The organism is Lactococcus sp. bn62 (assembly GCF_029492705.2).
Lineage (GTDB): Bacteria > Bacillota > Bacilli > Lactobacillales > Streptococcaceae > Lactococcus > Lactococcus petauri.
In genome coordinates this window covers 1,839,609-1,897,279 of the sequence record NZ_CP120417.1, presented here as the reverse complement: position 1 = coordinate 1,897,279, position 57,671 = coordinate 1,839,609, and the positions used below count along the sequence as shown (strand labels likewise).

Annotated in this window: 59 protein-coding genes and 1 riboswitch (2 of these 60 cut by a window edge); of the genes, 45 read left to right on the top strand and 14 right to left on the bottom strand. The window is 38.0% G+C overall.

What is annotated here, in order from left to right:
• Both P3G65_RS09865 and P3G65_RS09860 read left to right on the top strand, forming a co-directional pair.
• Nucleotides 1-1,709, top strand: partial view of an ABC transporter ATP-binding protein gene (locus P3G65_RS09865; RefSeq protein WP_019292261.1) — the 3' portion only. Its footprint begins 25 nt before the window's first position; the window shows 1,709 of its 1,734 coding nt (coding positions 26-1,734); the start codon falls outside the window, past its left edge; the stop codon is at nucleotides 1,707-1,709.
• A gap of 53 nt (nucleotides 1,710-1,762) precedes the next feature.
• Nucleotides 1,763-3,856, top strand: a complete 2,094-nt coding sequence (locus P3G65_RS09860; RefSeq protein ID WP_019292260.1) for an ABC transporter ATP-binding protein — start codon at nucleotides 1,763-1,765, stop codon at nucleotides 3,854-3,856.
• A gap of 104 nt (nucleotides 3,857-3,960) precedes the next feature.
• Here P3G65_RS09860 and P3G65_RS09855 read toward each other — a convergent pair whose 3' ends face one another.
• Nucleotides 3,961-4,680: a hypothetical protein gene (locus P3G65_RS09855; protein WP_019292259.1), complete on the bottom strand. Its 720-nt coding sequence runs from the start codon at nucleotides 4,678-4,680 to the stop codon at nucleotides 3,961-3,963.
• Nucleotides 4,681-4,912: 232 nt separating this feature from the next.
• Here P3G65_RS09855 and P3G65_RS09850 point away from each other — a divergent pair, with 232 nt between their 5' ends.
• Entirely contained in the window at nucleotides 4,913-6,178 is a 1,266-nt protein-coding gene (locus P3G65_RS09850) for a UDP-N-acetylglucosamine 1-carboxyvinyltransferase (protein WP_019292258.1), read from the top strand.
• A 48-nt stretch (nucleotides 6,179-6,226) separates the two neighbouring features.
• Nucleotides 6,227-6,442: a YdbC family protein gene (locus P3G65_RS09845; RefSeq protein ID WP_003133281.1), complete on the top strand. Its 216-nt coding sequence runs from the start codon at nucleotides 6,227-6,229 to the stop codon at nucleotides 6,440-6,442.
• Nucleotides 6,443-6,512: 70 nt separating this feature from the next.
• Here the strand turns inward: P3G65_RS09845 and P3G65_RS09840 are convergent, their stop codons facing one another.
• From P3G65_RS09840 to P3G65_RS09825, 4 genes are all read right to left on the bottom strand, one after another.
• Complete coding sequence (locus tag P3G65_RS09840; RefSeq protein ID WP_019292257.1) at nucleotides 6,513-6,869, bottom strand: DUF3397 domain-containing protein; 357 nt, start codon at nucleotides 6,867-6,869, stop codon at nucleotides 6,513-6,515.
• Between the two features lie 108 nt (nucleotides 6,870-6,977).
• Complete coding sequence (locus P3G65_RS09835; protein WP_284071169.1) at nucleotides 6,978-7,457, bottom strand: aminoacyl-tRNA deacylase; 480 nt, start codon at nucleotides 7,455-7,457, stop codon at nucleotides 6,978-6,980.
• Nucleotides 7,458-7,469: 12 nt separating this feature from the next.
• Nucleotides 7,470-8,006: an energy-coupled thiamine transporter ThiT gene (gene thiT / locus P3G65_RS09830; protein WP_019335383.1), complete on the bottom strand. Its 537-nt coding sequence runs from the start codon at nucleotides 8,004-8,006 to the stop codon at nucleotides 7,470-7,472.
• Between the two features lie 55 nt (nucleotides 8,007-8,061).
• Nucleotides 8,062-8,160, bottom strand: a riboswitch (TPP riboswitch).
• Between the two features lie 34 nt (nucleotides 8,161-8,194).
• A complete protein-coding gene (locus P3G65_RS09825) occupies nucleotides 8,195-8,983 on the bottom strand; it encodes a CPBP family intramembrane glutamic endopeptidase (protein WP_019292254.1) in 789 nt (262 codons plus the stop codon).
• Between the two features lie 77 nt (nucleotides 8,984-9,060).
• Between P3G65_RS09825 and P3G65_RS09820 the strand changes: the two genes are divergently transcribed.
• Entirely contained in the window at nucleotides 9,061-9,837 is a 777-nt protein-coding gene (locus P3G65_RS09820; RefSeq protein ID WP_019292253.1) for a CppA C-terminal domain-containing protein, read from the top strand.
• A complete protein-coding gene (locus tag P3G65_RS09815) occupies nucleotides 9,834-10,778 on the top strand; it encodes a serine hydrolase domain-containing protein (RefSeq protein ID WP_019292252.1) in 945 nt (314 codons plus the stop codon). The genes P3G65_RS09820 and P3G65_RS09815 overlap by 4 nt, the downstream gene beginning before the upstream one ends.
• A 73-nt stretch (nucleotides 10,779-10,851) precedes the next feature.
• Here the strand turns inward: P3G65_RS09815 and P3G65_RS09810 are convergent, their stop codons facing one another.
• Nucleotides 10,852-12,192 (bottom strand): amino acid permease, encoded by a 1,341-nt coding sequence (locus P3G65_RS09810; protein WP_019292251.1) that lies wholly within the window; start codon nucleotides 12,190-12,192, stop codon nucleotides 10,852-10,854.
• A 561-nt stretch (nucleotides 12,193-12,753) separates the two neighbouring features.
• Here P3G65_RS09810 and P3G65_RS09805 point away from each other — a divergent pair.
• The 4 genes from P3G65_RS09805 to dinB all read left to right on the top strand — a co-directional run bounded on the left by P3G65_RS09805 (nucleotide 12,754) and on the right by dinB (nucleotide 19,270).
• The gene (locus P3G65_RS09805) at nucleotides 12,754-15,864 is read left to right on the top strand and encodes a DEAD/DEAH box helicase (protein ID WP_019292250.1); all 3,111 of its coding nucleotides are present in this window, start codon (nucleotides 12,754-12,756) and stop codon (nucleotides 15,862-15,864) included.
• 134 nt (nucleotides 15,865-15,998) lie between these two features.
• The gene (locus P3G65_RS09800; protein WP_019292249.1) at nucleotides 15,999-16,628 is read left to right on the top strand and encodes a hypothetical protein; all 630 of its coding nucleotides are present in this window, start codon (nucleotides 15,999-16,001) and stop codon (nucleotides 16,626-16,628) included.
• Between the two features lie 50 nt (nucleotides 16,629-16,678).
• Nucleotides 16,679-18,010: a UDP-N-acetylmuramate--L-alanine ligase gene (murC, locus tag P3G65_RS09795; protein ID WP_019292248.1), complete on the top strand. Its 1,332-nt coding sequence runs from the start codon at nucleotides 16,679-16,681 to the stop codon at nucleotides 18,008-18,010.
• A 162-nt stretch (nucleotides 18,011-18,172) separates the two neighbouring features.
• On the top strand, nucleotides 18,173-19,270 hold the full coding sequence (gene dinB, locus P3G65_RS09790; protein ID WP_019292247.1) for a DNA polymerase IV: 1,098 nt from the start codon (nucleotides 18,173-18,175) through the stop codon (nucleotides 19,268-19,270).
• On the opposite strand, the gene P3G65_RS09785 is transcribed toward dinB, so the two are convergent.
• Nucleotides 19,224-19,874 (bottom strand): A24 family peptidase, encoded by a 651-nt coding sequence (locus P3G65_RS09785; protein ID WP_019292246.1) that lies wholly within the window; start codon nucleotides 19,872-19,874, stop codon nucleotides 19,224-19,226. The genes dinB and P3G65_RS09785 overlap by 47 nt on opposite strands.
• Before the next feature lie 110 nt (nucleotides 19,875-19,984).
• Between P3G65_RS09785 and P3G65_RS09780 the strand changes: the two genes are divergently transcribed.
• On the top strand, nucleotides 19,985-20,431 hold the full coding sequence (locus P3G65_RS09780) for a DNA starvation/stationary phase protection protein (protein ID WP_003133306.1): 447 nt from the start codon (nucleotides 19,985-19,987) through the stop codon (nucleotides 20,429-20,431).
• A 39-nt stretch (nucleotides 20,432-20,470) separates the two neighbouring features.
• Here P3G65_RS09780 and P3G65_RS09775 read toward each other — a convergent pair whose 3' ends face one another.
• From P3G65_RS09775 to P3G65_RS09765, 3 genes are read right to left on the bottom strand one after another with little or no spacing between them, the layout of a single operon-like run.
• Nucleotides 20,471-20,851 carry a rhodanese-like domain-containing protein gene (locus P3G65_RS09775; protein WP_019292245.1) on the bottom strand — a complete coding sequence of 127 codons (381 nt, stop codon included), beginning with the start codon at nucleotides 20,849-20,851 and terminating at the stop codon, nucleotides 20,471-20,473.
• A 19-nt stretch (nucleotides 20,852-20,870) separates the two neighbouring features.
• Nucleotides 20,871-21,836, bottom strand: coding sequence for an ROK family glucokinase (locus tag P3G65_RS09770; RefSeq protein WP_019292244.1), 966 nt, complete (start codon nucleotides 21,834-21,836; stop codon nucleotides 20,871-20,873).
• Entirely contained in the window at nucleotides 21,829-22,041 is a 213-nt protein-coding gene (locus tag P3G65_RS09765) for a YqgQ family protein (protein ID WP_003133311.1), read from the bottom strand. The genes P3G65_RS09770 and P3G65_RS09765 overlap by 8 nt, the downstream gene beginning before the upstream one ends.
• Before the next feature lie 320 nt (nucleotides 22,042-22,361).
• On the opposite strand from P3G65_RS09765, the gene typA reads away from it, so the two are divergent.
• From typA to P3G65_RS09680, 17 genes are all read left to right on the top strand, one after another.
• A complete protein-coding gene (typA, locus tag P3G65_RS09760) occupies nucleotides 22,362-24,203 on the top strand; it encodes a translational GTPase TypA (RefSeq protein ID WP_019335381.1) in 1,842 nt (613 codons plus the stop codon).
• Between the two features lie 78 nt (nucleotides 24,204-24,281).
• Nucleotides 24,282-24,512, top strand: a complete 231-nt coding sequence (locus P3G65_RS09755; protein ID WP_019292242.1) for a DUF3165 family protein — start codon at nucleotides 24,282-24,284, stop codon at nucleotides 24,510-24,512.
• Nucleotides 24,513-24,557: 45 nt separating this feature from the next.
• Nucleotides 24,558-25,493, top strand: coding sequence for a class I SAM-dependent methyltransferase (locus tag P3G65_RS09750; RefSeq protein ID WP_019292241.1), 936 nt, complete (start codon nucleotides 24,558-24,560; stop codon nucleotides 25,491-25,493).
• Between the two features lie 84 nt (nucleotides 25,494-25,577).
• Entirely contained in the window at nucleotides 25,578-26,771 is a 1,194-nt protein-coding gene (locus P3G65_RS09745; protein WP_019292240.1) for an acetate kinase, read from the top strand.
• A gap of 118 nt (nucleotides 26,772-26,889) precedes the next feature.
• Nucleotides 26,890-28,083: an acetate kinase gene (locus P3G65_RS09740; RefSeq protein ID WP_019292239.1), complete on the top strand. Its 1,194-nt coding sequence runs from the start codon at nucleotides 26,890-26,892 to the stop codon at nucleotides 28,081-28,083.
• Between the two features lie 90 nt (nucleotides 28,084-28,173).
• Nucleotides 28,174-28,890, top strand: a complete 717-nt coding sequence (gene pyrH / locus P3G65_RS09735; RefSeq protein ID WP_019292238.1) for a UMP kinase — start codon at nucleotides 28,174-28,176, stop codon at nucleotides 28,888-28,890.
• Nucleotides 28,891-28,918: 28 nt separating this feature from the next.
• Nucleotides 28,919-29,476 (top strand): ribosome recycling factor, encoded by a 558-nt coding sequence (gene frr, locus P3G65_RS09730; RefSeq protein WP_017368646.1) that lies wholly within the window; start codon nucleotides 28,919-28,921, stop codon nucleotides 29,474-29,476.
• A 111-nt stretch (nucleotides 29,477-29,587) separates the two neighbouring features.
• Entirely contained in the window at nucleotides 29,588-30,448 is an 861-nt protein-coding gene (locus P3G65_RS09725) for a S1 RNA-binding domain-containing protein (RefSeq protein WP_019292237.1), read from the top strand.
• A gap of 138 nt (nucleotides 30,449-30,586) precedes the next feature.
• Nucleotides 30,587-31,102, top strand: a complete 516-nt coding sequence (gene msrA / locus P3G65_RS09720; protein WP_019292236.1) for a peptide-methionine (S)-S-oxide reductase MsrA — start codon at nucleotides 30,587-30,589, stop codon at nucleotides 31,100-31,102.
• Nucleotides 31,099-31,314 carry a YozE family protein gene (locus P3G65_RS09715; protein ID WP_003133330.1) on the top strand — a complete coding sequence of 72 codons (216 nt, stop codon included), beginning with the start codon at nucleotides 31,099-31,101 and terminating at the stop codon, nucleotides 31,312-31,314. The genes msrA and P3G65_RS09715 overlap by 4 nt, the downstream gene beginning before the upstream one ends.
• A 17-nt stretch (nucleotides 31,315-31,331) precedes the next feature.
• Complete coding sequence (locus P3G65_RS09710) at nucleotides 31,332-31,703, top strand: VOC family protein (RefSeq protein ID WP_019292235.1); 372 nt, start codon at nucleotides 31,332-31,334, stop codon at nucleotides 31,701-31,703.
• A 233-nt stretch (nucleotides 31,704-31,936) separates the two neighbouring features.
• Complete coding sequence (locus P3G65_RS09705) at nucleotides 31,937-32,335, top strand: hypothetical protein (protein WP_019292234.1); 399 nt, start codon at nucleotides 31,937-31,939, stop codon at nucleotides 32,333-32,335.
• A gap of 72 nt (nucleotides 32,336-32,407) precedes the next feature.
• Entirely contained in the window at nucleotides 32,408-34,414 is a 2,007-nt protein-coding gene (locus P3G65_RS09700) for a DUF1430 domain-containing protein (protein WP_238582249.1), read from the top strand.
• A 6-nt stretch (nucleotides 34,415-34,420) separates the two neighbouring features.
• Nucleotides 34,421-35,050, top strand: coding sequence for an ABC transporter ATP-binding protein (locus P3G65_RS09695; protein WP_019292232.1), 630 nt, complete (start codon nucleotides 34,421-34,423; stop codon nucleotides 35,048-35,050).
• A 126-nt stretch (nucleotides 35,051-35,176) separates the two neighbouring features.
• A complete protein-coding gene (gene rplK, locus P3G65_RS09690) occupies nucleotides 35,177-35,602 on the top strand; it encodes a 50S ribosomal protein L11 (RefSeq protein WP_003133340.1) in 426 nt (141 codons plus the stop codon).
• 89 nt (nucleotides 35,603-35,691) lie between these two features.
• The gene (gene rplA, locus P3G65_RS09685; RefSeq protein ID WP_003133341.1) at nucleotides 35,692-36,381 is read left to right on the top strand and encodes a 50S ribosomal protein L1; all 690 of its coding nucleotides are present in this window, start codon (nucleotides 35,692-35,694) and stop codon (nucleotides 36,379-36,381) included.
• A 113-nt stretch (nucleotides 36,382-36,494) separates the two neighbouring features.
• On the top strand, nucleotides 36,495-36,851 hold the full coding sequence (locus P3G65_RS09680; protein ID WP_019292231.1) for a hypothetical protein: 357 nt from the start codon (nucleotides 36,495-36,497) through the stop codon (nucleotides 36,849-36,851).
• Nucleotides 36,852-36,855: 4 nt separating this feature from the next.
• Here the strand turns inward: P3G65_RS09680 and P3G65_RS09675 are convergent, their stop codons facing one another.
• On the bottom strand, nucleotides 36,856-37,083 hold the full coding sequence (locus P3G65_RS09675) for a hypothetical protein (protein WP_019292230.1): 228 nt from the start codon (nucleotides 37,081-37,083) through the stop codon (nucleotides 36,856-36,858).
• Nucleotides 37,080-37,475, bottom strand: a complete 396-nt coding sequence (locus P3G65_RS09670; protein WP_019292229.1) for an HIT family protein — start codon at nucleotides 37,473-37,475, stop codon at nucleotides 37,080-37,082. The genes P3G65_RS09675 and P3G65_RS09670 overlap by 4 nt, the downstream gene beginning before the upstream one ends.
• 199 nt (nucleotides 37,476-37,674) lie before the next feature.
• Between P3G65_RS09670 and P3G65_RS09665 the strand changes: the two genes are divergently transcribed.
• The 5 genes from P3G65_RS09665 to P3G65_RS09645 all read left to right on the top strand — a co-directional run bounded on the left by P3G65_RS09665 (nucleotide 37,675) and on the right by P3G65_RS09645 (nucleotide 42,733).
• A complete protein-coding gene (locus P3G65_RS09665; protein ID WP_019292228.1) occupies nucleotides 37,675-39,210 on the top strand; it encodes a MucBP domain-containing protein in 1,536 nt (511 codons plus the stop codon).
• Between the two features lie 110 nt (nucleotides 39,211-39,320).
• Nucleotides 39,321-39,938 (top strand): HAD family hydrolase, encoded by a 618-nt coding sequence (locus tag P3G65_RS09660; RefSeq protein WP_107106282.1) that lies wholly within the window; start codon nucleotides 39,321-39,323, stop codon nucleotides 39,936-39,938.
• Nucleotides 39,939-39,991: 53 nt separating this feature from the next.
• Nucleotides 39,992-40,837, top strand: coding sequence for an Rgg/GadR/MutR family transcriptional regulator (locus P3G65_RS09655; RefSeq protein WP_019292226.1), 846 nt, complete (start codon nucleotides 39,992-39,994; stop codon nucleotides 40,835-40,837).
• A gap of 143 nt (nucleotides 40,838-40,980) precedes the next feature.
• Complete coding sequence (locus P3G65_RS09650; RefSeq protein WP_029343375.1) at nucleotides 40,981-41,721, top strand: ABC transporter ATP-binding protein; 741 nt, start codon at nucleotides 40,981-40,983, stop codon at nucleotides 41,719-41,721.
• Entirely contained in the window at nucleotides 41,714-42,733 is a 1,020-nt protein-coding gene (locus P3G65_RS09645) for an ABC transporter permease (RefSeq protein WP_019292224.1), read from the top strand. The genes P3G65_RS09650 and P3G65_RS09645 overlap by 8 nt, the downstream gene beginning before the upstream one ends.
• A 24-nt stretch (nucleotides 42,734-42,757) precedes the next feature.
• Here P3G65_RS09645 and P3G65_RS09640 read toward each other — a convergent pair whose 3' ends face one another.
• Nucleotides 42,758-43,384, bottom strand: coding sequence for a copper homeostasis protein CutC (locus tag P3G65_RS09640; protein ID WP_019292223.1), 627 nt, complete (start codon nucleotides 43,382-43,384; stop codon nucleotides 42,758-42,760).
• Between the two features lie 229 nt (nucleotides 43,385-43,613).
• Between P3G65_RS09640 and P3G65_RS09635 the strand changes: the two genes are divergently transcribed.
• The gene (locus P3G65_RS09635) at nucleotides 43,614-44,435 is read left to right on the top strand and encodes a putative RNA methyltransferase (protein WP_019292222.1); all 822 of its coding nucleotides are present in this window, start codon (nucleotides 43,614-43,616) and stop codon (nucleotides 44,433-44,435) included.
• A gap of 43 nt (nucleotides 44,436-44,478) precedes the next feature.
• Here the strand turns inward: P3G65_RS09635 and P3G65_RS09630 are convergent, their stop codons facing one another.
• On the bottom strand, nucleotides 44,479-44,757 hold the full coding sequence (locus P3G65_RS09630) for a DUF3270 domain-containing protein (RefSeq protein ID WP_019294186.1): 279 nt from the start codon (nucleotides 44,755-44,757) through the stop codon (nucleotides 44,479-44,481).
• 172 nt (nucleotides 44,758-44,929) lie between these two features.
• Between P3G65_RS09630 and P3G65_RS09625 the strand changes: the two genes are divergently transcribed.
• The 11 genes from P3G65_RS09625 to P3G65_RS09575 form a co-directional block, all read left to right on the top strand.
• Nucleotides 44,930-45,853 (top strand): peptidase U32 family protein, encoded by a 924-nt coding sequence (locus P3G65_RS09625; RefSeq protein WP_019292220.1) that lies wholly within the window; start codon nucleotides 44,930-44,932, stop codon nucleotides 45,851-45,853.
• Nucleotides 45,850-46,788 (top strand): zinc-binding dehydrogenase, encoded by a 939-nt coding sequence (locus tag P3G65_RS09620; RefSeq protein ID WP_019292219.1) that lies wholly within the window; start codon nucleotides 45,850-45,852, stop codon nucleotides 46,786-46,788. The genes P3G65_RS09625 and P3G65_RS09620 overlap by 4 nt, the downstream gene beginning before the upstream one ends.
• Before the next feature lie 69 nt (nucleotides 46,789-46,857).
• Entirely contained in the window at nucleotides 46,858-48,147 is a 1,290-nt protein-coding gene (locus tag P3G65_RS09615; protein ID WP_003133356.1) for a U32 family peptidase, read from the top strand.
• 22 nt (nucleotides 48,148-48,169) lie between these two features.
• Nucleotides 48,170-49,042 (top strand): adenylyltransferase/cytidyltransferase family protein, encoded by an 873-nt coding sequence (locus P3G65_RS09610; RefSeq protein ID WP_019292218.1) that lies wholly within the window; start codon nucleotides 48,170-48,172, stop codon nucleotides 49,040-49,042.
• A gap of 10 nt (nucleotides 49,043-49,052) precedes the next feature.
• Entirely contained in the window at nucleotides 49,053-49,790 is a 738-nt protein-coding gene (locus P3G65_RS09605; RefSeq protein ID WP_019292217.1) for a MurR/RpiR family transcriptional regulator, read from the top strand.
• A gap of 389 nt (nucleotides 49,791-50,179) precedes the next feature.
• On the top strand, nucleotides 50,180-51,577 hold the full coding sequence (locus P3G65_RS09600) for a glycoside-pentoside-hexuronide (GPH):cation symporter (RefSeq protein ID WP_019292216.1): 1,398 nt from the start codon (nucleotides 50,180-50,182) through the stop codon (nucleotides 51,575-51,577).
• Between the two features lie 52 nt (nucleotides 51,578-51,629).
• Complete coding sequence (locus P3G65_RS09595) at nucleotides 51,630-52,658, top strand: galactose mutarotase (protein WP_019292215.1); 1,029 nt, start codon at nucleotides 51,630-51,632, stop codon at nucleotides 52,656-52,658.
• Between the two features lie 10 nt (nucleotides 52,659-52,668).
• Complete coding sequence (locus P3G65_RS09590) at nucleotides 52,669-53,868, top strand: galactokinase (protein WP_019292214.1); 1,200 nt, start codon at nucleotides 52,669-52,671, stop codon at nucleotides 53,866-53,868.
• 11 nt (nucleotides 53,869-53,879) lie between these two features.
• Nucleotides 53,880-55,358 (top strand): UDP-glucose--hexose-1-phosphate uridylyltransferase, encoded by a 1,479-nt coding sequence (gene galT, locus P3G65_RS09585; RefSeq protein WP_019292213.1) that lies wholly within the window; start codon nucleotides 53,880-53,882, stop codon nucleotides 55,356-55,358.
• A 71-nt stretch (nucleotides 55,359-55,429) separates the two neighbouring features.
• Nucleotides 55,430-56,413: a UDP-glucose 4-epimerase GalE gene (galE, locus tag P3G65_RS09580; RefSeq protein WP_019292212.1), complete on the top strand. Its 984-nt coding sequence runs from the start codon at nucleotides 55,430-55,432 to the stop codon at nucleotides 56,411-56,413.
• 186 nt (nucleotides 56,414-56,599) lie between these two features.
• Nucleotides 56,600-57,671: the 5' portion of a basic amino acid/polyamine antiporter gene (locus P3G65_RS09575; RefSeq protein WP_019292211.1), read on the top strand. 389 nt of this gene lie beyond the right edge of the window; only the first 1,072 of its 1,461 coding nucleotides appear in the window; its start codon is at nucleotides 56,600-56,602; its stop codon lies off the right edge, out of view.

Below are 57,671 nucleotides of genomic sequence, written 5' to 3'. Positions count from 1 at the left end.
ACAAATTGCTTGTCTTCGCTGCCCTTGCTACCATGCTTCTTCAAGTTGGTGCCGCTCTTTGGCAGCCCCAATATATGAAGAACATTTTGAGTGTTATGGCAGAATCTATTTCGATATCGGACAAGGTCGATAAAATTAATCATTATGGGGTATATCTTCTACTTATAGCCGCTGTGGGATTAATTGGTTCTATCCTTAATACAGTAACTGCTGCAAAGATTGCTCAGTCTGTATCGGCGGATATCCGTGAAGAAACCTTCCGAAAAATTCAAACTTTTTCTTATGAAAATATTGAGAAGTTTAATGCAGGTAATCTTGTTGTTCGGATGACTAACGATATCAACCAAGTGCAAACACTTCTAATGATGACTTTCCAAGTCTTGATTCGAGTACCGTTGCTCTTTATTGGTGCTTTTATCTTGTCTATTATCACGATGCCAGAACTTTGGTGGATTATTATTGTGATGGTTGTTCTTATTGTTTTAGTGACGATGTTATCCATGAAATCTATGGGTCCTCACTTTATGGTTTTCCAAAAATTGATGGACCGTATCAATGGAATTGCCAAAGAAAACCTACGTGGTGCTCGTGTCGTTAAATCATTTGTTCAAGAAAAAGATCAAATCCAAAAATTTGATGCCACATCTGATGAGTTATTGGGTCATAATATGGCTGTAGGTTACACTTTTGCTGCGATGATTCCCGCATTTACAATCATTTCACAATTGGCTGTTTTTGGCGCAATTTTACTGGTTTCTACTTATGTAACACGTGATTTGAATACCGCGGCTAATACGCTTGGTGGGATTATGTCCTTTATCCAATACATGATGCAAATCATGATGGCGATTATCATGGGCGGTATGATGTCAATGTTTGCCTCTCGTGGTTTCGTTTCTATTGGACGTATTAACGAAATTTTAAAAACTGAACCTGCGATGGTGTTTGAAGATGTTGCGGACGAAGAACTTAGCGGTTCTGTTAAGTTTGATCATGTCTCTTTTGCTTATCCTAACGATGAACATCCAACCTTACAAGACATCAGCTTTGAAATTCAACCTGGACAAATGGTTGGTATTGTCGGAGCAACGGGTTCTGGTAAGTCAACCCTGGCTCAATTGATTCCGCGTCTTTTTGACCCAACTGAAGGTACAGTAAGTGTAGGTGGAAAAGATTTACGCCATGTTTCTAAAGCTACTCTGAAAAACACAATTTCAATTGTCTTACAAAAAGCAATTCTTTTCTCTGGGACAATTTCTGGCAACCTGAAACAAGGGAAAGCAGATGCGACCTTGGAGCAAATGAGCCGTGCAGCCAGCATTGCGCAGGCAGCAGAGTTTATTGAAAAACTGCCCGATCATTATGAATCACAGGTTGAAGAACGTGGGAATAACTTCTCAGGCGGACAAAAGCAACGTATGTCGATCACGCGTGGTATTATCAAAGATCCTAAAGTCCTTATCTTAGATGACTCAACATCAGCGCTTGATGCCAAGTCAGAAAAACTGGTACAAGAAGCTTTGAGCAATGACTTAAAAGATACGACAACAATTATTATCGCTCAAAAGATTTCATCTGTCGTTCATGCGGACAATATTCTGGTCCTTGATGAAGGTAAACTTGTGGCGCAAGGCACACACGCAGAGCTCGTTGAGAATTCTGCAGTTTACCGTGAAATCTATGATACACAGAAAGCAAAGGAGGACTAAATTTTCAATGTTCTTCAATATATTAATGAAAAACAAGAAAATGAAAAAAGATTATGAATGATACATCTCGTGCATTGAAGTTCTTCTATCTCTACTTCAAAAAATATAAATTACAATTCCTCGTGATTGCGATATTTATCATTGCGGCTACTTATCTGCAAGTTAAAGCGCCCGTACTTCTCGGGGATTCTATCACACATCTTTCGACTTACGTTGGTGATTATTTTAGTCATCAACACGCTGATGAAGCGATGAAAGGTTTACAACAAATAGCGGCAGGAGCAAACCAAGCTCAGGACGCCTTGCAGCAGATTGCTGCGCAAATGGGGAAAGCTACTGGACAAGTGGTTGATTGGCATAGTCTGACATCTGCTAATGTACCAACTGCGGTAACTTCTAACCTTCCTTCAGGAACAACAATTGATAGTCTTCAAGCTATGGCTAAGATTCCGACAGATTGGCACCAGCTTACAGATGCCAATGTTCCAGAAGCTATCCGTGCTAATCTTAATGGTCAGTCAATTTCTGACTTGATGAAGGTAGCTACATCACATGCACCAAGCAAGGCTGACTTTATGCGTTCAATGTGGATGCTACTTGCTTTTTACGTGATGACAGGTATTGCGCAACTTATCTATAGCTTGCTCTTTACACGTATCGTTGCACACTCAACAAACCGTATGCGTAAAGGTCTCTTTGGTAAGTTGGAACGCCTAACAATTTCGTATTTTGACCGTCATGCGGATGGAGATATTCTCGCCCGCTTTACCTCAGACTTGGATAATATTCAAAACACATTGAATCAAGCAGCAGTGAACGTTACCACTAACTTTGCCCTGTTCATCGGGATTTTGTATATGATTTTCGACCAAAATGTCAAGATGGCATTAGTGACAATTTCTACAACTCCTGTGGCCGTTCTCTGCGCTGTGATTATCATTATTCAAGCTAAGAAATACACGGATAGACAACAAAAAGAAGTCGGCGAACTTAATGCTTATATGGATGAAAAAATCTCTGGGCAAAAAGCGATTATCGTTGAAGGACTTCAAGCAGATGCAATCGAAGGTTTTGAAGTACGTAATGATAAAGTACGTAAAACAACCTTCGCAGCTCAAGCTTGGTCAGGTATGATTTTCCCATTGATGAATGGCTTCTCCCTCTTGACTTTGGCTTTGGTTATTTTTGCAGGTGCTAATATCCTCCTTAATGATGCTTCATTATCAACTGCTGCAGCCTTTGGTTTGCTTGCTACATTTATCCAATATGCGCAACAATATTACAACCCAATCATGCAGATTTCTTCATCTTTCGGTCAATTGCAACTTGCGGTAACTGGTGCAACACGTCTGAATGTGATGTTTGATGAAAAAGAAGAAGTACGTCCTGAAAATGGTAAAACTTTTGAAGGTATTTCTGAAGGTGTACACATTGAAGATATTGACTTTAGTTATCTTCCTGGCAAGCCGGTCCTCAAAGATGTCAACATTAATGTAAACAAAGGCCAAATGGTTGCCTTGGTTGGTCCAACAGGATCAGGTAAAACAACTGTTATGAACCTCATGAATCGCTTCTATGATGTGGACAAAGGGGGAATAAAGTTTGACGGTACCGATATTCGTGAATTTGACTTAGATTCATTACGTTCAAAAGTTGGGATCGTCTTGCAAGAATCTGTCCTTTTCTCTGGAACCATTGCGGACAATATCAAGTTTGGTAAAAAAGATGCGACTATGGATGAAGTTATCACAGTAGCCAAGACGACACATATCCACGAATTCATTGAGAGCTTACCAGATGGCTATGAAACGCTTGTGGATGACGACGATAATGTTTTCTCTGTAGGTCAAAAACAACAAATTTCGATTGCCCGTACTATCTTGACTAACCCTGATTTGCTTATTCTTGACGAAGCAACATCAAACGTTGATACGGTGACAGAAGAACAAATTCAAATGGCTATGGAAGCAGCAATTGCTGGTCGTACTTCATTTGTTATTGCCCACCGTTTGAAAACAATACTTAATGCAGATAAAATTGTTGTTCTTAAGGACGGTGAAGTTATTGAAGAAGGAAACCACAATGAGCTTGTAAATCTTGGTGGCTTCTACTCTGAGCTTTATCACAACCAATTTGTCTTTGAATAAAATTAAGAAGTATCTTAATATAAAAAACGCTCGTGCTTTAACGAGCGTTTTTTTTAATGTGGTCAAGATTTCCTAAAATAAGGGAAAGTGCTGATCATACTGAATCAGGATATTTGCTCGAAAATAGCGATAATATCGACAGGACCAATACCAGCAGGAATAATTAGCTGCTCTTTGCTTAAGGGAGCATCCTCTACTTGCCAGCCGACAAAGTGATAGTGAGGTAATTTGACTTTGGCTGGTGAGATGTAGCCTTGTTCAATGCTTCGCATACCTTCAGGATGGTCCCACTCAAGTGGTTCATTCCAAATTGTTTTAGCGCTGTAGCGTACAGGATATTTGATTGGTGTCCATTGTGCATGAAAGTCATAGATTTGCCCAATAGGCTCGAAGTGATGTTTTTCTTGAGGTTTCCAGAGGAAGCTGGGATTATAGACTCTGGTGCGATGAATAACTGAAGTTGGTCCAGCATACAGTTGGGCTTGTTCCTGAGATTGGGGGTGAGCAAGTACATTGTGACGGTTACGGACTTTAGCCCATCCTTCAAAGGTATAGCCGGGGAGCTTTAAGGTTTTGTTCTTGAGAGAATAGCTTTGACTTTTAGGAAGGAGTTCCGAGCTCATGCCAATCCATTTCCCTTCAGCACTTATTATTTTATTATAAGCTTGATAATCTGCTTCATTAAGAGAAGGCACTGGACTTATTTGAGCACGTTCCAAATGGTTGAGCATGTCATTATTAATATTGAAAAAATAATTTGCTTTAAAAAAGGTTGCTTTCTTTTTGTTTGGGATGAAAGAAGTTTTGAGTGAAAAATTCATCATTTATCCCTTTCTTTATTTTTTGTGTCTAATGTTATATTATCATTTTTTTCTAATGTTAAATAATAATATACAATGAGATTTTAGACAGATAAATGAATACATTTCATAGATGAAGATCTGCGAAGAAAAAAGGATGCTTTTCATCTATTCAAAAGACGGGAAAAATGGTAGAATAGAGGGTACATGTATTTCATGTCTCAAATAAAACAATAAGTGATAGAGTAATAAATTTATGAAAAAAATAGTAATCAATGGTGGTAAAAGTATCTCAGGGAAGGTAACGATTTCTGGAGCTAAGAATAGTGTAGTTGCCCTTATTCCGGCAACGATTTTAGCTAACGATATTGTTACACTTGAAGGCGTTCCCGATATTTCAGATGTTGCAAGTTTGGTTGATATCATGGAAATCATGGGCGCAAAAATTCAACGTGATACTGATGCGGGTATTTTGACGATTGATACACGTGACGTTGTTTCAAAGCCATTGCCCTATGGTAAGATAAACTCTTTGCGTGCATCGTATTATTTTAATGGAGCACTTCTTGGTCGTTTTGGGAAGTCAACAGTTGGTTTGCCCGGGGGATGTGATTTAGGTCCACGTCCTATGGATCTTCATGTTAAAGCTTTTGAAGCTTTAGGAGCAGAGTTATCTTACCTTGAAGATGCCATGCACCTTGAAGCTAAAGAAGAAAAATTACATGGCACAACCATCTATATGGATATGGTTTCTGTAGGTGCAACAATTAATACAATGCTTGCAGCGAGTACAGCAGAAGGTGTAACCATTATTGAAAATGCAGCACGTGAACCAGAAATTATTGATGTAGCTACACTCTTGAATAACATGGGCGCAAAGGTACGTGGGGCTGGCACAGATGTGATTCGTATTACAGGAAAATCAGAAATGCACGGTGCACGTCATACGGTCATTCCTGACCGTATTGAAGCAGGAACTTATCTTGCTTTGGCTGCAGCTATGGGAGACGGTGTCATCGTTGACAATGTTATCTACGAACACTTAGAATCTTTTATTGCTAAACTTGAAGAAATGGGTGTACGCATGACCATTCGTGAGGACTCTATCGAGGTTCATCGCTCAGAAAACTTAAAAGCTATCAATATTAAGACAGTACCTTACCCTGGTTTTGCGACTGATTTACAACAACCAATCACACCGTTATTACTGAAAGCACAAGGCCGTGGTTGGATTAAGGATACGATTTATGAAAAACGTGTCAACCATGTGCCAGAAATGGCACGGATGGGTGCTACAATCTCAACTGTAGATGATCATATTATTTATGAAGCACCTAATAAGCTTCAAGGTGCTCATGTTCGTGCTACCGACTTGCGTGCAGGAGCAAGTTTAGTTTTGGCTGGTATTATCGCCGAAGGTACAACAACGATTGAAAATATTGAATTTATTCTTCGAGGTTACGATAGTATCATAGAAAAAATGACGGCTTTAGGTGTTGATATTCAACTTATTGAAGATTAATTGTGAAAAGTTAACACTTTTTACGTATCATTAATATAGGAGGTGTATATGGCTGATTTAAAATTTGAAATTGAGGAGCATCTTATTACTCTATCTGAAAATGCTAAAGGCTGGACAAAAGAGCTTAACCGCGTGTCATGGAATGGCATGGAAGCTAAGTATGATTTGCGCCAGTGGTCGCCCGACCATGAAAAGATGGGCAAGGGAATTACGCTGACAGATGAAGAATTTGCTGTTCTTTTGAAAGAACTCGGAAACAAATAAAAAAACCAGTTTTTCTGGTTTTTTTTATGAATCATATATAAAAAGAAAAACCATTAGTATGGTTCTTTTATCAATGCATGTAAATCATGACAATCATAGCGATGTAAAGAGCAAAAGTAATCACAAAAGTAATGCGCCAAAAAAGCTTAAAGAAACGTTTATATTTGAAGTCTTTAAAATAGAACAAATCTAATAGCAATAAGACGAGAGCTAAGAAGGAAAGAATCAAAAAGTAGTAAGGCAAAATATTGATAGCAGTAAATTGCTCTGAAAAAAGTTGGAGTCCAAAAATTAAAAAGAGGACAAAAATATCAGGAATGCGAAGTTTTCGATTAGTCAAGTGGCGAATACGTAAAAATTTAAAAGCGAAAACCAATACGATCCAGCTGAGAAGCGGATATAAAGTGGCAATAATCTTAGGTAACATAGCTTAATTTTAGCGGTTTTGGGTACTTTTGTAAAGTGTTATTTGTCGGAACAATAAATCGAGATGTAAAAATAAAAAGAAAAGCCATAGTTAAGCTTTCCTTTTTATTTAAATTTCACGAATTTCAGCAAATTCAGCTTGTACAAAAGTTGCGAGTTCTTTTGGATTGAGGCGTATAGAACGGCCGACTTCACCGGCAGAAACAATGATTTTATCTGCATCCAGTGCGATGGTATCGATATAGATAGGGAACCTTTTGGTTTGCCAGATACCGACAGGATTATTAGCACCATGGATGTATCCAGTGGTTTTCTGCAAATCTTTTTGAGGAATCATGTGGACCTTCTTATTTCCGGAGACCTTTGCTAATTTCTTTTCAGAAAGATGCTCTGTCAGAGGAAGAATCCCAACGATTGGACCCGTTTTATCTCCTATAAGTGCGAGCGTTTTATAAATGTCACGACGTTGGATGTCTTCAGGCATGAGCTCTGCTTCTAAAGCATTGAGAGCAATCCCTTCATGATTGACTTGACCTTTGTCCAGAATTTGTTCAACTAATGTTTTTTTCAGTTTCTTTTTCTTGCTCATGCGTTCATTATATCACTTTTTCGCTTGAAAAATCTGAGGTGCACTCTTGGAGAGCAGAACAAGGACTAGAGCAGCAAGAGCTGCGGTCGCAAGTCCACTTATTCCATTGACAACAAATGAATAGGGAATAGCCCCCCAGCCTTTCCAAGCATATTGTCCCCAAAAAATAACACCAGCGACAAAGTGCCAAAAATATTTGATAAGAACGCCGAGAAAAGCTACAGCAAAGATTGTACGTGTTTGGCTAGAGTCCTTTTTGCGCAAAACACCAGCTAAACCAAGAGAAATCGGTGCAACAATATATTCAAGCAAGGCCTGTACTGGAGTCAAGATAGTAGCTTGACCTAATACAATCAGAAGTAGGCCAAATACTAGCCCGCCTGTCATGCCCCAAAAGACGCCGCGGCGCAAGGCTAAGACCAGTAAGGGAATAACTGCCAGCTCAAGATAAAAAACTTGAGCATAGTTTATCGAGATGAAACTCAAGACAAGAGCTAATGCAGCAGCAATAGCTGTTTCTGTAAGTTCTAAAACTTTAGAATTAGACATAAAAAATCTCCTTTTGTTGGCACAAAGGAGGGTTAGAGAGAATTGAAGACAGCAGTCCCCTATACAAACACATTCCTACGCTGGTACTAACCAGATCAGGTCAAATGGTGTTTCTCAGCTCTTGGTTTCCCTTAGAGCACCCATTGTGCAAATTTTTAATTTTACAATCTTAATATACCATAAGATGTTTACTTTAGCAAAAATGTCATACTTATTCCCAGAAAATTCCAAGCCATATGAATGGCCATATTGAGGTAAAAATTTCGGTATTTAAAATAGAATGTGGTTAACACCAGACTCATTGAGCCATAAACAAGCCAACTGTAAAGATCTGTTGGACTGTGCATACCTGCAAAAAGCAGAGCTGCTGTCATGAAAGCTAAAAATTTATTTTTTGTGAAGAGAACTTCGAAAGGGCCAACACGGTAAGTGAGTTCCTCAAAGAAACCGGCAAAAATCGTTTGGACAGCAAAGATGCCTAAAGGAATAACCTGGGCGAGACTATTCAATGCCTCTTGATTTTCTGTACTTGCGTGTAAACCAAGCGCCTGTGCTAAAATGTTGACACAGAGTGAAACTAAGAAAAGCGCACCAAATCCGAGGGCGATTTTGCCCAAGGGAAATTCTTTGATAGCAATCGGTGGAATAATATTACGGCGGCGAGCAAGAAAGTAAGATAAGCCAAGAGCAATAAAGAAAATCATAAAAAAGATCACTTGGTCAAGAGAAGAAAAAGCTCTTCCAGAATGCAATTGGCTCATGAGTGACGTAGCAAAACTTGGCAATAAAGAAAGTACAAAGAAAGCAAGCCAGATTGATTTTTTATAAGTAAAAATTAAACTAATTAGATAAAGAAGGAGGCTGAGTCCTAACCATTGCCCCCAACCAGCCCGTAAAGAAAAAGGAAGGGCAAAGAGAAGAGCAGGAAGAATTGTCCAGGTCCAAGGTTTTTTAATAAGGTCTCGAAATTTAATCATAGAACAATTCTAACATATAATCATTGATAATTTGTATAAGTTTTAATAAAATATAAGAAGATAAATGGAGAATCAGAATGAAAGAATTCATAAATAATTTAGAAGTTTGCTTACCAGGCTACCGTGTACTCAATCGCGAAGAAAATTTAAATTTTTATCGTGATGTGCTTGGCATGAAAGTCTTGCACGAAGAAAATGCAGAAGTTTTTTTATCTGGTTATGCAGCAAAGCAACCAAGGTTAATCTTAGAGGAATCACCAGGTGTAGTTCCAGTTCAAGGTGTGAAAAAACATGGACGTACAGTCATCCAAGCTGATGAGGATGAAATCGAACAGCTTTTAGCGCGCAATCTGGACCAAGTCACACATCTTTATCAGGTAAAAGACAGTTGGGCTTTTGAAGCTGTTTCTCCAGAAAGTGATGTTTTTCTGATGGTATCTGTAAATGATTGGTCAGACTTAATGGAAGTTGCTAAATCTGAAGTTGACTTTGATGAGGGAGAATTTACAGGATTATCCGATTTCGCTATTAAAGAAGTGCAAATTAATATTGCTGAAAAGTCTATTATTTCAGAGTACGAAAAAATTCTTGGTGTAAAAGCGCAAGGGAATCTTTTAGATCTTGCTGGCTTGCATCTGGTCTTTTGTCAAAATGATGAACCTGACTTGACAGCTAATATGGATGAAAAGCTAGACCTGATGCTTTTACGTTTTCAAGTGTCGCCATCTTTTGATTTGGCTCAGTTTGCAGATGATTTACCTGATGAAAAATTGTATCTGGATAAAAAAGCAAAGACATTGGCTATTGACATCCCACACCACATGGAACTTTGGTTTACAAAACAAGGCCTATGAAAAGTGAAGAAGAATTTTTAGCGACAATTGATGACTATGTGGCAGAAGCAATTTTCCCAGGCTGCCAGATTGCTATTGTAGAAGGAACAAAGGTTCAAGAGTTTGTTCGAGGCAATCAAGCAATACTTCCACAAGTCGAGCCATTGGTTGCAGGGAAAAAATGGGATTTAGCTTCCGTTTCAAAAGTTGTAGGTACAGGAACAGTAGTCATTAACCTCGTTTTATCAGGAAAGTTAAGTCTGGATGCTCCGTTTACGGATTATTATCCTGATTTTCATGATGAGAGCATCACTTTGAGACAGCTTCTTACTCATACAACAGGTATCAATCCGTTTATTGAAAACCGTGATAAGTTAGATTTTAAAGGTTTAAAAGAGGCGATTGACCATATCGAGGTAACGGAAGACAAAAGTTGTCACTACACAGATATTAACTTTATTTTGTTGGGCTTTATGCTTGAAAAGCTTTATGGGAAATCTTTAGACGTAGTTTTTAAAGCAGAGGTTTTTGAAAAGTGGGACATGTCTGCCACATCTTTTGGTCCTGTTACCAATGCTGTACCCACAAGTCTAGATACGAGAGTGGGAACAGTTCATGATCCAAAAGCAAAAGTGTTAGGAAAACATTGTGGATCAGCAGGGCTTTTTGCACCCATGAATGATTTAGTGAAATTTGTTCAAGGTTATTTTTCAGACACAAAATATTTGGCCCTACAGAAAAATTTTGCAGCGGGTCAACGTCCAAGAAGTTTAGCTTGGGACTTCCTACATGACCAATGGTTACTGCACACAGGTTACACAGGAACTTTCATCCTGATGAATCTGGAAGCAAAAAAAGCGGTGATTTTCTTATCCAATCGTGTGCATCTGAAAGATGAGCGGGCACAATGGATTGCAGATCGCGATGTATTGATTGAAACACTCATAAAAAATTTAAGCTGACAGTCCTGTCAGCTTTTTTTACTACCACATAAAAAAACATTTTCCTTTTAAAAAGGAAAATGTTTAATATTTCTTAACTGATATTGTCTACAGGATCGTTCTTTTTCCGATAACTGATTAATATAATAAAGTAAAGTAGTGCGGTAAAGAGGGTTACTCCAATAGGGTTAGTAGTAAGGATACCAAAGAAAATCAATAACAAAGCAATAAGAGCAATAAGACTCATACTCATAGTACCTAGAGCTTTGGCCTTACGCGCCAATAAGAAGCCTGCAAGACTAATTAAGAACCAAACTAAAAGGACAGTGTAAGATAAAGAACCAGCGAGATAGTTGAATAAGCTGTCTCCTAAGAAGTAAGAAAGAACAACACCAATATACAATGTCCCAGAGCAGAAGAGCACAGCTCTTTGAGGAACCTTGCTTTTATTTAAAGTAGCAATTTTTTGCGAAAACTTCCCTTTATGATTTTTTAAGCGGAAGAATAAAATTCTTGAAGAGGCATAAATGCCAGAGTTGATTGAAGAAAAGAGCGCCAGAATAATAATGAAATTAATGATATCTGCAGCAAATGGAATATGCATTTTGTTAAAGACCATGACAAACGGGCTCATTGTTGATGTTGCCAAGTCGTTCCAGTTGTAGATAAGGAGCAAGAGGAACATTGGGACGATATAAAAAGAAATGATACGTCCAATAACGCCTCGGATAGCGCGCGGGATAGCAGTTTTAGGATCTTCTGTCTCACTAACAGTAATGGCAATGAGTTCAGAACCACCGTAGGAATAGATAACAATCAATAAAGAATTGATAACGCCTTTAAGTCCGTGTGGCGCAAAGCCACCATATTTTGTCATCCCTGAAAATGCAGATATCAAGTTGGTATTAAAAATGTTTTGTGCAACTAAAATGACACCAAAAATAATAAGAAGAATGATAACGCTGATTTTGATAAAAGCAAGCCAGTATTCCGTTTCGGCAAAGAATGTTACTGACAGTAGGTTAATAAGTGACGTTAGGATAGCGATGAGTAAGACAAAAGCCCATGAAGGGATATTAGGAAACCAAAGCTGTATAAAGCTAGCAGCAGCGACAGCTTCGGCAATAATATTAATCATCCAAAGTGACCAATACACCCAGTCGGTAAAGTCGGCCGCATGGTTACCCAGATAAGGTTGAACCAAACCTGAAAGGCCATGTGGTTCATCCGAGCTGAGAACTAATTTTTCTAAGCTCTTCATCACAAAGAATAAAACCACGCCTCCGATAAAGTAAGAAAGAAGGACAGCAGGACCAGCAGATTCTATAGCGGAAGCGCTCCCTTTAAAGAGTCCAGCCCCAATTGCTCCACCTAGAGCAATCATAGTGATATGGCGTGTTGCCATTCTCTTTTGTAAATTTTGATTATTTTCCAATTATAAATTCCTCTCGTTATAAAAATAAATATTTTTAATTTAAAATTCTAAGTCAAATTAAGTCTCCTCTCATTTTATTGTCACGTTTGAGTAGCAATAATCGTTAAAAATAAATTAAAAAAAGATGCCCAAAGGGACATCTCTTTGCCCCTTTTTGACCAACGCCAAAGAGGACTCACACCTTTACTTTCCAGTACTTAGTGTGAGCCCATAATCAACAACAAAACTGTGTGATAAGCGTTAATCATTTTTTGAGCCTCTTTATTTTAATAGTGTAAAGTATAATACAAATAATACAAAAATTCAAATTTTTGCACAAATTAAAAAATTAAAAGTGGACTTAAAAAATTTTTATGTCAAAAGGTTTTTACATTGACTTACACTGAAGGAACTAAGTCTTAGAAAAAATTTTTATTGAAGGCGGACATACGTTTTTTATTAGGGCATTCGTGAAAAAATTAGCCAAATATGGTATAATGTATGCACATTTTAAAGGGATTTAGAAGAAAAAATAGACGGAGAGTTGGTGCAAAAAGGCATCAAAAATAGGATAAAGATAAAATGAGCAGAATGATGCCAGCACGTGTACGCAGTGAAGGAATAGCCCTGTATAGTCAGGGGCTTTTAATTGATCCGTCAATAGAAGATTTTAAACTTTCTGCAGAGGTTGCAGGAGAACAAGTAATTTACGATATGGATGGAGCGCAGGACTATTGTTCTTGTGCTGATTTTCAGCGTAATCATCGCTATTGTAAGCACATTGCTGCAGTAGAAGAATACCTCAAGAATGAAAATAAAGAAATCGAAGACGATAAAAAAAATATAGAAAAGATTGAGCTAGTGGCAAATGATGAATTGGCTGCCAACGCTGCCTTTTTAGATGCCTTGAATGGGGAAACACAAGTTAATTTCGGAGCAGAGCAATTTTCGATTGAAGTACATGTTGAAGATAATTCACAACTCTATGATGTTTTTTCTATGGATTACTTCATGTATTTTGACTTACGCTTATATAGCGAACGTTTAGGTAGGGCTTATGTGATTAAGGATATTCCATATTTTTTGAGAACATTGCAAAACTTTGGACAATATTCGCTTGGTGCTCTTCACTATGTTGATCTCTTTTTTGATAATTTCGATGAAGCCAGTCAAGACTTTTTGAATTTCTTGCTTAAAATACATGGCAAACTTGATGCCCAAATGGCCAATCAACTATATATTAAAAATGGACGTTACCTCAACTTCCCTTATCTTTTTATTGAAGAGGCAATGGATTTGGCTTCTAACTTGTCACGTTTTAGCTTGAGATTATCAGGTGCATTGGTTAACTATTTCACCTTCGTTACTCTTGACGAAGATTCAGAAATTTTTAAATTTAGTGTGACAAGCCAAAGAGACTTTATTGAGCTAAAAATCGAAGATAATGCTTTCAGTTCCTTTTACAGTGGTTCGCTTTTATATTATAATCATGTTTTTTATAAGGTTGACCATGAACAAAAACGGTTGTTACAGCTGGTTCAAAAAGAACTTGAGGGTGCAAAACATAATCAATTTTCATATATGGATAAGGACAAAGTAGCGCAAGCACTGCAACAACTTTCTAGTTTAGGTCAAATCTCAGCTCCTGAAAATTTTGTTATTCGCCCCTTTACACCGATTTTTAACTTTGCTAATCCTGATGGACAAAATATAGAACTTTCGGTTCAATTTGATTATGGAAATTTTAAAGTGGAACACTTCCATGAATTAGAAACACTCGAGTTTTCAAGAGACTTACGCCTAGAAAATAAGATATTTACGCTCATGGCTCGTTTTGGTTTCACACGTTCTTTTACAAGTTCTGTTACGCTTTCGGCACAATTTGCAGAAACTTTCTTTATTAAAATTTTGCCCCAATTCCAGAAATTAGGTCAAGTAAAACTGTCTCCTGGACTAATGGATATGAAAGTCGATGAAGTGCCGGAAATCATGATTGATCGTCGAGGAGGCTTGTTGGATATCGCCTTTGAAATGCCAAGCATTGGCGAAAATGAATTTGCAAATGTTATTGCACAACTGCAAAATAATGCGGAATATTATGTCAGTGAAAACGGAAAATTATTTATCTTTGACCAGAAGTTCAGTGAGTTGAAATCGGCTTTACGAGAACTGGATGATAATTTTACTATTAGTGGAACGAGCTTAGAAGTCAATGTGACACGTAGCTTCCAAGTTTCTAAAATATTTGAAAATATTTCAAGTAGCAATTTTTCGAATGAATTTAAAGCCTTCTATGAACACTTAACGCACCCAGAAACCTTCCCTTACGAAAAACCTGAGCATGTCAAAGCAGAACTGCGAAGTTACCAGGAAACAGGAGTTCGTTGGATGTCTATGTTAACGCACTATCACTTAGGAGGTGTGTTGGCAGACGACATGGGGCTGGGTAAAACAGTACAAGCAATCACCTATTTACTATCAAATCTAAAAGAAGATGAAACAGCCTTAGTCACTGCTCCTGCCAGCCTTATTTACAACTGGGCCAGTGAGTTTGAGCAATTTACGGACACGGTAGATTATGTGGTTGTTGATGGGATGAAGGCCGATCGTGATGCTTTGATTCACGGGAAACATCAAGTTTATATTACAAGTTACGGAAGTTTCCTTAAGGATTTCGATGATTATCAAGACAAGAAGCTTAACTATCTTCTCTTGGATGAAGCACAAGCTGTGAAAAACTACAGCAGTAAAACAAATAGAGCACTTAGTCAACTGAATGTTGAGCATACTTTTGCTTTATCAGGAACGCCGTTGGAAAATCGCTTAGAAGAAATTTGGGCTATTTTCCAAGTGGTAATGCCTGGCTTTTTACCAAAACGGGAAACATTTAATAAGATGTCGCCAGAAGTTATTGCCCGTATTATCCATCCATTTATTATGCGTCGTAAAAAAGAAGAAGTTCTGACAGAGTTGCCTGATAAGATGGAAATGACCTTACGCAATAACATGGTTGAAGAGCAAAAGCTCTTATACTTAGCACAATTGGAATTGATGCAACAATCTGTCCGTCAAATGGACAGTGCGAGTCTTAAGAAATCACGTATTGAAATTTTGGCAGGAATCACACGACTCCGTCAAATATGTAATACACCGGCACTTTTCATGGACAATTATGAAGGTGGTTCTGGGAAGTTAGACAGTTTGATGGAGCTTTTAGAGCAAGTCAAGGCTTCTGGTCATCGCCCTTTGATTTTCTCACAGTTTACCAAAACCTTCCCTTATATTGAAGAAGCCATGGAAAAATTGGATCTCACAGCTTATAAGCTAACGGGTTCAACTCCAGTCAAAGAACGGTTAGAAATGGTACAAGCCTTTAATGCTGGAAGTCGTGATGCTTTCCTCATCTCACTGAAAGCAGGTGGTGTAGGTCTGAACCTTACAAGTGCTGATGTTGTTATCCTGGTCGATCTCTGGTGGAATCCAGCGGTTGAGGAACAAGCCATTGCAAGAGCTCATCGTATGGGGCAAAAGAGTACTGTTGAAGTCATTCGCTTGATTACACAAGGAACGATTGAAGAAAAAATCATGGAGATTCAGGAACGTAAAAAAGATTTGATTGCAAATGTTTTAGACGGTGATGTGATTGATAAGACGCTCAGCGAAGCAGAAATCAGAGAAATTTTGGGACTATAACTTTAAAAATCACTGAAAATGCGATATAATAATAATTGAAACACTTACCTAAGAAAAAAATAAGATTAAACAAACTTTTTAAGGAACGTAGAGGAAAAGTTTCAAGACAAACAAAAAATTAAGTAGGGCAAGCAATGAACGAAGGAAGAAGAGTCGTATTTCCAATCATAGATGATGATGAAATGCTTGAAAAAGACACACGCGTCATCATGACAAATTCACAACTGATTACTAAGAATCCTAGTCAACAAGACGAGGCTTCTTTTGGTGGTGTTCAAATGTCTGATAAAAAACGTTCAGATGTCTATAAGCCAATAAAAACAAAGGTCAGCTATAGCACTCAACATCGTCCATTAAATAGCAATCATAGTGGGTATAGTTCTTTTGATAAAATGCCTAAAAAAACGAGTGTTGATGAATCAAAAGAAAAGGCCAAAAGAGAAGCAGCGGTACCTCCTAAACGTCCAAAAGGCTATGTTCATCCGCTAGAGCGTGATAAAGATGATTTTTCTTTGCGCCGTTCATCAGCAGTACTTAATGCAGCGAAACCGGCATCGAGTGAAAAGAAGACAATCGAACAAAAGCCGATGTCTCCAAGACGTCCAGCCACTAATAATCCGATTCGGGATATGAAAAAACGAGGATTAAACCTCGATGAAGCTATTATTTCTGGCTCTCCTCAAAAAGGAGAAGATAAGGCTAAAACTGCAAAAAATGAGTATTTCGATAATAAACGGAAGAACTTATTTGACCGCGGACTTTAAATAAAAGAAGGAGAAAAGATTTCAGTTCCGACTGAAATTTCTTATTTATCATGGAAAAAGTATATCATTTTATAGGAATTAAAGGCTCAGGTATGAGTGCACTCGCTCTTATGCTCCACCAAATGGGTAAAAAAGTACAAGGCTCGGATACAACTGACTACTATTTTACACAACGTGGACTTGAGGAAGCGGGTATTCCTATTCTTCCTTTTGACGAGAAAAATATTACACCAGAAGTTGAGTTGATTGCAGGGAATGCTTTCCGTACGGACAATAATGTAGAAATTGCTTTTGCTGAAAAAAATGGCTTCACTTTTAAACGTTACCACGAGTTTTTAGGTCATTTCATGGAAGATTTTATCAGTGTTGGGGTTGCGGGGGCGCATGGTAAAACTTCAACGACAGGAATTTTAGCTCATGTCATGAAAAACGCTGTGGATACGTCATACTTGATTGGTGATGGTACAGGACGTGGAAATGCGGACAGTGAGTATTTTGTTTTTGAATCTGATGAATATGAACGTCACTTCATGCCTTATCATCCAGAATATACAATTATTACAAATGTTGACTTTGACCATCCTGATTATTTCCAAAATATCGATGATGTAGCCTCTGCATTCCAAGACTATGCTCAAAATATTAAAAAAGGTATTTTCGTTTTTGGAGAAGATCCTTATTTACGTAAAATTACAGCAGAAGCACCGATTTACTATTATGGTTTTGAAGATGGAGATGATTATCAAGCAAAAGATATCATCCGCTCAACACGCGGCTCATCTTTTGATGCTTATTTCCGCGGTGAAAAAATCGGACACTTTGTCGTGCCTGCTTATGGGAAGCACAATATTGCAAATGCTTTAGCGGTAGTTGGTGTAACACATCAGCTTGGCTTGGATATGAATGATATTGCTGATCATTTGTTGACTTTCTCTGGTGTAAAACGCCGATTTACAGAGAAAAAAGTTGGCGAAACAATCATTATTGATGATTTCGCACATCATCCTACCGAAATCGAAGCAACGATTGATGCAGCGCGTCAAAAATATCCAGATCGTGAAATTGTAGCCGTTTTCCAACCTCATACATTTACACGAACAATCGCCTTTGCAGATGAATTTGCTCAAGTCCTTGATTCTGCAGATACTGTATATCTTGCTGAAATTTATGGCTCTGCGCGTGAAGTTGACCACCATGAAATTACAGCACAAGACCTTGCGGATAAAGTACGTAAGCCTGCTCGTGTTATTTCAGTGGAAAATGTTTCGCCACTTTTGGATCACAACCGCGGTGTTTATGTTTTCATGGGCGCAGGCAATATCCAACAATATGAAGCAGCCTTTGAGGATTTGCTCAGTCAGTTGACAAAAAATACATTGTAAAAACAAAAAGACTTCCTCAACAGGAAGTTTTTTTATTTGTTAAAGTAGAAGATAAATGATTTAAAAGTAACAATCATTATCCCCAAAAAACTAGCACCATTAAATTATATACCCCAATCTGTAAACCTATACCGCTTATCAGCTCTATGATATAATAAAAGTATGCTAACATTTCCACTGGTCAATGATACGTCACGAAAAATCATCCATATTGATATGGATGCCTTTTTCGCTTCAGTAGAAATACGGGACAATCCAGAATTAAAAGGTAAGCCTGTGGTTATCGCACGGAATCCACTGGAAACAGGAGGACGTGGCGTTGTTTCAACGTGTTCCTATGAAGCTAGAGCCTTTGGAATCCACTCGGCTATGAGTGCAAAAGAAGCTTATGAACTCTGTCCACAAGCTGTTTTTATCAGTGGAAATTATGAAAAGTATCGTGCCATATCAGAACAAGTGCGGGAAATTTTTAATCGTTATACTGATGAAGTAGAAGCGGCATCCATTGATGAAGCTTATCTGGATGTTACGCGAAATAAGATCGGATCAACAAGTGCAATCAAAGTGGCGAAACTTATACAGCATGATATTTTTATTGAGCTTGGTTTGACTTGCTCAGCGGGGGTTTCCTATAATAAATTTTTAGCAAAAATTGCTTCGGATTATGAAAAGCCCCATGGTTTGACTGTCATCCTGCCCGAGGCAGCAAAAGATTTTCTAGCAGAACTGCCAGTGGAAAAATTTCACGGTGTGGGTAAGGCTACTGGAGCAAAGCTGCATGAGCTGGGAATTTTTACCGGCGCGGAAATTCAAGCAGCTGACCCATTACTCTTGGCTGAACGCTTTGGGGTTTATGGTTGGAATCTTTTTTTGAAAGCCAATGGTATTCATCATGCTCCAGTTGTGACAAGTCGTCAAAGAAAGTCAGTAGGTAAAGAAAGAACTTATAGCAAACTCCTCTATAATAGTGAAGATATCAAACAGGAACTCGCTAACCTCTCCGAACGCGTCTCTACTAATGTGAAACGCCATCAACTTCTGGGTGATACAGTTGTACTCAAGTTACGTTACTCTGATTTTAAGACAATTACGAAACGCAAAAAACTTTCAGAGAAGATAAATGAAGCAATTACACTTGCACATGTGGCTCAGGATTTACTGGAAGAGATTGATTATGATGAAACAATAGGAGTCCGCCTTCTTGGAGTGACCCTTACGGGATTTGGGGCAGAAGAATTACGATTAGATATGCAAAACTGAGAAAAGGAATAAAGGGGAGTTTTTTCCTTTTTTTAATGAGTAAAAAACATAGGCCAAACATACAAGCCAGTTGGATAAGTAGGAGGATTTCTTCTAAAGATACAGAAAAAGATACCAAGAAAAGCCAGAGGAAGTCGCCAGCACCAATCCCAATATTGATAAAAAAAGAAACACAAGCAAGACCGAGCCAGAAATAGCTTATGGGACTGATAGGAAAGAAAATAAAAAAACAAGCAGTAAAGCCTAAACCAATATTTAAAGGATAAGAGTAAGTATCAATATCAAATTTGCTCAAAAGTAAGCTTATGAAGAGGGTTAAAAAGTGGAGTAAGTCTAAATCAAACCAAAGTGCACCAAAGAGAATTCCGGTAAGAAATTCTAAGATAAAATAACTGTAAGAAAATTTTTCTCCACAAAAGGCGCACCTACTTTTAAAGATGAATTGAGAGATTAAAGGAAGGAGTTGCCACCATTTGAGGACTTTTTGGCAAGAACTACATTGTGAACGCCCAAAAATAATTGAGGCTTCTGTATCCCAGCGCTCACTTACTAGACCGAGGAAAGAGCCAAAGATGGTCCCGATAATGAAGTAAAATATAAGCATGTTTATTAATACGATAAAAAGATAAAAAACTCACAATCTTAAGCAGAATATTTTATAATTGACCTCTTTTTTTATATAATTGTAATAGAAATAAAAAATTGGAGGTTTCTATGTCTAAGGAAAAAACACAAGAAGTTTTGAATCAAACAGTTGCAGATTTATCTCAAGCAGCAGCACTTGTTCATCAAACACACTGGTATATGCGTGGTTCTGGTTTCTTGACTTTGCATCCTAAAATGGATGAGTTCATGGATGGACTTAACGAGCATTTAGATGAATTTGCTGAACGTTTAATTACGATTGGTGGTTCACCAGTTTCAACGCTTAAAGAGTTTGATGAGAAGTCAAAAATTGAGCTTCAACCAGCAACTTGGGATAAATCAATGTCTGAACGTTTGCACGGTGTCTTGGATACTTACAAATACTTGGCTAAACTTTTCCAAGAAGGCATGGATATTGCTGAATCTGAAAATGATGCAGTTACTGTTGACCTTTATACAGTTGCACTCGGAGATGTTGAAAAAACAATCTGGATGCTCGAAGCAGAACTTGGATAATAAAAAAGACCTTACACACGCGGTAAGGTCTTTTTTTTTTTATCCGTTTTTAATTTTTCCAGGCCAGTTGTTCAAGCCAGTTTTAAGAATATAAACTTCTGGTACGCCAGCTTTTTTGAGTTGTTTAGCAACTTTGACTGAAGCTGTTGGTTTACCATTTTCATAAAGTAATACAGGTTTCTTTTTGTTGATTGCGTTCAAACTTTGTTCTATTTGAGAAGCAGGTAAATTACGAGCACCAAGGATGTGTTTTACTCGGAAATCTGCTGCTTCGCGTACATCGATAAGTTGCGAAGTAGCCATCAAACGTTCAAATTCAGGTGCTTCAACGACTTTGGCGTTGCGTTTGAGTGTCCAACGTGGATAGAGAAAAAAGACAACAATGAGGGCTAAAAGTATAAAGTCAATGATCCAGATCATTTAAGTTCTCCTAAGATTATTATTTGAATTTTAAAGCAAGGCTTGCGGCACCGATGATACCAGCATCATTGCCAAGCTCAGCAAGTTTAATTTTTGTAGAATCACGTACTGTTGAAAACGAATATTTTTGGAAATAAGTTTCAACTTTAGAACGAAGAAACTCTCCAGCAGCAGAAACGCCACCACCGATGACAATAGCAGCAGGATTTAGGGTACTTCCAAGGTTAGCACAAGCAAAACCAAGGTAATAAGCAAATTTATCCACAACGCTAAGTGCAAAGGCATCACCTGCTTCTGCTGCAATAAAGATGTCTTTTGAAGTTACTTCGTCACCATTGTCGATACTTGCTTTAATTTGGCTGCTTCCTTCGTATTCTTCAGCGAATTTTCTTGCAAGACGTACGACGCCAGTAGCAGAAGTGACTGTTTCTAAGCAACCATGGTTTCCACAAGTACAAGCAAAACCATCATGTGGTTCTACTACGATATGTCCGATTTCACCGGCAGCGCCAACAACACCGTGGATAAGATTTCCAGCAGCAACAATACCGCCACCAACTCCAGTTCCTAAAGTGATAAAGACAACATCTGGCTGATTTTCACCAGCTCCGACCCAACGCTCGCCTAAAGCTGCAACATTTGCATCATTGTCAAGAATGAATGGTAGGCCGACGCCTTCGCTAATAGGCGCACCAACTTCTTGAGTATCGGCCCAGTTAAGGTTAAATGCACCTCGGACAGTAGCAGCTTCAATATCTACTGTACCAGGCGTGCCCATTCCAATACCAATAAAGTCAGACTTATCCAAGTTGTAAAGATTTAAACGGTGATTGATAGACTCAATGATATCAGGGACAATATGTTTTCCGTCACTGAGAATATTTGTCGGGATAGCCCATTTATCTTGAACTTCACCTTCAAGTGTCAAAATACCGAACTTGATAGAAGTTCCGCCGAGGTCAATACCAATAATTTTGTTAGCCATTTAGTTTTTCCTTCTCAATTCTTTCTTCACGACGTAAAATAAGTTGGGCAGTGAGGTATTCTTTATCACTTTTCTCAAAAATCCCCTGTTCAACCATATTTGTAAGTTCCTGTTGCATAAAATAAATCGCATCTAAGCGATTGGTCATGAAATTAATAAAACCGTATTTTTTTAACAATTCCTGTACATCATAAAGTGTTTTCATTGTTCTATTTTACCCTAACTGTAAGCGGTTTTCAAGTGTTGATAAGTTTTTAAGTGACTTTTTAGTCGTTATTTTTCTTAACCAACTGTTAACTTGTTTGGACTATTTCAAAAATATAAACTAATTTTCATAGTAGGAAGTGAGTCAAATTTGTTAATTTTATCCCTTAGAAAACTTGTAAACGCGTGCATTTTCGCCTTTGACAAAAAGTGTGCTATAATAAATCTGATATATTGTTTGGGCGCACCATAAAAGCTAGCGTTCAAGCTACGGAGACGCGATTTCCGTATGAATTTTTCGAAAGAATAGGTAGAAATAAATTGACTAAATTACGCGAAAACATCAGAAACGTTGCGATTATTGCCCACGTCGACCACGGTAAAACAACTTTGGTTGATGAGTTACTTAAACAATCACAAACGCTTGATGCCCGTACAAACCTTGCTGAACGCGCAATGGACTCTAACGCCCTTGAACAAGAACGCGGGATCACAATCCTTGCTAAAAATACAGCTGTAGAATATGGCGACACACGCATCAACATCTTGGACACACCAGGACACGCGGACTTCGGTGGTGAAGTAGAACGTATCATGAAAATGGTCGATGGTGTTGTTCTTGTCGTAGATGCTTATGAAGGTACAATGCCTCAAACACGTTTCGTGTTGAAAAAAGCTTTGGATCAAAACTTGACACCAATCGTTGTCGTGAACAAGATTGATAAACCATCTGCACGTCCACAAGAAGTTGTAGATGAAGTGTTGGAACTTTTCATCGAACTTGGTGCCGACGATGATCAATTGGACTTCCCAGTTGTTTATGCTTCAGCTATTAATGGATCATCTTCATTGAGCGATGATCCCGCAGATCAAGAAGCAACAATGGATCCAATCTTTAATACAATCATCGAACACATCCCGGCTCCTATCGATAACTCTGATGAACCTTTGCAATTCCAAGTTTCTCTCTTGGACTACAATGATTTCGTGGGTCGTATTGGTATCGGACGTGTTTTCCGTGGCACAATTAAAGTTGGGGACAATGTAACACTGTCTAAACTTGATGGTTCAACTAAAAACTTCCGTGTAACAAAACTTTTTGGTTTCTTTGGCCTTGACCGTCAAGAAATCACTGAAGCAAAAGCAGGTGACTTGATTGCTGTTTCTGGTATGGATGATATCTTCGTAGGTGAAACTGTTACACCTACAGATGCCATTGAACCATTGCCAGTTCTCCACATTGACGAACCAACACTTCAAATGACTTTCCTTGTAAATAACTCACCATTCGCAGGCCGCGAAGGTAAATGGGTAACTGCACGTAAAGTTGAAGAACGTTTGCAAGCAGAACTTCAAACAGACGTATCACTTCGTGTTGAAAATACTGATTCACCAGACAAATGGATCGTTTCAGGTCGTGGAGAATTGCACTTGTCTATCCTTATCGAAACAATGCGTCGTGAAGGCTATGAACTTCAAGTTTCACGTCCAGAAGTTATCGTTAAAGAAATTGACGGTGTAGAATGTGAACCATTTGAACGTGTACGTATTGATACACCTGAAGAATACCAAGGATCAATTATCCAAGCCCTTTCAGAACGTAAGGGTGACATGTTGGACATGGAAATCACAGGTAATGGTCAAGCACGTCTAGTCTTCTTGGTTCCAGCACGTGGTTTGATTGGTTTCACAACAGAATTTATGTCAATGACACGTGGATATGGTATCATGAACCACACATTTGACCAATATATGCCAATGGTTAAAGGAACAATCGGTGGACGTAGCCGTGGTGCTTTGATCTCTATGGACCAAGGTTCTGTAACATCATATGCTATGGGATACGTACAAGAGCGTGGTGTTCTCTTTGTTGAAGCGGGTACAGAAGTTTATGCAGGTATGATTATCGGTGAGCACTCACGTGATAATGACTTGACAGTTAACGTTACAAAAGCTAAACAACAAACAAACGTTCGTTCATCTAATAAAGACTCAACTTCAGTCCTTAACGCTTCTAAAATCTTGTCTCTTGAAGAATCATTAGAATTCTTGGGTGATGACGAATACATGGAAGTAACACCAGAATCAATCCGCTTGCGTAAACAAATTCTTGACAAAGCAATGCGTGAAAAAGCAACGAAAAAGAAAAAAACTGCTGAATAAATAATAGTTTGCATATGGCGCTTGAAACAGCAGAGGAATTTGAGGAAAGACTAAGAAGCCAAAAATAAGGAGAAAAGCATGTTTTATCTGATACTTTTAGTTTTATTTGCCTTGGGCTATATCTTTTTAATGCCGAAGGATGTGAGAAGAAGTGCAGATATCTTTGTTTTTGCATCTGTGTCTGTCCTCATCGTGGCTGTAGCCATCGGTCAAGCGGTCAGTCACCGTGCTGCTTTATATGAAATTGCAATGGTGATTGCACTCTTAGCCCTCGCTGTTAAGGCTCTTGTGGAAATTGAAAAATTATAAAATAAGAAATAGTTTGTCTCGGGCAGACTATTTTTTGGAGGTTACATGGATATAGAGAAAATCGAAAAAGCCTTTGGATTAGTTCTTGAGAATATTATGGCAATTCAAGCAGAGCTCTTGACTGATTTTTATGATGCTTTTGTGGAACAAAATGCAGCTTACTTAGGCGCTTTAGAATTTGCGTCACTGACGAAGGAAAATAATGATAAGGTTCGTTCAATGAACCTCACGAAAAGTGAATGGCAAAAGCTGTTTCAGTTTGTTTTGCTTCAGGGGTCACGTGTCGCACCAATGCAGGCAAATCATAATTTAACTCCGGATTCTATTGGTTTCATCTTTAATTTTATCATTGAGGAGTTACACAAAGAAAGAAAGATTCGTTTACTAGAATTTGGCTCAGGAACGGGGAATTTGGCGGAAACTCTTTTGGTTCACATGCAAAAAGAAGTAGACTATGTTGGTTTTGAAGTAGATGACCTCTTGTTGGATTTGTCCGCTTCAATGTCAGAAGTCATGGGAACAGAAGCAAGTTTTCTCCAAATCGATGCCGTTAAACCACAGCCCTTGGAACCTGTGGATGTTGTGATGAGTGATCTCCCAGTTGGTTATTATCCAGACGATGAAACAGCCAGCCATTTTCAAGTGCATGACAAATCAGAACATACCTATGTGCACCATTTAATGGTTGAGCAATCTTTCAAATATCTGAAAGAGAGTGGTTTTGCGCTCTTCTTAGCTCCAGATAATCTTTTGACAAGTGCACAGTCTGAGTTTTTGAAGGCTTGGATTAAAGAGCATGCGCATGTTGCTGCAGTTATTACATTACCTTCATCACTCTTTAAAGGTGCAGGGAAATCAATTTATTTATTAAGTAAAAACCAGACAAATACACCGACTTTTGTTTACCCCTTGTCTGATTTAGCAGACCGTTCTATTTTGCAAGAATTTATGTCTGAGTTTGTGAAAAATGTTAAGATTTGACCAAAAACTCTTGGCCAGTCACTGCCTTCAAATTGGTTTTGTGATATAATTTAAGAGAAATTTGAAAGAAGAAGGATAGATAAAATGACAAAAACTCTTGCGGTTAATGCTGGTTCATCATCAATGAAATGGCAAATGTATGAAATGCCAGAAGAAAAAGTTCTTGCAAAAGGTTTAATCGAACGTATTGGCTTGAAAGATTCAGTCACAACCGTAAAATTTAATGATCAAAAAGAAGAACGTGTGTTGGATATTGTAGATCATACACAAGCCGTTCACATTTTACTTGAAGACTTGAAACGTTTCCATATTGTTGAAGAATTTTCAGAGATTGCAGGAGTAGGTCACCGTGTTGTCGCTGGTGGAGAGTTATTTAAAAAATCTACTTTGATCGATCAGGAAGTACTGAAACAAATTGAAGAGCTTTCACCGCTTGCTCCCCTTCACAATCCAGCAAATGCTGCTGGTATAAAGGCTTTCTTGGAGTTGTTGCCTGAAGCAACAGCGGTAGCTGTTTTTGATACGGCTTTCCACACAACAATGCCTGAAAAAGCTTTCCGTTACCCATTGCCTAAAAAATATTACACTGAAAATGCAGTGCGTAAATATGGAGCACACGGAACTTCACACATGTTTGTGGCACAAGAAGCTGCAAAAATGTTAGGCAAAGATATTAAGGATACAAAAATCATTACTGCTCATATCGGTAATGGGGGCTCAATCACTGCTGTAAAAGGTGGCAAGTCCATCGACACTTCAATGGGCTTCACACCCTTAGCAGGCATTATGATGGGAACACGTACAGGCGATATGGATCCTTCTGTTTTCCCTTATCTTATTGCTAACGACGATTCACTCAAGGATGCTCAAGACGTTGTCAACATGATGAATAAAGAGTCAGGACTATTTGGTGTTTCTGGTTTGTCTTCTGATATGCGTGAAATTATTACTGCTCGTGATGCTGGGGATACAGATGCAGCCTTAGCATTCGAAATGTATGTTGATCGTATTCAAAAATTCATTGGTCAATACTTGGCTGTTTTGAACGGTGCCGATGCGATTGTATTTACAGCAGGTGTAGGGGAAAACTCAGCTCCAGTACGTGAAGGCGTCTTAAAAGGTTTGTCATGGTTTGGTATTGATGTCGACTTCTCTAAGAATGTTTTTGGATTTGAAGGAGAAATGTCAACACCAGAATCACGCGTTAAAGTCTTTGTTATTCCAACTGATGAGGAGCTTGTAATTGCACGCGATGTTGAAGCGGCAAAAGCGAAATAAAATAAAACGGCGTGTAAAATGCCGTTTTTTTAATATTTCTTTTAAGATATTTTTTAAAGTTATGTTATACTAGTAAGACAAAAAGAAAACACTTACATATTGAAGGGATTTTTAAAATATGGAAAAAACACTCGCTGTTAACGCTGGATCATCATCACTAAAATGGCAACTTTATGATATGCCAGAAGAAAAAGTTATTGCTAAAGGTATTTTTGAACGTATTGGTTTGAAAGATTCTATTTCAACAACGAAGTTTGATGATCAAGTGCATAAAAGAGAGCAGGATATTGTTGACCATCGTCAAGCAGTCTTGCTTTTGATGGACGAGTTGATACATTTTAAACTCATTAGTAGTTTCCGTGAGATTACAGCTATTGGTCACCGTGTTGTTGCGGGTGGAGAATTTTTCAATACGTCTACTGTAATTACTCCTGAAGTTTTAGAAGAGATAAAAAACCTTTCAACTTTAGCCCCTCTCCACAACCCAGCAAATGTGCTAGGGATTGAGGCTTTTAAACGATTACTTCCAGATGCATTTGCTGTAGCTGTCTTTGATACAGCTTTTCACACGACATTGCCAGAAAAAGCCTTCCGTTATCCCATTCCAACAAAATACTATACCGACTATGCTATTCGTAAATATGGAGCGCATGGAACTTCACACATGTATGTGTCACGTGAAGCAGCAAAAGTTTTAGGGAAACCACTAGAAGACTTAAAACTTATCACCGCTCACATTGGTAATGGTGCTTCGATTACTGCTATTGAAGGCGGAAAGTCTGTTGATACTTCAATGGGCTTCACACCACTAGCGGGTGTTATGATGGGCACACGTTCAGGAGAAATGGACCCTTCGGTGATTTCTTATATGCTTGAAAGTGATCCTAGCCTACGGTCAGCGCAAGATGTTATTGATGTGCTCAATAAAAAATCTGGCTTACTTGGTGTATCAGAGTTTTCAAGTGATATGCGTGACCTAGAGGAAGCACGTAACGCTGGCAATGAAAAAGCTATCCTAGCTTATGAAATGTTTATTGACCGTTTGAAGAAATTTATCGCACAGTACTTCGGGGTCCTCAATGGAGCAGATGCACTTATCTTTACAGCAGGTATTGGGGAAAACGATACTGATGCTCGTCGTGATATTGTAGCAGGCTTGTCCTGGTTTGGTATGGAAATTGACCCAGAAAAGAATGTCCGCGGGGCGAATGGCATCATTTCTACTCCAGAATCACGTGTTAAAGTTTTGGTTATACCAACAGACGAAGAATTGGTTATTGCGCGTGATGTTGAAGCTGCAAAAAATAAATAATCTTGTTAAAAGACCATATGGTCTTTTTTTCAGCTAAATTTTATGGTAAAATAGTAGGGATAAAAAAGAATAGAGAAGAGATAGGTAACTATGGCTGATATTAAATATAAACGCGTACTTTTGAAACTTTCTGGCGAAGCTTTAGCTGGAGAAAAGGGTTTTGGAATTGATCCTGAAACAGTGAAAAAAGTTGCTGAAGAGCTCAAAGAAGTATACGCTCTTGGTGCAGAAATCGCCATTGTTTGTGGCGGTGGAAATATCTGGCGCGGCGTGACCGGTGAAAAGATCGGTATGGAACGTGCCCAAGCAGATTATATGGGCATGCTAGCTACAATCATGAACGGCTTAGCTCTTCAAGATACACTTGAAGCACTTGGCGTACCTACTCGTGTTCAAACAGCTATCGAAATGAAAGCTGTTGCAGAGCCTTATATCCGTCGTCGCGCTGAACGACACCTTGAAAAAGGTCGCGTCGTTATTTTCGCAGGTGGAACAGGTTCGCCATACTTCTCCACAGATACAACATCAGCACTTCGTGCAGCAGAAATTAATGCGGATGTTATTTTAATGGCTAAAAATGGTGTCGATGGTGTCTATAATGCAGATCCAAAACTTGACGAAACAGCAGTTAAATTTGACAACCTTACACACATGGACGTTATCACAAAAGGTCTTCACGTTATGGACTCAACGGCTTCAACAATGTCAATGGACAACCACATTCCACTTGTTGTCTTCAATATGAATGAATCTGGAAACATTAAACGTGTTGTTCAAGGTGAAGAAATCGGAACAACTGTAGAATAAATTTATAATAAAATAAAAAGGAAAAATCATGGCAAACGAAATTATTGATAATGCAAAAGAACGTATGAATAGCTCATTGAACAGCTTGCAACGTGACCTTGGTCACATCCGTGCAGGTCGTGCCAATGCGAGCTTGCTCGACCGCATCTCTGTGGAGTACTATGGCGCACCAACACCACTAAATCAAATGGCATCAATCACAATTCCAGAAGCGCGTGTTTTGATGATTACACCATTTGATAAAACAATCTTGAAAGATATCGAGCATGCCTTGAATGCCAGTGATATTGGAATTACACCAGCAAATGATGGTTCAGTTATTCGCTTGGTTATCCCAATGTTGACAGAAGAACGTCGTAAAGAGTTGGTTAAAGAGATGGGTAAATACATCGAAGGTGCAAAAGTTGCAATCCGTAACATCCGTCGTGATGCTATCGATACAGCGAAAAAACAAGAAAAAGCAAAAGAAATCACAGAAGATGATTTGAAAGTACTTGAAAAAGACATTCAAACTATAACAGATAATGCTGTTAAAGAAGCAGATAAAATGGCTGCTGAAAAAGAAAAAGAACTTTTGGATGTTTAAGTTTGTATCGTCATTTGATTGTAAAAGATTTTATTCTATATAATCGAGAGAGAGCAAAAAAAAAACAATCAGAAATAAACGGCTCTGCGGAGCCGTTTTTAAGGAAACAGAATGAATAATTTATTAGCAACAACATTTTCAGCGATTATTACAGCTGAGAATGATCAATTTTACTTTTTGCAGAAAGATGATAATATCATACGTCTTGCAAAATCAGAAGGCGAACACCAGGTAGGGGATATCGTCACAGGTTTTGCCTATGTGGATAAATCTGACAAAATGTGCATGACAACGCAAGAACCAACAGCAACACGTGAAAAATTCGGCTGGGGCACAGTGACCGATGTTCGTCGTGACTTGGGCGCTTTCGTTGATATTGGTTTAGCTGGGAAAGATATCGTGGTTTCGCTTGATGATCTTCCGCTACCAGAAGATAAAGATCAATGGCCTAAAAAAGGGGATAAGCTCTTTGTTAAAATCGTCGTTGATGCGAAAGATCGTCTTTGGGGTAAATTAGCTTGGCACCAAGATTTCTGGGAAATGTCAGGACCGGCCTATGACAATATGCAAAACCAAGACTTACGCGGGATTGTTTACCGTAACAAAGAAACGGGCTCTTTCGTCTATCTTCCAGATAATAATATGCTTGGTTTCATCCATCCTAACGAAGCTTTTGGCACACTCCGTATCGGGCAAGAGCTTCAGGTACGTGTCATTGGCTTCCGTGATCAAGACCGTAGTTTAAACCTTAGTGCGAGACCACGTGCTTATGAAATGTTGGATGCTGATGCACAGATGATTCTCGCATATCTTGAGAGTATGGGTGGAAAAATGCCTTTTAATGATAAGTCAGCGCCAGATGATATCAAAGCGACATTTGGTATATCTAAAGGACAATTTAAAAAAGCGCTTGGCGGTTTGATGAAGAATAAAAAAATTAAACAAAGTCCAGAAGGTACAGAGCTCATTTGATAAAAACACTAAAAAGTTGGATTCATCCAGCTTTTTTTCCCATAAATAAAAGCCGTTTGGAATTTAAAGAAAAAAATAAGTGCATGATAGAGTGAGTTTTGTTATAATATCTTCAACTAAGAAGAACGGGGAAAGAGTATGAGTAAAGAAAGAGCAATATTTGCCGGTGGCTGTTTTTGGTGTATGGTACAGCCCTTTGAGGAACAAACAGGGATTCTTGCTGTGACAAGTGGTTATACAGGCGGTCATGTTGATAATCCAACTTATGAGCAAGTTTGCAATCATCAGACAGGCCATACTGAGGCAGTGGAGATTATCTTTGATAATGAAAAAATCACTTACAAAGATTTAGTGGAACTTTACTGGGAGCAGACCGATCCAACCGATATGTTTGGGCAATTTGAGGATCGTGGCGATAACTATCGTCCAGTTATTTTCTATACTGCTGACTCACAGAGAGAAGTCGCTGAAAAGTCAAAAGAAGCACTTCAAAATTCTGGACGTTTTGATCAGCCTATTGTTACCACAATAGAACCCGCACAAAAGTTCTGGCCGGCAGAGGATTATCATCAAGGATTTTATAAAACAAATCCTGAGCGTTATGCTTTGTCTAGCCGTTTACGTCATAAGTTTTTGGAGGAAAACTGGAAATGAGACAGCCTTTTTATACTTATTTGATGCGTCATCGGGCGCCAGTTGAGGTGGATGACGTTACACGTTTGGCTAATCTTGCCTTTGCGGATACACAGTTTCCCAAACAATCGAAAGACTTTGACGAAGTGTCCACATACCTGGAAACCTATGCCCCTTTTTACTTTAACTTGGGACTTTTTGACGATATCTGGGCAATGTACCTAGAAGCCTAAAAATGGAGGAAAACACAATGAAAATGGCACACACCTGTTACCGCGTCAAAGACTTGGACGCTTCAATCAAGTTTTATCAAGAAGCTTTTGGTTTTGAGGAAAAACGTCGTCGTGACTTTTTAGAATATGAATTTACTTTAGTTTATTTGACTTTACCTGGTGATAACTACGAATTAGAATTGACTTATAATTACAATCATGAAGCGTATGATTTGGGTAATGGCTATGGACATATTGCTATTTCGGTTGATAATTTGGAAGAACTGCATACAAAACAAAAACAAGCAGGGTTTGAAGTTACCGAACTTAAAGTCCTTCCTAACTCCGACACACGCTATTACTTTATTATTGATCCAGATGGCTATAAGGTTGAAGTGATTGCAGAGTAAATAAAAAAGAATAAAAAGACTGAATTATTTCAGTCTTTTTTTGATTTTCGCCTAAATGTAGCAGCCGCATTTTTCAAGCTTAAAGTATTTCTACTTTTTCATGAAAACTAAATGTAGAGGGAAAATTATCAGAGGATTCTCGTGTTAGACTAATAAATATAAAATAAAGGAAGGAGGCTAAAAAGTACTGTTGTCCTAGAAAAAAATAGTTGTATTTGAAAGGAAGCTTTATTATGAAAATCAAAAAAATTATTGCCGTATCAACTTTAGGGCTAGCTCTTTTTGGGGCAAGTCAGATTGCGACTGCTGAGAAAATATCTGCCGATGGTGTTTTTGGCGATAGTGTTGAAAAGATGGAACGTGCTGTTCGTATTTTGCAAAATAATTTTACGAAACACGGCAAACAGGTGGCATATTATAAAACTTTTCCAGATGCCGCTTTGGGGAAGAAAACCTTGACATCAGAGTATTATAATTGGGCTGTAAAGCATCAAAGCACTGCTTATGTCCAAGGCGGAGGAAATCAAAGTAGTGGCTGGTATCCGGCAGGTTATAAAGTTTGGGTATCTTCTACAGGTTATCGTTATGGAGGATATAGCTGGGGCTATCAGGCAGTTGGAAATAAATGGTAAATCGTGATGAATAAGCTGTTGAAATTTACCTTATTACTCCTTTTTTCTTTGATTACTTGCATGATTGCTTATATGCGTTATACCGATAAAGAAGCCACACGGTTGAGGGAAGCTGTTCAACTTCCAAATTATACCCAGATTTATCAGCCCAAAATAAATAATCCCAATAATGACCTTAACGACCTTGATGTGAAGGTAGAGTTTATAAATCGTAAAGATTTTATTAAGGCAATAAAAGAGGTTTCGCAAGAATTTGATGTTCCTTTTATTATCCGTGTGCGTTTTCTAGGGCATAAAAATGATGGAAAAGGTAATGTTGATTATGGATCCCCTCTATCAAATATTACTTATTTTGAAACACACTATCATCCTAGAAAAGAAAAGAAGTTTAGAGACCTCGATTATAAGGTAAAGATAAATAATAGCCCTATAGAAGATTTGACAGATGAGCAATATCAAGGAGCCAGTATATTTTTCAAATCTGACGATAAAAAAAGAGTTTTAGAAGCTTTATCCCAAAAGTTTAATCAAATCTCAAAAGTTCAAACAAGCTCTGCCAGTTTAGAGAATCAGCCGTCATGGTATATTCCGAGCAGTCCAATTATTAGAGTCAGTGATATCTATGTATTCCTTATTAAAGTTGTTCTTTTCTTTTACTTTGTTTTTATGTTTATATGGATAATTTTAAGAAATAAAGAAATAGCTATATTTTCTCTTAATGGCTTGAGCAACTTCATAATCCTCAAACGAATCTATCTTAAATCTTTTGTTGGAACACAGCTTTTGGTACTTTTTTTGGCAAATATACTGATAATAAGAGCAATTGATACAGAATACATAGGATTGATTTTTTTAATTTCAATTTTGAGTGTGTTTGGTGTATTGCTTATTATTGGAGTTATTGTGAGGTTTTCTCTGGCTCAGCAAGTCAATAATAAACCATTTTTTAAAAGATTTTATGTTGCTGTCTATCTTGTCAAGGTATATATTTTTGCAGCAAGTGTAGCAACAAGCATGGGATTGATGCTCTTGTTCAACAGTAGTATAGGAGTGTTGCAATCCTCGCCTATAAAAGGTTATGGTACTTTTCATGGCGGCGGTTCGGGTTATTTAGAAAGTTTGAAGAGTCATACACAGCACGAATCCCTTTTTAAATACATGGAGAATAATGGTGGTTTACACGCTGCAAAGAAATTTTTACCGCAGAAATTTTTGGAGAAATATCAAGGCATGGAAATTAATTCAGCTTATCTTCAAAAATATAAGATAGAAGATGTTAATGGAAATGATATTAAAATCCCGACTGAAACAAGTGAAGCGGTGATTTTAATTAACGAACGCTATAAAGATAAGTTGCATGAGATAAAAAAAGGATATTTGGAACTTCTAGATATGTCTGGTCTTTGGTTTAAAGGAAAGAATAGTCGTTTCATTATCATCAAAGATAAGCAAAAAATACCAGCTTTTCAAGGGGAACGAGGCGGAATTTTTTCTAATGGAAGAAAAGAGGAAATACGAGCAGATATAGTAGAGGTCCATACGGTAAATAATGCGGGAGTAAACACCTACATCAATATGTTTTATAATGGGAACACTCTTGGTGCTTTATTTCCTATTAAGAAAAGTGCGGAAAAAACTTATTTAGATCTACTCCCTAGTTTAAGGAAGGATAAGGTAGAAGCTAGTTTTACTTCATTTGTTTCTAGCTCAAAAATTGCAGAGAATGATATGAAGATGTATATTGGAGAGCGCTGGTCATGGGTATTGATGAACCTTCTGGCATTCATTCTCTTTATCATCATGATACTATCCACAACAATGATTTATTTCAGAGTCAATAAAGAAAAGCTTGTCCTTTTTCGGATACAAGGATTTTTCCGTCTAAGAAGCTATCGCTTTCTATTTATAATCATTATCATTCAAAACATAGTGTTTTTTACTCAATCGATGATTTTAGGCTATGATTTCACAGTCATTGAGGCTTATATACTTTATGCTTTGATTGAGATATTTTTAGTCTTCCACCTCCTCACTCGCCTCGAAAAGAAAGAGTTAGTCAACACCTTGAAAGGAGCATAATACAGCATGATAGAACTGCAAGAAGTGAGTAAAAAGTTTGGGAAACATCAGATTTTTGAAAATTTTTCCCTCAGTATTCCAGCTCAGAAAATGACAGCGATACTCGGAAGAAGTGGCGCCGGAAAGTCCACGCTTCTTAATCTTATCGGATTGATTGAAGGCGCAGATTCTGGGAGGTTATATATATCAGGGAAAAAAGCACCTAAGATAAACAGCAAAGAAGCGTTACTTATGCGGCGCAACCTGATAGCATTTCTTTTTCAAAACTTTGCCTTGATTGAAGATGAGAGCATTGAGCGAAATCTCAATATCTCTCTAGTGTATGAGAAAATAAAAGGCAAAGAAAAGCGACGTAGGATGAGAGAGATTTTAAATCAAGTAGGTATTGCTCATAAGCTAAGCGAAAAAGTATACGCTTTGTCTGGTGGGGAAAAACAGCGTGTAGCTCTGGCGCGTGCTTTGTTGAAACGCAGTAAGATTATCTTGGCTGATGAGCCGACCGGCTCTTTAGATGAACAAAATAGATCCTTGATACTGGGATTGTTACGCCAAGAAGTAGAAAAGGGAAAAACAGTCATCATTGTCACGCATGACCCAGCTGTTGTTGCAGCATGTGATGAATTCGTTGAAATATAGAGACTTGACAAAAACAACTATATTTGGTAGACTGTTTAAGTATGTTTTTAGCATATAGGCGTGGAAGATAGAATGGTCTATCATCATACCACATCACGAAAACAATATTATAAGGAGAAATTTATCGTGGCTAAACAAGTAGAAAAACTCGTTAAATTGCAAATTCCTGCCGGTAAAGCAACACCAGCTCCACCAGTTGGTCCAGCTTTGGGTCAAGCAGGTATCAACATCATGGGATTCACTAAAGAATTCAACGCGCGTACAGCTGACCAAGCTGGTATGCTCATCCCAGTTGTAATCTCAGTATATGAAGATAAATCATTTACATTCATTACAAAAACTCCTCCAGCAGCAGTTCTTTTGAAAAAAGCAGCTAAAGTTGAAAAAGGTTCAGGTGAACCTAACAAAGTTAAAGTTGCAACTGTAACAAAAGCACAAGTTGAAGAAATTGCAAACACTAAGATGGCTGACCTTAACGCTGGTTCACTTGAAGCAGCAATGTCAATGATCGAAGGTACTGCGAAATCTATGGGATTTGTAGTAGAAGGTTAATTTTTAATTAATCATCGCTCATTTTCCACACAAGTGGAAGGCTGTTATAATAACAGACAACCGATATTACCACAAGGAGAAATATAGAAATGGCTAAAAAAAGCAAATCAATGCGCGCTGCTATCGAAAAAGTAGACGCAACTAAACTTTACAGCGTTGAAGAAGCAGTAGCACTCGCTAAAGAAGCTTCAATCGCAAAATTTGATGCATCTGTAGAAGTTGCATACAATCTTAACATCGATACTAAAAAATCTGACCAACAAATCCGTGGTGCAATGGTATTGCCAAACGGTACTGGTAAAACTGCTCGTGTTCTTGTTTTCGCTCGTGGCGAAAAAGCTAAAGAAGCAGAAGCAGCTGGTGCAGACTTCGTTGGTGCTGATGAACTCGTAACTAAAATCAACGGTGGTTGGTTGGACTTCGACGTTGTAATCGCAACACCTGACATGATGGCTGTTGTAGGTCGTCTTGGACGTGTCCTTGGCCCACGTAACCTCATGCCAAACCCTAAAACTGGTACTGTAACAATGGACGTAACTAAAGCTATTGAAGAATCAAAAGCTGGTAAAGTTAACTACCGTGCTGATAAAGCGGGTAACATCCACGTACCAATCGGTAAAGTTTCATTCGACAACGAAAAACTTATCGAAAACTTCAAAGCTATCAATGCCGTAGTTGTTGCTGCTAAACCAGCTACAGCTAAAGGTACTTACATCACAAACCTTTCAGTTACTACAACTATGGGTGCTGGTGTTAAAGTTGATACAACAAGCTTCTAAGTTGAAAATTAAAAAAGCTCCTCAGGGAGTTTTTTTTGCATATCTTAGAAACTAATATGTAATTTTTGTAATTTGAATTAGAGAAACATGCTTTTTCATGTTACAATAGTAATATGAAACGAATGACTCTATTAATAGGCTTTATAGCAGCTGTTTGGATAACTATATATATCGGAACAGTATTTGAATTTCCCTTAATAAGTTTACAAATAATTTCATTGTTGTTACTTTTTACGACTTTTTACTTGGTGAAACTTGATGGAACTTGTGCTTGGCCCTATTTACTCATTATTGATATTTTCTTGGTATTTTTCCTTTTTACCTTTTATAATTCTCGTTATTTTTTCACATATATCCAATATGATAGCGATGTGACTGAAATTTTAATTATCGCTGGATCATTTATTATCTCCCAAATTTTAGGAATCTTTTGGGGCAGTCAATTTTATATTAATCCAAATAAAAAGTAGTGAATCATCCTTCACTACTTTTTTCTGAAAGTTTTTCTAAAATTTCATTGATTTTATCAACTTTAGGTTGAGCAAGGGTTTGAAATTCGTTCACTTTTCTTTGAATTTCTTGTCCGGTAAGCTCAGCCTTTTTTGCTTCAATTTTTACATTTTCTAAGTTCGCTTTGACCTCATCTATTTCTTTACTTAACCGTGAAAAGATTTCTGAGACGTCATTGATGAATTCTTTCATAAGATTTCCTCCGCAATTGCATTAAGATCATAAGTATGTGCTGTGAAAGCAGCAGAGAAACCATCATCTTCAGCATAACGTGGAATGAGGTGTACATGAGTGTGAAAGACAGTTTGTCCAGCTATTTCCTCGTTGTTTTGTAGGATATTCATCCCTTTGGCATCTAGAGAATCCACAAGTTTATTAGCAATTTCTGGAATTCTAGAGAAAAGCTGAGAGGCTTGCTCGGGTTCCATTGCCAATAAATTTCGTGTATGTGTTTTAGGTACAACTAAAGTATGCCCTTTTGTGGTCTGTGTGATATCAAGAAAGGCTACCAAGTTATCGTCTTCGTAGATTTTCGTACTTGGAATTTCACCCGTAATTATTTTACAAAAAATACAATTATCCATAAGAAATCTCCCTGTCCATTTGTAGAGTCTCAAAAGTTGAGCACTACTTTGTTATAAGTAAATTATAACAAATTCTTCTGCTTTTGCTTAGTGTAACTTGTTAAGAAAATTTTTTAGAAAGCGTTAAGACAAATAAATAGTTTTTAATGTTTAAAATTGGTATTATCATGGTAAGAAAAACAAAATAGGAGGTAAAGTCATGAAAAAAATTTCAAACCAATTATTGCTTTTCATCCTCATGTTGGGGAGCATTTTGAATCTTATCCCATTGGTGAGTGCTGAAACAACGTCTCCAAGTGCAATACAATTTGTAGATCAAGTTGTTCTAAGTAATAACAATGGTCCAATAAACTCAAATAAAATAAGTGATGCTTCTTTGGTCAACGCTACCTATACGCTTAGTATTCCAAACGGTACAGTCATTGATACGGCGCAAACGTACACAATGCCATTACCTCAGGAATTAAAGTATACAGGAACTGCTCCAATTTTGCTGACTAAAGAAGATGGTACATTGTTAGGTTCAGTGACTATCCAAAATAATATGCTTAATATTGTTTTTGCACCTGTTATCAACAATTTATCTAATCGTACATTATTTTTTAACTTTTGGTCTGGCTTTAATAAAAATACTTTAAATTATGATGCGGGGAATGATTTAGCCTTTCCGACAAAAAATAATTTAAATAATAGTATTCACGTTAATTTTTCAAAAAGTAGCTCAGGTGAAGGGTCAGGGAACAGTGCAATTGCTAAAACGTTGCACTATGAAGCAAATGATATAGTGACTTGGACTATAACCATAAACAATGGTGGTTATGAAGTTTCCGATGCGAATTTTGCTGATACGATGAGCAACACGCAGGACTATATACCGGGTTCGACCAGTATACATTATAGAAACTATAAAAATACTGTTATTAAAACAGAGTCAACGGATTTGGTTTTTAATCCTAATGCAGATGGGAGTCAATCCACCTCCTTAAATCTTGGACATCTCCATGGTGACACAGAAGCATCTCTCACCGAACCCAATTCAGTCGTCATACATTATCAGACAAAATTAAAATCTAATCCTGTGAATAATAAATACCCTAATCAAGCTTTTTCCTATGATGGGACAACTCTAATTGATAGTGCAGTTTCCACTGCAACTTATCATGGACAAGGTGGAGGAGGAACAGGTGATCTTGCTGGTGATGTACTTATCAAATATGTTGACGAATTGGGAAATAAGCTCATAGATAATATTACACTCAAGGGAAACATTGGTCAACCTTACACTTCCGAGCAAAAAGAAATCGAGGGTTATACCTTTAAAGAAGTACAAGGGAATCCCACAGGAATCTTTACAGATCAGGCGCAAACCATCACTTATGTTTATACTAAATTACCAGTAAAAGGTGAAACAGTAACTGTAAAATACACAGGCGATGATGGTAAAAAAATAGCAGAAGATACAGTTCTTACAGGGAACATTGGTGAAGAATATGTTTCGACACCAAAAGAGCTCCCAGGTTATAGTATAAAAGGCGTGCAGGGAAATCCAAAAGGTGTATTTACCTCTACCAAACAAGAAGTAAAATACTTGTACGCGAAAAATCAAACGTATCAAGCTAATCTTCCGGCGACAGGAGAAGATAATGGAAAATTTTTGACCATCATTGGTGTTATTCTCTTATTTTTAATAGGAGGAGTAATAGTCTTTGTGCGAAAAATAAACAAATATAAGTAAGGCATCCTACCATTTCCAACCATAAAAAGATAAATAGATTAAAAACATTAAAAAAATCAAATCTATGTTATAATAATTTTTAATAAATTATAAATAAGGAGAAATTTAATATGGATGCGTATATTTTTGACTTCGATGGAACATTAGCAAATTCGGGGAGTACGGGTATATTGGCAACACAAGCTGCTTTTCAGCAGTTTAACTTAAGTATTCCCTCAAACGAGACAATTAACTATTACACAGGTATTCCGATTGAAAAGTCTTTTAAGAAAATGGCTGTGGGGCATACATTTAAGGAAGAAGAATTTGAAGAGTTGTTAAGTGCCTTTCGAAAATACTATAAGGCATATGAGCAAGAAAATCTTACACTTTTCCCTCAAATAAAAGAAGTGCTTCAAAACCTGCGCCATTCCGGTAAAAAGCTTTATGTGGTCTCAAGTAAACACTCTACAGCTTTAAAAAGAAATTTAGAATTTCTTGAGATTGCTTCAGATCAAGTAGAAAATTATAAACCTGCACCAGATGGTGTACTCTACATAGTAAAACAATACGGCTTGAGCACGCATCAGACCGTAATGATTGGTGATGCCATTTTCGATATACAGATGGGGAAAGCCGCAGGAGTACAGACATGTGCTGTAACTTGGGGTGCACATGATGCTGCTGAATTAGCAGACCAGCATCCCGACTTTTTGATAAAACAAGTAGACGAGTTGCTGAACCTTTAAGGGAGATGTATGAATAAAACTTTTAGTTATTTAACTTTAGGGGAATGAGTTTTATGATTTACAAAAAATACGGGGAAATCTTTAAAAAATTACGTGTCCAACATAAACTTTCTTTGCGTGATTTTGAGCGCATTGGTTTATCAAAGTCAACTATATCTTCCTTTGAAAATGGAAAAACACTGATTTCATTTGATAAACTAGACCTTGCCTTGCAGGAAATGCATACAACGTTCAGATCTTATATGCTGATGCTCAATAATGATGAAGAAGATTATTGGTTAAATCAGTTTAAGAAAATAGAGCAAGCTTATTTTAACAAGAATTTCTCTTTATTAGAGCAAGTCTATTTAGACAATATTGAATATGATTTAGAAGAAAATAAAGTTATTGCACTTTCTGCTAAAGCTTGTTATAGCCATTTATCTCCAGTGGAAGTTTCTTATATTGAAACGAGATTAAAAAGCTATCATATTTGGCATAGTTATGAACTTTATATTTTAGTAAATACCTTAGAGGAGATTGATCCCAGGTTATTGCAAGATCTTGTAGGGCAAATGCTTTCCCAAAACGAACATTACTTGAAAGAAATAACAGAATTTAGAAATCTGCTTATTCGTGTTGTTCTCCGAGCGACACTTGTAATGATACGTCACGGCTACAGAGATGATTCAGAACGATTTCTCAAAGCGTTTGAAGGATTAACGATAGTCTTTGACACCTATGTTCGAATATCCTCCCTTTTTGTAAAGGGATGTTGGATATACGCGTTTGAAAACCAAATTACGGGTAAAAAACTGACTGCACGTGCTTTAAAAATATTATCCGAAATCGGAGCTTTAGAACTACGGGAAGTTTTCCAAAAAGATTTTGAGAAAATCAGCAACAAATCAAGTGCATGAATGATAAGGGACTTTTCTACATAGTCCCTCATTTTTTTAGTAGAAAAATTAAGAAAAAGAGATAACATTAGAGGAAAGCAAAAGAAGTTGGGATATGATAAAATTAACTTATACTAAATTTGATTAGAAATGGAGATATTAATGTGGCTCTAAAAATAAATAACGTGACTGGAGGCTACTTTGGTAATCCGGTTCTTGAAGATGTAAGCTTTGAGATAGCGGATGGAGAACTGGTTGGACTTATTGGTCTTAATGGTGCGGGTAAATCAACAACTATTCAGGAAATTATGGGACTGCTCACGCCTTACTCAGGTCAGATCGAATTGGATGGAATTACGCTCCAAGAAGATCTTGAAGGTTATCGTAAAAAGATTGGCTTTATTCCAGAAACACCAAGTCTTTATGAGGAACTAACTTTGCGTGAGCACATTGAGCTTACAGCTTTAGCTTATGGAGTTCCTGGAGAAGAAGCAATGCCTCGGGCAGAAGAACTCCTAAAAACCTTCCGTTTGGAAGATAAGTTAGACTGGTTCCCGGTCAATTTTTCTAAAGGAATGAAGCAAAAAGTAATGATTATTTGCGCCTTTTTGACGGATCCAAGTCTTTACATTATTGATGAACCCTTTCTAGGATTAGATCCTTTAGCGATTCAAGATTTAATCACACTTATGCTTTCCATGCGTAATGCTGGTGCTTCGATTTTGATGAGTACACATATTCTCTCAACAGCAGAGAAATTCTGTGACAAATTTGTCATCCTTCATGAAGGTAAGGTATTGATTGCGGGAACGATGGAAGATTTGCGTGCCAAATTTGGCAAGGAAGATGCCAGCCTTGATGAAATTTATTTAGAATTAACGAAAGGTGTAAATGCTCATGAATAGCTTATTTGAAGAACGCCGCAAAGTATACTATCGGCAAAATCTCAAATATTTGCGTTATGTGTTTAATGATCATTTTGTTCTCTTTTTGATGATTTTATTGGGCGCTTTAGCCGTACAGTATGCTCAATTTTTACAAGCTCACAGTTTAAATACTGCTGGAAAAGTTGGTTTAGTTCTTTTAATCACCATTCTAAGCCAGATTTTTGGAAGATTGGCCAGCTTCGTGGAACCTGCGGATAAGGTGTTTCTCTTACCGCAAGAGAAAGCAGTGCGCAAACATTTACTTCTGTCTTGCTTGCGTTCGCTTCTTTTCCCTGCGCTTATTAGTCTTGTTTTAGTCGGAATTGTGGCGCCTCTTTTAAAATGGTCTTTCTTCTATCTTTTGCTATGGTTTATTCTTTTAGTTTTGTTAAAAGCAGCTGGTTTAGGCCTTCGCTTACGTCAACTCATGCCCAATGGAATTATTTCTTGGGAGAGACTTATCGCTTACGAAGAAAACCGCAAAACGAATACATTACGCTTTTTTGCCCTTTTTACCAATGTTAAAGGACTGAAAACACAAAGCCGTCGTCGCAAATATTTAGATTTTCTCTTACCGAAAACGCTGCGAACCTATGAGTATCTCTTTAGTCGTGCTTTTTTGCGCTCCGGAGACTATCTCTCGCTGACGTTGCGTCTGATTGCTCTTAGTGTACTTTCTTTAATTTTTATTGGTAACCCGATTCTTGCGGTTATTTTGGCATCGGTCTTTAATTATTTGTTGCTTTTTCAACTTTTTGCCCTCCAAGATTCTTTTGATTACCAAGTGTTGACGCGAATTTATCCACTCCGTCAATCATCAAAATTTGCAGCAATTAAAAATGTCCTCTCACGTATAATGCTTTTCGCGACAGTCGTAGAAGTCATTTTCGGTTTAGTCTTTCTGCAACCACGCCTTTATCTGATTGTACTTTTACTGGTGAATTTCTTGTTAGTGAAATTTTATATAAAAATGCGTTTGAAGGGCAAATAAAAAAACAGCTTAAGCTGTTTTTTTTTATTTTGCAATAATTTTTGTTCCATGGACAAAGTTTGTACCTGTTAAGTTTGCGTATTCTTCATAGTTATCAACAGTTACACCACCACCAATAATAATAGCAATTCTTCCTTTCGCATATTTAACAAGATCTGCAATTTTTTCGGTATTGAGTGGCTTGTCGAGACTGTCTCCATGCATAAGAATTTTTTCGACGCCAGCTTCGACCAATGTATCGATGGCAGCATGCTGGTCCTCAATCTCATCAAAGGCCATGTGGAAGGTCACAGGAAGACCTTGAGAAGCCACCATAAGTGTTTCAAGGGCTTCAACGTCAATTTGATTGTCTTCTGTTAGAGCGCCTAAAACGAGATTTTGTGCACCAGCTTCGATAGCTTTGAGAATATCATTTTCCATGATTTTTAATTCATAAGAATTATAGACAAAATTGCCTCCACGTGGGCGGATGATAACAGCTAAAGTTGTCTTTTGGTCTCCGATAAATTCAGCGGCTTGCTGAATGACACCATAGCTTGGTGTTGTTCCACCCACAGCAAGGTTATCACAAAGTTCAATACGCTCGACTCCTGCAGCAATTGCTTGAGGAATTTCAGTAAAATTTTCAACACAAAGTTCACGAATAATCATTGGCTTCTTTATTTCCTTTTCTGACTTTTTCTTTATTATAACAAAAAAAGTAGCTTTGCTGTTTTTAATGAATAAAAAGCTAGTGTATAGCAAACGAGGCATGCGATTTGATATAAAATACTGCATAAATAGAAAAAATATTTTCTTGGATATTTGTGATTCCTACGCTTTATAGGATTACTTGGATCCAGAAAAGTTAAAGCATCTGATGAAATGCTATAATAGGTTTATGTTAAAAAAAATTGAAAAAGCCTATGTTTATTTAGAAAAAAATCTCGAAAGTCTCAGCTGTCCTTTATGCCACACTTCCTTTGCTTTGGAGCCTTATGCACTGCGTTGTGAGAATAAGCATACCTTCAATTTAAATAAAAAAGGGTATGTTAACTTTTTACAAACAAAAGCAGATACGGAACATTATACAAAGAAGATGTTTGAACCCAGACGTCGCTTAATCGCTGCTGGCATGTACACACCTGTACTTAAGGAAATTGAAAAAGCCCTTTTATCTGGCAATTTGTTGGATGTGGGTACAGGTGAAGGCAAGTTTTTGGAGTTGTTGTCTTACCAAGGGAACAAATTTGGCTTTGATATTGCAAAAGATGGTATTGAAATGGCGACTGATTTGCCTTTTTCAGCTTTTCTAAGTTTGGCAGATTTGACAAGACTACCTTTTGCTGATGCTTCTATTTCGAGTGTCTTAAATATTTTTACACCTTCAAACTATAAAGAGTTTAATCGAGTGTTACAGTCAGGGGGGAATATCATCAAGATTGTACCAGATCGATATTATCTTCAAGAGTTGCGTAAAGTATATGGCTTTCCAGTTAACTATGACAATACAGAGGTTATTCAACGCTTTGAGCAGGAATATCCTAATGCCGTGGAAAAAGAACTTCATTATAGTTTTGAGATTCCTGAGGCCCTTCGTTTAGATTTTCTGGAAATGAGTCCTTTAGAATGGGCGGTATCCTCTAAGATAAAAGAAGCAGCAAGAAAAAATCCCCCCACCCAGGCAACTATTCATGTGCAAGTTTTAATCGGGCAAAAATAAAAAACCTCTTCTTGAGGTTTTTTCTGTTAGAACATAAAATTTATTATTTCATGAGGAGGTGTACAATCTTTTTGATTCCTTTTTTACAAACAAGGAAAACGATAAAACCAACAACAAGAGCAGCTGGAACAGCAACTAAACTGCTTGTCATTGTAATAAAAATATAGACCATCATTGCCATGATGACTGAAAAGCTTGCGACATTAAGAAAGAAAGTCAGCTCGTGCACACGTTTGGTAAGATGGCTTTCTTGTTCATGTAGCTCATCATATGAATAGTATTCTTGCTTCTCATAGAAATCGTTTAAATTTTTTAATTCCATAGTTTTTTTCCTAAGTTTTCCTGATAATTAAGCTCTATACTACATCATAACAAATTATGTAAATGTTTGCAATACAATTTCATGTCTTATATTACTTTTTTGTTAATCGGAAAATAAAATAAAATGAAAATCTGACGTGTCAAGAGCGATAAATAGTGATATAATTTAGTCTATGATTAAAATTACTACTACCGCAGAAAGTGTGGAGCAAGCCAAGGCTCTACTTGCTGCTGGAACTGACAACCTTTATATTGGTGAAGCCGAGTTTGGGTTACGCTTACCCACAGCGCTTAGTTACGATGAAATTCGTGAGATTACAGCTCTTGCACATGAAGCAGGAAAAACAGTGACTGTTGCTGTAAATGCATTGATGCACGTTGATATGATGGCTAAAATAAAACCCTACTTAGACTTCTTGCAAGATATTCAAGTAGATCGCATAGCCGTAGGAGATGCAGGAGTTATCTTCGTGCTTCAAAGAGACAAATATGACTTGCCTTTTACTTATGATGCTTCTACCATGGTGACTTCAAGCCGCCAAATCAACTTCTGGGCGGGCCAAGGTGCTGTCGAAGCTGTGTTAGCACGGGAGCTTCCCAAACCGGAACTTGAAGCCATGACGGGAAACTTAGATGTACCCGGCGAGGTATTGGTTTATGGAGCAACTGTTATTCATCAAAGTAAACGTCCTTTAGTGCAAAATTACTACAATTTTATTAAGACAGAAGAGACAGGAAAAGATCGTGAACGTAATCTATTTGTTTCGGAACCCAAAAAGGAAGATACCCACTATAGTATCTTTGAAGACAATCATGGTACACACATTTTTGCTAACGATGATCTTAATATGATGAGCGAGCTCTCGGAACTGGTAAAAATGGGCTTTGACCATTGGAAACTGGACGGTATCTTTACACGCGGTGCGGATTTTGTTGCCATTACGAAGTTGTTTGTAGAAGCGAAAAATGCCATTGTAGCAGGAAATTTCACTGCAGATAAGGCCTTTCAGCTTGAAGAAGAAGTGCGTAAACTTCATCCAGCAGGGCGTACTTTATCACATGGTTTCTATGACTTAGACCCAGGTAAAATTAAATGATGAAAGCTTTGTATTTTGAAGAATTTGGGGATAGTGATGTCCTTAAATATGGCAAAGTTCCCTTGCCACAAGTGCTAGAAGATGAAGTTTTAGTCAAAACGGCATATATTGGCCTCAATTTTGCAGATATTTATCGCCGCCGAGGAGGCTATCATATCGAGGAACACCATCCTTATATTAATGGATACGAAGGTTCTGGTGAAATTGTCGAAGGGAAGCAGAAAGGAAGAAAAGTTCTTTTTGTCGATGTTCCCTTTGCTAATGCTGAATATGTTGCTGTGCCTAAAGAAAAGCTGATTTATTTGCCTGATAATATTGATTTAAAGTTAGCCGCCAGTATTGGTCTTCAAGGTTTGACTGCAGATTTCTTAGCGCATGATTTAGGGAAAAATCAAATAGGGGACAAAGTATTTGTTACAGGAATTAGCGGTGGTGTCGGGCAGATCTTGTCTCAAATTCTTGTGGCAGATGGTATGGAAGTATATGGTACGGCATCGAATGCAGAAAAACAAGCTTTGGCCCTTTCTCGTGGAGTGTGTCAAGTCTATCCAAGCCGAACGGATGAGTGGCGACAAGCGTTGTCTATTAAATTTGATACGGTTTATGATGGCGTGGGCAGCACTGTGAATAAAAATTTAGAGCTTTTGAGGAACAGAGGAAGTCTGATTTTCTTTGGTATGGCGGGAGGCAATCCGCCACAAATTGATCTCGTGAAGATGATGTCTAAATCCAAAAATATCCTAACGGGTGACTTATGGGATTTTTTGACCAGCTTTTCTGAAAGGGAACGCCGAAGTCAGCGTCTCTTTGATTACTTTGAAAGAGGAAAAGTTGAAACAGCGGAAGCAATTGTATTTCCCTTATCTGAAGGTAAGGAAGCTCATCAGTATTTAGAGTCTGGAAAAAATATTGGCAAAGTTTTATTAAAACCATAGTTTATTTTATTAAAGAAGTTTTGGTCGGCAGACCTTATCAAAAATCTTATCTTGAAAATAGGAGAAAAAATGCAAGAAAATTATACAAGACCTGAGGTACTTTCACCTGCAGGCACACTGGAAAAACTTAAAGTAGCGATTGATTATGGCGCAGATGCTGTATATATCGGTGGACAAGCCTACGGTTTGCGATCACGCGCAGGTAACTTTACCTTTGATGAGATGCGTGAAGGCGTAGAGTATGCTTCAGCCCACAATGCTAAGGTATATGTTGCGGCCAATATGGTCACACACGAAGGGAATGAGGAAGGTGCAGGCGAATGGTTCCGTACACTGCGTGATTTAGGAATTTCTGCAGTGATCGTTTCGGATCCTGCATTGATAGCAATTTGTGCAGCCGAAGCACCAGGTTTACCAATTCATCTCTCTACGCAGTCTTCAGCAACGAATTACGAAACTTTAGAATTCTGGCAAGGTTTAGGACTGGAACGTGTCGTCTTAGCCCGTGAAGTTTCTATGGAAGAATTAGCAGAAATCCGAAAACATACATCTGTGGAAATTGAAGCTTTTGTCCATGGTGCTATGTGTATTTCTTATAGTGGACGCTGTGTACTTTCAAACTATATGAGCATGCGTGATGCCAATCGAGGTGGCTGTTCACAATCATGCCGTTGGAAATATGACCTCTATGATATGCCTTTTGGTAGTGAGCGCAAATCAATCAAAGGTGAAATTCCCGAAGAATTTTCAATGTCTGCAGTTGATATGAGCATGATTGAACATATTCCTGATATGATCAAAAATGGTGTAAATTCCTTGAAAATTGAAGGACGTATGAAATCTATTCACTACGTTTCAACAGTTTCAAATGTTTACAAAGCGGCCATTGATGCTTATCTAGAAAGTCCGGAAAAGTTTGAGGCTATTAAGCCAGATTTGGTTGATGAACTTTGGAAAGTGGCGCAACGTGAATTGGATACAGGCTTTTATTATGGTATTCCTGATGAAAATAAACAACTTTTTGGTGCACGTCGTAAAATTCCAGAATATAAGTTTATTGGCGAAGTTGTTGCTTACGATGAAGACAGTAAGGTTGCGACGATTCGTCAACGGAACGTCATTACAGAAGGTGATACGATTGAATTTTATGGGCCTGGCTTCCGTCATTCTGAAACAACAATTAAAAACTTACGTTTGGCAGAAACAGGAGAATCTATCGACCGTGCACCAAATCCAATGACCCTTTTACATATTGATGTGGAAACGCCTGTACAACCTGGAGATATGATCCGTAAATCAGGTGCAGGCTTAATCAATCTTTACGAAAAATCAGGTGCGGCTAAAACAGTGCGTGCTTAAAAAGATTAAATAGAGGAGCGTAATGACAGAAAAGACAAGATTAGGCGTTTATTTTGGTACTTTTGCTCCTTTTCATAAGGGGCACCAGCAACAGATTTACAAGTGTGCTGCACTTAATGATCAGGTTCTCTTAGTCGTATCAGGCTATACTCATGATCGAGGTGATAAGATTGGCTTGCCTCTAGCCCTACGTTATCACTATTTACAGGAAGCTTTTGCTGATGAAGAGGACATTGAGGTTGCAATGTTAGATGAAACGGATTTACCTCCGATGCCACAAGGATGGGATGCTTGGTTTAAACGTTTGTTTGACTTATTAAAAAATTACCAGAGCCAGGAAATTACTTTTTATGTGGGAGAGCCGGAATATGTAACTGAGCTCAGTGCACGTTTTCCGCAAGATTTGCGTACCTATAAGGTAGAAATGGCTGATAGGCAAGATATTAAGATATCCGCAACAGACATACGTGAAAATCCATTGTTGTACTGGAACGAGATAAATCCCGCTTTTCGTAGACATTTCACTAAAATTGTTGGTATAATTGGTGGCCGACAAAGTGGTAAGTCAACCTTGGCTAGACGTTTAGCACGTACTTTTAACAATGCCCCCTTTGCAAAGGATATTGAACAGGCTATCACTTCAGCCGGAAATCAAGGTATAATCTTTATTGATAATACTCTATCTCCGGATATGGATCTGGTGCTTTTAATTCCATCTGATAATGACGAAGCACTTTTAAGGGAGATAGCAGAGCAAGCACTTGCTGAAAAAGTTGTACGTTTAGATGATGAAGAAACGACGCGTGACACACGCGCTTATCTCGGGCGCTATTATCATGCTATTGATGCAATTAGTCAGTATACAGGGATTCAAATTGACCGTTTAAAATATTAGGAGAGGAAACATGGTTAACCAAAAGTTATCAAGTGCCGAAGCCTATACATGGCAAGTAATTCAAGAGCATTATGATGAAATTCCCCAACTTTCTATTACAGATTTGGCAGAATTAGCTCATTGCTCTTTATCAACGATTAATCGCACAGTGAGGAAAAAAGGTTTTTCGGGCTATGCCGAATTTCGCTATTCGATAAAAGAAAAGCCACTTCCCAATATTAATGGTTTTTCAAATGAAGTTTTGGCCGCAATTGGTAAAAACGAAGAAGAACTCCTACGGACCATTCATAATATTTCGGCTCCTGCTATTGAACAAGCCGTGCGTGCTATTGACCAAGCTGGTGAGATCATTCTCTTTGCGCGTGGTCTTTCCACTCATGCTGCTGTAGAGATGATGAAGAAGCTTCAACTTTTCCATAAGCCAGTGACACTTCATGATGACTATAAATATATGACTTATTATGCAAGTTTTGTCAAAGAGAACAGCTTAATCATCAATTTGTCCTTGAGTGGCGAAACTTTAGAACTGATTGAAGCAACCGAAGTGGCAAAAACCCATGGTGCAAAAATTTTGACCTTGACTGTAACGGAGCAAAGTCCATTAGTACGTCTTGCAGATGTCTCCCTAATTGGCTATAAAAGCTCTTTAGAAGTTAATTATTTTGATCTTGATGTCCATAGTCGACTGCCCTTGTATATTTTAGTACGTGTCCTCTTTGATGCTTACTCTATTTATAAAAAACAATGAAAAACAAATAATAAGCAAAGCCAAGGAGCTTTGCTTTTATTATCGTTCTTTTTGCTTTAGCAAATTAGAACGATAATACGCAGGGAGCGAAGCGAGTTGTGAACAACATAAAGTTCTTTTTGCTTTAGCAAATTAGAACGATAATACGCAGGGAGCGAAGCGAGTTGTGAACAACATAAAGTTCTTTTTGCTTTAGCAAATTAGAACGATAATACGCAGGGAGCGAAGCGAGTTGTGAACCACAACTTACATTCTTAGCTTTTGTAAGCGGTATTTTAGGAAGTATTTCCTGCCTTCTTTACCCAATGGGAAACTTTTCCAAATAAGAAAATGCTATCATATTAATGTAAGCGATTTCGGTGTAAGGAAATCGAAAAAGGAGGTTCCCGATGGAGGGAGGAAAAATGAAACAAAGAATTTCGTATGCTTTAGGTGCTTTGGGTCACGATACCTATTATGCAGCAATTAGCGTGTTCTTTATTGCTTTTGTTACGAGTCAAATGTTTGCAGGTAGTGAACATGAAGATGCAATGATTGCCCTTGTGACATCACTTGTCGTCATTATTCGATTGGTAGAAATTGTTTTTGATCCCATTATTGGGAGTATTATTGACAACACACGCACGCGTTGGGGAAAATTTAAACCTTGGTTGGTTGCTGGCGGTTTAATATCATCTGTAATGATTGTATTGATGTTTTCAGACTTCTTTGGATTAGCCAAAAGTTCCAATACAACCTTATTTATTATTGTCTTTATCATTTCTTTTGTCATTCTGGATGCTTTTTATTCCTTCAAGGACATTGCCTTTTGGTCAATGATTCCTGCGCTCTCTGAAAAGAATGAAGAACGTGAGTCACTCGGAACATTTGCCCGTTTTGGTTCAGCTATTGGTGCTCAAGGAACAACTATTCTCGTTATCCCGATTACCTATGGATTCACTCAACTCATGACGGGGCACCATGCCCAAGGTGCATCAGGTTGGTTTGCATTTGGTGTCATTGCTGCGATTGTTTCAGGTGGAACAGCCTTAATTACAGCTTGGGGTACCCAAGAAAAGGATTCTGTTATCCGTCAACAATCACAAAAAACAACAACCATTGATGTGTTTAAAGCTTTATTGAAAAATGATCAGCTGATGTGGTTGTCATTGTCTTATATCTTGTTTGCTTTAGCCTATGTCGCAACAACAGCAACTTTGATCTTGATGTTTACCTTCGTTTTAGGACAAGCTGCACTGTATTCAATTACAGGGATTGTCGGCTTTATCGGCTCTATCGTCTTAGTACCACTGTTCCCTGTCTTAGCGAAGAAATTTGGCCGTCGTAAAGTTTTGACAGGTGCAATTCTCTCGATGCTTGTCGGTTATGCTTTCTTTATCTTTGGAAGTTCAGTGCCAATGACAATTCTCGGTCTTATCTTTCTGACTACACCTTATCAGCTTGTGTTCTTATCAGTTTTGATGACAATCACAGACTCTGTAGAATATGGTCAATGGAAAAATGGTGTGCGTAATGAAGCAGTCACTTTGGCAATGCGTCCGTTACTGGATAAAATTGCTGGTGCTTTCTCTAATGGGATCTTTGGGTTTGTGGCGATTGCAGCTGGTATGACCGGTTCAACTTTTGATCCACATAAAGTTTACGGGGTAACGACCTTTAAGCTTTATGCCTTCGCTCTTCCAGCCGTTCTGATGATTATCTCACTCACGATTTATCTTCTTAAGGTAAAATTAACAGAGAAACGTCATAAAGAAATTGTTGCGGAACTCGAAAATAAATTAAAATAAAGATAAGGACTAGCGGTGACGCTAGCTCTCCTTATTTAAAGACAGGTGAATTATGGAAATAACAACAAAAGACTTTGGCTTAGGCGCGCATTTGATTTGTTTAACAAACAAGGCAGGAGATACGCTCTCATTGAGCAATTACGGTGCCCGAATCGTGGATTGGACAGTCAATGGTAAGAAAATCGTTTTGGGCTTTGATTCTACACAAGAATATGTCGAAAAAGATAACTATCCTGGTGCCACAATTGGCCGAACAGCTGGCCGTATCAAAGACGGTCAAGTGAAGATAGCAGGCAGGAACGTACAATTGCAACAAAATGAAGCTGCGCAAACCTTACATGGAGGGCAAGATTCCTTTGAAAGTAAACTCTGGCAGTTTGAAGTTTTTCAAGAAGCAGAACAAGCAAAAGTTCAATTTTACTTGACGTCAAACGATGGTGAAAATGGCTATCCAGGACAGATACAAGTTACTGTAACTCAAAGTTTTGATGAAAATGGCGCTTGGTCCATTGAATATGATGCCGTTTCTGATAAAGACACGGTGTTTAACCCTACAGGTCATGTTTACTTTAATTTGTCTGGAGATGTAGCTCAAAGTATAGACAACCATTTCTTGCGTTTAGGTGCCTCTCGTTTTGTTCCTTTGTTAGACAAGAGCGAGGTAGTACGTGGAGATATTGCGGAGTTAGCGGGTACAGACTTAGATTTGCGTTCAGGCAAAAGGCTCTCGGAAGTCTTTCAAAGTACTATGGAGCAAGTGATTTTGGTTGATGGTCTTGATCATCCTTTCCTTTTAGATGAGCCAAGCATAGAGAAGGAGCAAGCACGTTTAAGCTTTGAAGAGTTAAGTATCTCTGTTTATACTGATCGTCCAAGTATTGTTATTTTTTCAGCAAATTTTGGCGAATCTGGTGCAGTGTATCAAGGAAAAAAAGAAGTAAATCATGGCGGAATCACTTTTGAAACACAAGTGGCGCCAGGCAGTCAACAAATTCCGGAGTTGGGTGATATCACACTCAAAGCAGGTGAGAAATACTATTCAAAAACAATTTATAAACTCCATAAAGAAGAGAAAAAATGAGGAAAAGAAAATGACAACAATCGTGGAAAACAGTAAAGTTTTAACAGCATTAACAAACAGTTTTGAAAAAGTATTTGGGGATACAGAAAATGTGGAATACTTCTTTTCGCCAGGTCGTATTAACTTGATTGGTGAACATACCGACTATAACGGCGGCTACGTTTTCCCAGCCTCAATTACACTTGGGACAACAGGTTTGGCCCGTTTACGTGAAGATACAAAAATCCGACTTTTTTCACAAAACTTTCCAGAAGCAGGTCTTATCGAATTTGCTTTAACAGAGGTCAAGGAAAAAGATGATGACAGTTGGTCAAATTACGTTAAAGGAATGATAGTGATGCTTCAAGGTGCAGGCTATACCATCGATAAAGGTTTTGAACTACTTATCAATGGTGAAATTCCAACAGCTTCTGGTTTATCATCTTCAGCTTCTTTGGAACTTTTAGTCGGTGTAGTTTTAGACGACCTGTTTAATTTACAAGTCCCACGCTTGGAGTTGGTACAACTCGGACAAAAAACGGAAAATGAATTCATTGGTGTCAACTCTGGTATTTTAGACCAGTTTGCGATTGGTTTTGGTGAAGTGAAAAAAGCGATTTTATTGGACTGTAATACTCTTAAGTATGAAATGGTGCCGGTAGAATTACGTGATTATGATATTGTCATCATGAACACAAACAAACCACGTGCTTTAACAGAATCAAAATATAATGAGCGTTTTGCTGAAACACGTGAAGCATTGAAACGTATGCAAAGTAAATTAGCTATTGAATCCCTGGGTGAACTTTCTAATGAGGATTTTGATGCCAATACAGACTTGATTGGTGATGAAACCCTGATTAAACGTGCGCGCCATGCCGTATATGAAAATAACCGTACAAAAATAGCACAAAAAGCTTTTGTTGCTGGTAATTTGACGAAGTTTGGTGAATTACTTAATGCTTCACACGCTTCCCTCAAAGACGACTATGAAGTGACTGGGATTGAACTTGATACGCTGGCTGAAACCGCACAAAAACAAGCAGGTGTATTAGGCGCACGTATGACAGGTGCAGGCTTTGGCGGTTGTGCAATTGCTTTAGTCGCTCATGATAAAGTCGCAGATTTTGAAGAAGCAGTGGGAGCGGAATATGAAAAAGTAGTTGGCTATCCAGCAAGCTTTTATGTCGCCCAAATTGGTTCAGGATCAACAAAACTGGATGTGGAGTAGGAAAAGTAAAAATGGAAAAATATCAAGCTGTTCAAGAATTTATTAATTTAGCAGAAAAAAATCATCGAATTGAAACGCTTGATAAAATATATTGGCGTAATCAATTACTCCATTTCTTGGGGATGAACGATTGGGACGAACCACAAGTTACAGAAGAACATGATGCACTAACTTTAATGGATCAGCTCATGATCCTTGCACGCGACAATCAAGCTTTTTCGCCAGAAGAAGAAGAGTTTTATGAAGCGGCTCTGATGGACTTTATTAGTCCAACACCAAGTCAAATTAATCGTGAGTTCTGGAAGAATTATCAAGAGAGTCCTAAAAAAGCAACAGATTATTTTTATGGACTGACTCAGGAAATTAATCAGGTCAAGACGAGAGATATCGCAAAAAATATCGCCTTTAATTATCACTCAAAATATGGCGATTTAGAAATCACAATCAATCTCTCAAAACCGGAGAAAGATCCAAAAGCTATCGCTGCAGCTAAATTAGTCAAGGATTCTAGTTATCCAGCCTGTGCGCTCTGTATTGAAAACGAAGGGCTTTATGGTGGAGGGAATAAAGCTGCACGAAGCAATCATCGCCTCATCCGTTTAAAATTACAGGATGAAGAATGGGGCTTTCAGTATTCGCCTTATGCTTATTATAATGAACACTCAATTGTGCTCAACAACTTGCACAAGCCAATGAAAATTAATCGCCGATCTTTTAGTAATCTCTTGGACTTTTTGGATTTGTTCCCTCACTATATGATTGGATCCAATGCTGATTTACCAATTGTTGGGGGTTCTATTTTGACCCATGATCACTATCAAGCAGGACGTCATGAATTTCCGATGGCTAAAGCCAAATTAAGAGAACAAGTAGCCTTCAAAGCTTTTCCAGAAGTAGCAGTTGGCATTGTGAATTGGCCTATGAGTGTGGTACGTTTGTCTTCTGAGGACAAAGGGCAGCTTTTGACACTTGCGGACTACATTTTGAAGAAATGGCAACAGTATTCGGATACAAGCATTGATGTCATTGCTCATTCTGCTGATGGTACGCCACACCATACGATTACGCCAATCGCTCGTAAACGTGAGGGGGCTTACGAGATGGATTTAGTCTTGCGAGACAATAATGTTAATGAAACATATCCTGATGGGATTTTTCATCCTCATGCAGACCTGCATCATATCAAGAAAGAAAATATTGGCCTGATTGAGGTCATGGGTTTGGCTGTTTTACCTCCGCGATTGAAAAATGAACTGCAAGAAGTGGAACAGTATCTCTTAGGAAAGCCACATCATATGAAAGATATGCACTTACCTTGGGCACAAGAGTTAAAAAATCAAGGGGATTTTACTGAAGAAAATGTCTCAGAGTATGTCCGTGAAGCAGTTGGAGCTGTCTTTACAAGAGTATTGCAAGATGCGGGAGTATTTAAAGATGACAAAGCAGGATATGCCGGGTTTAAGCGCTTCATTGATTTTATAAATGAATAAGGTTATACTTGTAAGTGATTGATAAATAGTATTTAAAAACTTTGTACATCAAAGTAATGGAGGATAAATAAATGACAGTCTTAGTACTTGGAGGCGCAGGTTATGTAGGTAGCCATGCTGTTGATATTCTAGTAGCACGTGGTTATGATGTGGCCGTTGTAGACAATCTTGTGACAGGACATCGTGAAGCTGTCCCAGCAGATGTACGCTTCTATGAAGGAGATGTGCGCGATCAAGCTTTTTTGGCTGATGTTTTTACAAAAGAAAAAGATATCGAAGGTTTAATGCACTTTTGTGCCTATTCATTGGTAGGTGAATCAATGCAAAAACCCCTGATGTATTTTAATAATAATGTTGGTGGGGCACAGGTTATTCTTGAAACCATGGAAAAATTTGGTATTAAGCATATTGTCTTTTCGAGTACGGCTGCAACTTTTGGAATACCCGAAGAAAGCCCTATTTCTGAAAAAACTCCACAAAAACCAATCAATCCTTATGGCGAAAGCAAACTCATCATGGAAAAAATGATGAAGTGGCAATCAGAGGCAACGGATATGACTTATGTAGCACTGCGCTACTTCAATGTTGCTGGTGCTAAACATGACGGAAGCATTGGTGAAGCACATAAAAATGAAACGCATTTGATTCCGCTTATTTTACAAACAGCTTTAGGCCAACGTGAGTTTATCACTATCTATGGCGATGATTACAATACGCCTGATGGTACATGCGTACGTGACTATATTGACATGGAAGATTTGATTGAAGCACACATCAAAGCCTTAGAATATCTTAAAGCGGGCGGTGCTTCGGATCAGTTTAATCTTGGCTCTTCAAAAGGCTACTCTAACCTTGAGGTCTTGGAAACTGCACGCCGTGTTACCGGTAAAGAAATTCCATCACAAATGGGAGAACGTCGTCCTGGCGATCCAGATATGTTGGTGGCAGACTCGACGAAAGCAGGAGAAGTCTTGGATTGGCACGTGAAAAATAATTTAGAATATATTATCGAGAATGCTTGGAAATGGCATAGCTCTCATCCAAATGGATATTAATACAAATGGAAAAAGCAATCTTTTAATTTGGGTTGCTTTTTCGTTATTTTTGTAAGAAAACGCTTCAAAATGTAAAAATATAAAGAAAACAGGATTGAAAGCAGATGAAAGTTGCATGAAAATGCAAAAAATGTTATATTAAGAAAATATTTCAATATAAATAAAATGGAATTATAGGAAAAATAAATGGAAAATAAAAAAGGGATGGGGCTGATAGCCCTTGTCTCCATCGTTGTCTCCAGTGCTATTGGTGGTGGGGTATTTAACCTTTCCAACGATTTAGCCAATGGAGCAACTGCAGGTGGTGTAATCGTAGCATGGCTCTTCGTTGGTTTAGGGCTTTTAGCGCTTGTCTTGAGCTTAAACTATCTGATTATTAACAAACCACAACTTTCAGGGGTTTCTGATTATGCGCGAGAAGGCTTTGGCGATTTGGTAGGTTTTCTTTCTGGGTGGGGTTACTGGTTGTCCACATGGTTAGGTAATATTGCCTTTGCCGTGCTCATGATGATATCTATGGATTACTTTTTCCCTGGTAAATTTGCAGATGCAAATGGAAGTCTAAGCGTTTTTGCAGTAGTGTCCGTATCGATTCTTTCTTGGCTTTTAGCTTTGATGGTGAGTAAAGGGGTCGAATCTGCAGCGATTGTGAATACCATTGTTCTGGTTTGTAAATTAATCCCAATCTTTGTTTTTATGATTACAGGGATCTTTATGTTCAAAGCAGGAGTATTCACTGCAGGTTTTTGGAACAATATTACAGAAAATACTCAAGGCTTGGTTCTAGCTCAAGGGTCAATGACCGCTGGCGGCTTACTCGATCAAGTTAAAAGCTCTCTTATGGTCATGATTTGGGTCTTTGTCGGGATTGAAGGTGCGGCAATGATGGGCGATCGTGCCAAGAAAAAATCTGATGCAGGCCGCGCGACAATCATTGGTCTTATCGTTTTACTTTTTATCTACATCTTGCTTTCACTCCTACCTTTCGGCTATTATGATCAAGCAGAATTAGCTGCCATGAAAACGCCAGGCATGGTTTATATGCTAAAAGATATGCTTGGTAGCTTTGGAGGCGCATTGATGGCCAGTGGTCTTGTTGTTTCCGTTTTAGGGGCTTGGATATCATGGACGATGCTTCCAGTGGAATCAACAACACAGTTGGCCAATCAAAAATTACTCCCAGAATGGTTTGGACGCTTAAATAAACATAACGCTCCTGCAAATTCTCTTTGGCTTACACAAATCTTTGTTCAATTTT

Bases quoted from the DNA above. Each gene is read 5' to 3' on its own strand.
- P3G65_RS09710 (WP_019292235.1), top strand. From the start codon at position 31,332: ATGAAAATGGCACACACCTGTTACCGCGTCAAAGACTTGGACGCTTCA.
- P3G65_RS09860 (WP_019292260.1), top strand. From the start codon at position 1,763: ATGAATGATACATCTCGTGCATTGAAGTTCTTCTATCTCTACTTCAAA.
- P3G65_RS09640 (WP_019292223.1), bottom strand. From the start codon at position 43,384: ATGATTATTCGTGAACTTTGTGTTGAAAATTTTACTGAAATTCCTCAA.
- pyrH (WP_019292238.1), top strand. From the start codon at position 28,174: ATGGCTGATATTAAATATAAACGCGTACTTTTGAAACTTTCTGGCGAA.
- P3G65_RS09780 (WP_003133306.1), top strand. From the start codon at position 19,985: ATGTCTAAGGAAAAAACACAAGAAGTTTTGAATCAAACAGTTGCAGAT.
- P3G65_RS09755 (WP_019292242.1), top strand. From the start codon at position 24,282: ATGTTTTATCTGATACTTTTAGTTTTATTTGCCTTGGGCTATATCTTT.
- P3G65_RS09700 (WP_238582249.1), top strand. From the start codon at position 32,408: ATGCGTTATACCGATAAAGAAGCCACACGGTTGAGGGAAGCTGTTCAA.
- P3G65_RS09675 (WP_019292230.1), bottom strand. From the start codon at position 37,083: ATGAAAGAATTCATCAATGACGTCTCAGAAATCTTTTCACGGTTAAGT.
- P3G65_RS09620 (WP_019292219.1), top strand. From the start codon at position 45,850: ATGATGAAAGCTTTGTATTTTGAAGAATTTGGGGATAGTGATGTCCTT.
- P3G65_RS09630 (WP_019294186.1), bottom strand. From the start codon at position 44,757: ATGGAATTAAAAAATTTAAACGATTTCTATGAGAAGCAAGAATACTAT.
- P3G65_RS09750 (WP_019292241.1), top strand. From the start codon at position 24,558: ATGGATATAGAGAAAATCGAAAAAGCCTTTGGATTAGTTCTTGAGAAT.
- P3G65_RS09840 (WP_019292257.1), bottom strand. From the start codon at position 6,869: ATGTTACCTAAGATTATTGCCACTTTATATCCGCTTCTCAGCTGGATC.
- P3G65_RS09805 (WP_019292250.1), top strand. From the start codon at position 12,754: ATGAGCAGAATGATGCCAGCACGTGTACGCAGTGAAGGAATAGCCCTG.
- thiT (WP_019335383.1), bottom strand. From the start codon at position 8,006: ATGTCTAATTCTAAAGTTTTAGAACTTACAGAAACAGCTATTGCTGCT.
- P3G65_RS09820 (WP_019292253.1), top strand. From the start codon at position 9,061: ATGAAAGAATTCATAAATAATTTAGAAGTTTGCTTACCAGGCTACCGT.
- P3G65_RS09850 (WP_019292258.1), top strand. From the start codon at position 4,913: ATGAAAAAAATAGTAATCAATGGTGGTAAAAGTATCTCAGGGAAGGTA.
- P3G65_RS09590 (WP_019292214.1), top strand. From the start codon at position 52,669: ATGACAACAATCGTGGAAAACAGTAAAGTTTTAACAGCATTAACAAAC.
- dinB (WP_019292247.1), top strand. From the start codon at position 18,173: ATGCTAACATTTCCACTGGTCAATGATACGTCACGAAAAATCATCCAT.
- P3G65_RS09665 (WP_019292228.1), top strand. From the start codon at position 37,675: ATGAAAAAAATTTCAAACCAATTATTGCTTTTCATCCTCATGTTGGGG.
- msrA (WP_019292236.1), top strand. From the start codon at position 30,587: ATGAGTAAAGAAAGAGCAATATTTGCCGGTGGCTGTTTTTGGTGTATG.
- P3G65_RS09745 (WP_019292240.1), top strand. From the start codon at position 25,578: ATGACAAAAACTCTTGCGGTTAATGCTGGTTCATCATCAATGAAATGG.
- P3G65_RS09770 (WP_019292244.1), bottom strand. From the start codon at position 21,836: ATGGCTAACAAAATTATTGGTATTGACCTCGGCGGAACTTCTATCAAG.
- P3G65_RS09645 (WP_019292224.1), top strand. From the start codon at position 41,714: ATGAATAGCTTATTTGAAGAACGCCGCAAAGTATACTATCGGCAAAAT.
- P3G65_RS09765 (WP_003133311.1), bottom strand. From the start codon at position 22,041: ATGAAAACACTTTATGATGTACAGGAATTGTTAAAAAAATACGGTTTT.
- P3G65_RS09670 (WP_019292229.1), bottom strand. From the start codon at position 37,475: ATGGATAATTGTATTTTTTGTAAAATAATTACGGGTGAAATTCCAAGT.
- P3G65_RS09815 (WP_019292252.1), top strand. From the start codon at position 9,834: ATGAAAAGTGAAGAAGAATTTTTAGCGACAATTGATGACTATGTGGCA.
- P3G65_RS09610 (WP_019292218.1), top strand. From the start codon at position 48,170: ATGACAGAAAAGACAAGATTAGGCGTTTATTTTGGTACTTTTGCTCCT.
- P3G65_RS09680 (WP_019292231.1), top strand. From the start codon at position 36,495: ATGAAACGAATGACTCTATTAATAGGCTTTATAGCAGCTGTTTGGATA.
- galE (WP_019292212.1), top strand. From the start codon at position 55,430: ATGACAGTCTTAGTACTTGGAGGCGCAGGTTATGTAGGTAGCCATGCT.
- murC (WP_019292248.1), top strand. From the start codon at position 16,679: ATGGAAAAAGTATATCATTTTATAGGAATTAAAGGCTCAGGTATGAGT.
- P3G65_RS09625 (WP_019292220.1), top strand. From the start codon at position 44,930: ATGATTAAAATTACTACTACCGCAGAAAGTGTGGAGCAAGCCAAGGCT.
- P3G65_RS09615 (WP_003133356.1), top strand. From the start codon at position 46,858: ATGCAAGAAAATTATACAAGACCTGAGGTACTTTCACCTGCAGGCACA.
- P3G65_RS09605 (WP_019292217.1), top strand. From the start codon at position 49,053: ATGGTTAACCAAAAGTTATCAAGTGCCGAAGCCTATACATGGCAAGTA.
- P3G65_RS09835 (WP_284071169.1), bottom strand. From the start codon at position 7,457: ATGAGCAAGAAAAAGAAACTGAAAAAAACATTAGTTGAACAAATTCTG.
- P3G65_RS09775 (WP_019292245.1), bottom strand. From the start codon at position 20,851: ATGATCTGGATCATTGACTTTATACTTTTAGCCCTCATTGTTGTCTTT.
- P3G65_RS09600 (WP_019292216.1), top strand. From the start codon at position 50,180: ATGGAGGGAGGAAAAATGAAACAAAGAATTTCGTATGCTTTAGGTGCT.
- P3G65_RS09855 (WP_019292259.1), bottom strand. From the start codon at position 4,680: ATGATGAATTTTTCACTCAAAACTTCTTTCATCCCAAACAAAAAGAAA.
- P3G65_RS09655 (WP_019292226.1), top strand. From the start codon at position 39,992: ATGATTTACAAAAAATACGGGGAAATCTTTAAAAAATTACGTGTCCAA.
- P3G65_RS09660 (WP_107106282.1), top strand. From the start codon at position 39,321: ATGGATGCGTATATTTTTGACTTCGATGGAACATTAGCAAATTCGGGG.
- P3G65_RS09635 (WP_019292222.1), top strand. From the start codon at position 43,614: ATGTTAAAAAAAATTGAAAAAGCCTATGTTTATTTAGAAAAAAATCTC.
- rplA (WP_003133341.1), top strand. From the start codon at position 35,692: ATGGCTAAAAAAAGCAAATCAATGCGCGCTGCTATCGAAAAAGTAGAC.
- P3G65_RS09705 (WP_019292234.1), top strand. From the start codon at position 31,937: ATGAAAATCAAAAAAATTATTGCCGTATCAACTTTAGGGCTAGCTCTT.
- P3G65_RS09695 (WP_019292232.1), top strand. From the start codon at position 34,421: ATGATAGAACTGCAAGAAGTGAGTAAAAAGTTTGGGAAACATCAGATT.
- P3G65_RS09800 (WP_019292249.1), top strand. From the start codon at position 15,999: ATGAACGAAGGAAGAAGAGTCGTATTTCCAATCATAGATGATGATGAA.
- P3G65_RS09825 (WP_019292254.1), bottom strand. From the start codon at position 8,983: ATGATTAAATTTCGAGACCTTATTAAAAAACCTTGGACCTGGACAATT.
- P3G65_RS09845 (WP_003133281.1), top strand. From the start codon at position 6,227: ATGGCTGATTTAAAATTTGAAATTGAGGAGCATCTTATTACTCTATCT.
- galT (WP_019292213.1), top strand. From the start codon at position 53,880: ATGGAAAAATATCAAGCTGTTCAAGAATTTATTAATTTAGCAGAAAAA.
- P3G65_RS09715 (WP_003133330.1), top strand. From the start codon at position 31,099: ATGAGACAGCCTTTTTATACTTATTTGATGCGTCATCGGGCGCCAGTT.
- P3G65_RS09725 (WP_019292237.1), top strand. From the start codon at position 29,588: ATGAATAATTTATTAGCAACAACATTTTCAGCGATTATTACAGCTGAG.
- P3G65_RS09740 (WP_019292239.1), top strand. From the start codon at position 26,890: ATGGAAAAAACACTCGCTGTTAACGCTGGATCATCATCACTAAAATGG.
- P3G65_RS09595 (WP_019292215.1), top strand. From the start codon at position 51,630: ATGGAAATAACAACAAAAGACTTTGGCTTAGGCGCGCATTTGATTTGT.
- P3G65_RS09785 (WP_019292246.1), bottom strand. From the start codon at position 19,874: ATGCTTATATTTTACTTCATTATCGGGACCATCTTTGGCTCTTTCCTC.
- frr (WP_017368646.1), top strand. From the start codon at position 28,919: ATGGCAAACGAAATTATTGATAATGCAAAAGAACGTATGAATAGCTCA.